Annotated in this window: 53 protein-coding genes (1 of these 53 cut by a window edge); 27 read left to right on the forward strand and 26 right to left on the reverse strand. The window is 67.4% G+C overall.

Annotation, left to right across the window (positions count from 1 at the left end; all coding sequences use genetic code 11):
* Positions 1-162: 162 nt before the first annotated feature.
* On the forward strand, positions 163-1671 hold the full coding sequence (locus AC4LGL_RS30770; RefSeq protein ID WP_491842061.1) for an FAD-dependent oxidoreductase: 1509 nt from the start codon (positions 163-165) through the stop codon (positions 1669-1671).
* Positions 1672-1710: 39 nt separating this feature from the next.
* Positions 1711-2169: a nuclear transport factor 2 family protein gene (locus AC4LGL_RS30775; protein WP_491842062.1), complete on the forward strand. Its 459-nt coding sequence runs from the start codon at positions 1711-1713 to the stop codon at positions 2167-2169.
* Position 2170: 1 nt separating this feature from the next.
* On the opposite strand, the gene AC4LGL_RS30780 is transcribed toward AC4LGL_RS30775, so the two are convergent.
* Entirely contained in the window at positions 2171-2824 is a 654-nt protein-coding gene (locus tag AC4LGL_RS30780) for a L,D-transpeptidase family protein (RefSeq protein ID WP_169619052.1), read from the reverse strand.
* 78 nt (positions 2825-2902) lie between these two features.
* On the opposite strand from AC4LGL_RS30780, the gene AC4LGL_RS30785 reads away from it, so the two are divergent.
* The gene (locus AC4LGL_RS30785; protein WP_491842063.1) at positions 2903-4366 is read left to right on the forward strand and encodes a bifunctional phosphatase PAP2/diacylglycerol kinase family protein; all 1464 of its coding nucleotides are present in this window, start codon (positions 2903-2905) and stop codon (positions 4364-4366) included.
* On the opposite strand, the gene AC4LGL_RS30790 is transcribed toward AC4LGL_RS30785, so the two are convergent.
* On the reverse strand, positions 4320-4994 hold the full coding sequence (locus AC4LGL_RS30790; protein ID WP_491842064.1) for a phosphatase PAP2 family protein: 675 nt from the start codon (positions 4992-4994) through the stop codon (positions 4320-4322). The genes AC4LGL_RS30785 and AC4LGL_RS30790 overlap by 47 nt on opposite strands.
* Positions 4995-5051: 57 nt before the next feature.
* Here AC4LGL_RS30790 and AC4LGL_RS30795 point away from each other — a divergent pair, with 57 nt between their 5' ends.
* Genes AC4LGL_RS30795 through AC4LGL_RS30805 form a run of 3 tightly spaced genes read left to right on the forward strand, consistent with a single transcriptional unit; the run spans position 5052 to position 8006 of the window.
* Entirely contained in the window at positions 5052-5534 is a 483-nt protein-coding gene (locus AC4LGL_RS30795; protein WP_491842065.1) for a hypothetical protein, read from the forward strand.
* Between the two features lie 58 nt (positions 5535-5592).
* Positions 5593-6588 carry an AurF N-oxygenase family protein gene (locus AC4LGL_RS30800; RefSeq protein WP_491842066.1) on the forward strand — a complete coding sequence of 332 codons (996 nt, stop codon included), beginning with the start codon at positions 5593-5595 and terminating at the stop codon, positions 6586-6588.
* A complete protein-coding gene (locus AC4LGL_RS30805; protein ID WP_491842067.1) occupies positions 6588-8006 on the forward strand; it encodes an FAD-dependent oxidoreductase in 1419 nt (472 codons plus the stop codon). The genes AC4LGL_RS30800 and AC4LGL_RS30805 overlap by 1 nt, the downstream gene beginning before the upstream one ends.
* Here AC4LGL_RS30805 and AC4LGL_RS30810 read toward each other — a convergent pair.
* On the reverse strand, positions 8003-8716 hold the full coding sequence (locus AC4LGL_RS30810; protein WP_491842068.1) for a TetR/AcrR family transcriptional regulator: 714 nt from the start codon (positions 8714-8716) through the stop codon (positions 8003-8005). The two genes, AC4LGL_RS30805 and AC4LGL_RS30810, sit on opposite strands and share 4 nt — an antisense overlap.
* A 121-nt stretch (positions 8717-8837) precedes the next feature.
* On the opposite strand from AC4LGL_RS30810, the gene AC4LGL_RS30815 reads away from it, so the two are divergent.
* The 4 genes from AC4LGL_RS30815 (at position 8838) to cysC (ending at position 13902) form a co-directional block, all read left to right on the forward strand.
* Positions 8838-10208, forward strand: coding sequence for a sulfatase family protein (locus AC4LGL_RS30815; protein WP_491842069.1), 1371 nt, complete (start codon positions 8838-8840; stop codon positions 10206-10208).
* 78 nt (positions 10209-10286) lie between these two features.
* On the forward strand, positions 10287-11090 hold the full coding sequence (gene stf0 / locus AC4LGL_RS30820; protein ID WP_491842070.1) for a trehalose 2-sulfotransferase: 804 nt from the start codon (positions 10287-10289) through the stop codon (positions 11088-11090).
* On the forward strand, positions 11087-12001 hold the full coding sequence (gene cysD / locus AC4LGL_RS30825) for a sulfate adenylyltransferase subunit CysD (protein ID WP_491842071.1): 915 nt from the start codon (positions 11087-11089) through the stop codon (positions 11999-12001). Before stf0 ends, cysD begins: the two co-directional genes overlap by 4 nt.
* Positions 12001-13902 (forward strand): sulfate adenylyltransferase subunit CysN, encoded by a 1902-nt coding sequence (gene cysC, locus AC4LGL_RS30830; RefSeq protein WP_491842072.1) that lies wholly within the window; start codon positions 12001-12003, stop codon positions 13900-13902. The genes cysD and cysC overlap by 1 nt, the downstream gene beginning before the upstream one ends.
* On the opposite strand, the gene AC4LGL_RS30835 is transcribed toward cysC, so the two are convergent.
* Positions 13899-14741: an alpha/beta fold hydrolase gene (locus AC4LGL_RS30835; protein WP_491842073.1), complete on the reverse strand. Its 843-nt coding sequence runs from the start codon at positions 14739-14741 to the stop codon at positions 13899-13901. The genes cysC and AC4LGL_RS30835 overlap by 4 nt on opposite strands.
* A 132-nt stretch (positions 14742-14873) precedes the next feature.
* A complete protein-coding gene (locus AC4LGL_RS30840; protein WP_491842074.1) occupies positions 14874-15638 on the reverse strand; it encodes a trans-aconitate 2-methyltransferase in 765 nt (254 codons plus the stop codon).
* A 43-nt stretch (positions 15639-15681) separates the two neighbouring features.
* Here AC4LGL_RS30840 and AC4LGL_RS30845 point away from each other — a divergent pair, with 43 nt between their 5' ends.
* Positions 15682-16560, forward strand: coding sequence for an amidohydrolase family protein (locus AC4LGL_RS30845; RefSeq protein WP_491842075.1), 879 nt, complete (start codon positions 15682-15684; stop codon positions 16558-16560).
* A gap of 23 nt (positions 16561-16583) precedes the next feature.
* Positions 16584-17783 carry an alpha/beta hydrolase family protein gene (locus AC4LGL_RS30850; RefSeq protein ID WP_491842076.1) on the forward strand — a complete coding sequence of 400 codons (1200 nt, stop codon included), beginning with the start codon at positions 16584-16586 and terminating at the stop codon, positions 17781-17783.
* Here AC4LGL_RS30850 and eccE read toward each other — a convergent pair.
* The 13 genes from eccE to AC4LGL_RS30915 all read right to left on the reverse strand — a co-directional run bounded on the left by eccE (position 17739) and on the right by AC4LGL_RS30915 (position 34251).
* A complete protein-coding gene (gene eccE / locus AC4LGL_RS30855; RefSeq protein WP_491842077.1) occupies positions 17739-18668 on the reverse strand; it encodes a type VII secretion protein EccE in 930 nt (309 codons plus the stop codon). The two genes, AC4LGL_RS30850 and eccE, sit on opposite strands and share 45 nt — an antisense overlap.
* The gene (mycP, locus tag AC4LGL_RS30860) at positions 18665-20038 is read right to left on the reverse strand and encodes a type VII secretion-associated serine protease mycosin (protein ID WP_491842078.1); all 1374 of its coding nucleotides are present in this window, start codon (positions 20036-20038) and stop codon (positions 18665-18667) included. Before mycP ends, eccE begins: the two co-directional genes overlap by 4 nt.
* A gap of 7 nt (positions 20039-20045) precedes the next feature.
* Positions 20046-21467: a type VII secretion integral membrane protein EccD gene (gene eccD, locus AC4LGL_RS30865; RefSeq protein ID WP_491842079.1), complete on the reverse strand. Its 1422-nt coding sequence runs from the start codon at positions 21465-21467 to the stop codon at positions 20046-20048.
* 2 nt (positions 21468-21469) lie between these two features.
* A complete protein-coding gene (locus tag AC4LGL_RS30870) occupies positions 21470-22378 on the reverse strand; it encodes an ESX secretion-associated protein EspG (protein ID WP_491842080.1) in 909 nt (302 codons plus the stop codon).
* A gap of 12 nt (positions 22379-22390) precedes the next feature.
* Positions 22391-22678, reverse strand: coding sequence for a WXG100 family type VII secretion target (locus tag AC4LGL_RS30875; protein WP_044515203.1), 288 nt, complete (start codon positions 22676-22678; stop codon positions 22391-22393).
* 33 nt (positions 22679-22711) lie between these two features.
* Positions 22712-23005, reverse strand: a complete 294-nt coding sequence (gene esxG / locus AC4LGL_RS30880) for a type VII secretion system protein EsxG (RefSeq protein ID WP_064886591.1) — start codon at positions 23003-23005, stop codon at positions 22712-22714.
* 61 nt (positions 23006-23066) lie between these two features.
* Positions 23067-24644: a PPE domain-containing protein gene (locus AC4LGL_RS30885; RefSeq protein ID WP_491842081.1), complete on the reverse strand. Its 1578-nt coding sequence runs from the start codon at positions 24642-24644 to the stop codon at positions 23067-23069.
* 1 nt (position 24645) lies between these two features.
* Complete coding sequence (locus tag AC4LGL_RS30890; RefSeq protein ID WP_491842082.1) at positions 24646-24957, reverse strand: PE family protein; 312 nt, start codon at positions 24955-24957, stop codon at positions 24646-24648.
* A complete protein-coding gene (eccCa, locus tag AC4LGL_RS30895) occupies positions 24957-28922 on the reverse strand; it encodes a type VII secretion protein EccCa (RefSeq protein ID WP_491842083.1) in 3966 nt (1321 codons plus the stop codon). The genes AC4LGL_RS30890 and eccCa overlap by 1 nt, the downstream gene beginning before the upstream one ends.
* The gene (gene eccB / locus AC4LGL_RS30900; protein WP_491842084.1) at positions 28919-30475 is read right to left on the reverse strand and encodes a type VII secretion protein EccB; all 1557 of its coding nucleotides are present in this window, start codon (positions 30473-30475) and stop codon (positions 28919-28921) included. Before eccB ends, eccCa begins: the two co-directional genes overlap by 4 nt.
* The gene (eccA, locus tag AC4LGL_RS30905; protein ID WP_491842198.1) at positions 30472-32241 is read right to left on the reverse strand and encodes a type VII secretion AAA-ATPase EccA; all 1770 of its coding nucleotides are present in this window, start codon (positions 32239-32241) and stop codon (positions 30472-30474) included. Before eccA ends, eccB begins: the two co-directional genes overlap by 4 nt.
* A gap of 186 nt (positions 32242-32427) precedes the next feature.
* The gene (locus AC4LGL_RS30910; protein ID WP_491842085.1) at positions 32428-33321 is read right to left on the reverse strand and encodes a class I SAM-dependent methyltransferase; all 894 of its coding nucleotides are present in this window, start codon (positions 33319-33321) and stop codon (positions 32428-32430) included.
* A gap of 30 nt (positions 33322-33351) precedes the next feature.
* Positions 33352-34251: an oxygenase MpaB family protein gene (locus AC4LGL_RS30915; RefSeq protein WP_491842086.1), complete on the reverse strand. Its 900-nt coding sequence runs from the start codon at positions 34249-34251 to the stop codon at positions 33352-33354.
* A gap of 77 nt (positions 34252-34328) precedes the next feature.
* Between AC4LGL_RS30915 and AC4LGL_RS30920 the strand changes: the two genes are divergently transcribed.
* Both AC4LGL_RS30920 and AC4LGL_RS30925 read left to right on the forward strand, forming a co-directional pair.
* Positions 34329-34943: a TetR/AcrR family transcriptional regulator gene (locus tag AC4LGL_RS30920; RefSeq protein WP_491842087.1), complete on the forward strand. Its 615-nt coding sequence runs from the start codon at positions 34329-34331 to the stop codon at positions 34941-34943.
* A 1-nt stretch (position 34944) separates the two neighbouring features.
* Positions 34945-35760 carry a helix-turn-helix domain-containing protein gene (locus AC4LGL_RS30925; RefSeq protein ID WP_491842088.1) on the forward strand — a complete coding sequence of 272 codons (816 nt, stop codon included), beginning with the start codon at positions 34945-34947 and terminating at the stop codon, positions 35758-35760.
* On the opposite strand, the gene AC4LGL_RS30930 is transcribed toward AC4LGL_RS30925, so the two are convergent.
* The gene (locus AC4LGL_RS30930; protein WP_491842089.1) at positions 35744-37138 is read right to left on the reverse strand and encodes a carboxylesterase/lipase family protein; all 1395 of its coding nucleotides are present in this window, start codon (positions 37136-37138) and stop codon (positions 35744-35746) included. The two genes, AC4LGL_RS30925 and AC4LGL_RS30930, sit on opposite strands and share 17 nt — an antisense overlap.
* A complete protein-coding gene (locus AC4LGL_RS30935) occupies positions 37135-38037 on the reverse strand; it encodes an MBL fold metallo-hydrolase (protein WP_491842090.1) in 903 nt (300 codons plus the stop codon). The genes AC4LGL_RS30930 and AC4LGL_RS30935 overlap by 4 nt, the downstream gene beginning before the upstream one ends.
* Positions 38038-38137: 100 nt before the next feature.
* Between AC4LGL_RS30935 and AC4LGL_RS30940 the strand changes: the two genes are divergently transcribed.
* Together AC4LGL_RS30940 and AC4LGL_RS30945 are read left to right on the forward strand one after the other, a co-directional pair.
* Positions 38138-39019, forward strand: a complete 882-nt coding sequence (locus tag AC4LGL_RS30940; RefSeq protein ID WP_491842091.1) for a helix-turn-helix transcriptional regulator — start codon at positions 38138-38140, stop codon at positions 39017-39019.
* Between the two features lie 7 nt (positions 39020-39026).
* Positions 39027-39863 (forward strand): SAM-dependent methyltransferase, encoded by an 837-nt coding sequence (locus tag AC4LGL_RS30945; protein ID WP_491842092.1) that lies wholly within the window; start codon positions 39027-39029, stop codon positions 39861-39863.
* A 264-nt stretch (positions 39864-40127) separates the two neighbouring features.
* On the opposite strand, the gene AC4LGL_RS30950 is transcribed toward AC4LGL_RS30945, so the two are convergent.
* Positions 40128-40709: a VOC family protein gene (locus AC4LGL_RS30950; RefSeq protein ID WP_064881562.1), complete on the reverse strand. Its 582-nt coding sequence runs from the start codon at positions 40707-40709 to the stop codon at positions 40128-40130.
* 124 nt (positions 40710-40833) lie between these two features.
* Between AC4LGL_RS30950 and AC4LGL_RS30955 the strand changes: the two genes are divergently transcribed.
* From AC4LGL_RS30955 to AC4LGL_RS30965, 3 genes are read left to right on the forward strand one after another with little or no spacing between them, the layout of a single operon-like run.
* Positions 40834-41463, forward strand: a complete 630-nt coding sequence (locus AC4LGL_RS30955) for a TetR/AcrR family transcriptional regulator (protein ID WP_491842093.1) — start codon at positions 40834-40836, stop codon at positions 41461-41463.
* Entirely contained in the window at positions 41460-42587 is a 1128-nt protein-coding gene (locus AC4LGL_RS30960) for an alpha/beta hydrolase family protein (protein ID WP_491842094.1), read from the forward strand. The genes AC4LGL_RS30955 and AC4LGL_RS30960 overlap by 4 nt, the downstream gene beginning before the upstream one ends.
* Positions 42563-43552, forward strand: coding sequence for a 2-hydroxyacid dehydrogenase (locus tag AC4LGL_RS30965; protein WP_491842095.1), 990 nt, complete (start codon positions 42563-42565; stop codon positions 43550-43552). The genes AC4LGL_RS30960 and AC4LGL_RS30965 overlap by 25 nt, the downstream gene beginning before the upstream one ends.
* 46 nt (positions 43553-43598) lie before the next feature.
* Here the strand turns inward: AC4LGL_RS30965 and AC4LGL_RS30970 are convergent, their stop codons facing one another.
* Positions 43599-44933: an RNA-guided endonuclease InsQ/TnpB family protein gene (locus tag AC4LGL_RS30970; RefSeq protein WP_491842199.1), complete on the reverse strand. Its 1335-nt coding sequence runs from the start codon at positions 44931-44933 to the stop codon at positions 43599-43601.
* Between the two features lie 302 nt (positions 44934-45235).
* On the opposite strand from AC4LGL_RS30970, the gene AC4LGL_RS30975 reads away from it, so the two are divergent.
* The 3 genes from AC4LGL_RS30975 (at position 45236) to AC4LGL_RS30985 (ending at position 48170) form a co-directional block, all read left to right on the forward strand.
* Positions 45236-47431, forward strand: coding sequence for an acyl-CoA dehydrogenase family protein (locus AC4LGL_RS30975; RefSeq protein ID WP_491842096.1), 2196 nt, complete (start codon positions 45236-45238; stop codon positions 47429-47431).
* Between the two features lie 121 nt (positions 47432-47552).
* Positions 47553-47840: a hypothetical protein gene (locus AC4LGL_RS30980; protein WP_491842097.1), complete on the forward strand. Its 288-nt coding sequence runs from the start codon at positions 47553-47555 to the stop codon at positions 47838-47840.
* 18 nt (positions 47841-47858) lie between these two features.
* Positions 47859-48170, forward strand: a complete 312-nt coding sequence (locus tag AC4LGL_RS30985; protein WP_491842098.1) for a hypothetical protein — start codon at positions 47859-47861, stop codon at positions 48168-48170.
* Here the strand turns inward: AC4LGL_RS30985 and AC4LGL_RS30990 are convergent.
* From AC4LGL_RS30990 to fadD2, 3 genes are read right to left on the reverse strand one after another with little or no spacing between them, the layout of a single operon-like run.
* Positions 48167-49027, reverse strand: a complete 861-nt coding sequence (locus AC4LGL_RS30990; RefSeq protein WP_491842099.1) for an SDR family NAD(P)-dependent oxidoreductase — start codon at positions 49025-49027, stop codon at positions 48167-48169. The two genes, AC4LGL_RS30985 and AC4LGL_RS30990, sit on opposite strands and share 4 nt — an antisense overlap.
* Before the next feature lie 47 nt (positions 49028-49074).
* Positions 49075-49857: an SDR family NAD(P)-dependent oxidoreductase gene (locus AC4LGL_RS30995; protein WP_491842100.1), complete on the reverse strand. Its 783-nt coding sequence runs from the start codon at positions 49855-49857 to the stop codon at positions 49075-49077.
* A 29-nt stretch (positions 49858-49886) separates the two neighbouring features.
* Positions 49887-51560, reverse strand: coding sequence for a long-chain-fatty-acid--CoA ligase FadD2 (gene fadD2 / locus AC4LGL_RS31000; RefSeq protein ID WP_491842101.1), 1674 nt, complete (start codon positions 51558-51560; stop codon positions 49887-49889).
* Positions 51561-51614: 54 nt separating this feature from the next.
* On the opposite strand from fadD2, the gene ligD reads away from it, so the two are divergent.
* Positions 51615-52859 carry a non-homologous end-joining DNA ligase gene (ligD, locus tag AC4LGL_RS31005; RefSeq protein ID WP_491842102.1) on the forward strand — a complete coding sequence of 415 codons (1245 nt, stop codon included), beginning with the start codon at positions 51615-51617 and terminating at the stop codon, positions 52857-52859.
* Here the strand turns inward: ligD and AC4LGL_RS31010 are convergent.
* Positions 52829-53659, reverse strand: coding sequence for an alpha/beta fold hydrolase (locus AC4LGL_RS31010; protein WP_491842103.1), 831 nt, complete (start codon positions 53657-53659; stop codon positions 52829-52831). The two genes, ligD and AC4LGL_RS31010, sit on opposite strands and share 31 nt — an antisense overlap.
* A 107-nt stretch (positions 53660-53766) precedes the next feature.
* Here AC4LGL_RS31010 and AC4LGL_RS31015 point away from each other — a divergent pair, with 107 nt between their 5' ends.
* The 4 genes from AC4LGL_RS31015 to AC4LGL_RS31030 all read left to right on the forward strand — a co-directional run.
* Positions 53767-54501 carry a (Fe-S)-binding protein gene (locus tag AC4LGL_RS31015; RefSeq protein ID WP_491842104.1) on the forward strand — a complete coding sequence of 245 codons (735 nt, stop codon included), beginning with the start codon at positions 53767-53769 and terminating at the stop codon, positions 54499-54501.
* The gene (locus AC4LGL_RS31020; protein ID WP_491842105.1) at positions 54498-55970 is read left to right on the forward strand and encodes a LutB/LldF family L-lactate oxidation iron-sulfur protein; all 1473 of its coding nucleotides are present in this window, start codon (positions 54498-54500) and stop codon (positions 55968-55970) included. The genes AC4LGL_RS31015 and AC4LGL_RS31020 overlap by 4 nt, the downstream gene beginning before the upstream one ends.
* Positions 55970-56611, forward strand: coding sequence for a LutC/YkgG family protein (locus AC4LGL_RS31025; RefSeq protein ID WP_491842106.1), 642 nt, complete (start codon positions 55970-55972; stop codon positions 56609-56611). Before AC4LGL_RS31020 ends, AC4LGL_RS31025 begins: the two co-directional genes overlap by 1 nt.
* Before the next feature lie 129 nt (positions 56612-56740).
* A protein-coding gene (locus AC4LGL_RS31030; protein WP_491842107.1) for an STAS domain-containing protein crosses the window boundary here: on the forward strand, positions 56741-56775 show its 5' portion. Its footprint extends 415 nt past the window's final position; the window shows 35 of its 450 coding nt (coding positions 1-35); the start codon lies at positions 56741-56743; its stop codon lies beyond the right edge, outside the window.

The raw sequence follows: 56775 nt of genomic DNA on the forward strand, positions 1-56775 counted from the left end.
CTCGCCACAGCGGCCCGGGCGGGTATTGCACCCGACTGAGGAATCGACCGGGCTTTCCAACCCCCACACCCAAAGCTGTTACCCATCAATGCTTCTGACGCCGCCCAGAAGCACCCTCCGCACCTACGTTTGAGTTCCCCACCTGCGGGTACAGCCACAACCGTGACGTCTCTCTGGCTTGCCGAGCGCCCCGAGCACCGCATCGTGCCCACTCTCGACGAGGAATCCGCGCGCAGCGCAGACGTCGTCGTGGTCGGCGCCGGGATCACCGGCCTGGTCACCGCCGCCCTACTGGCACGGGCCGGGCGGGATGTGCTGGTCCTGGAGGGGCGCACCGCGGGTGCGGGCGCGACCGGCAACACCACCGCGAAGATCAGCCTGCTGCAGGGCACCCGGATGACCGACATCGTAGGCAAGCATTCGCCCGAGGTGGCCCGGCAGTACGCCCAGGGCAACCTCGAAGGTCAGCAGTGGCTGATCGACTACTGCGAGCAACGGCAGATCGGCCTGCAGCACGAGGACGCCTACACCTACGCGCAGTCACCTCGCGGGGTCGCAAAGGCCAAGGCCGAGCTGAAGGCCTGCCAGACCGCGGGCCTGGATGTCGAGTGGGTCGACGACGCCGACGTGCCCTTTCCGTTCCACGGCGGAGTCCGGTTGGCCGATCAGGCTCAGTTCGATCCCATGCCGTTCCTGGACAGCCTGACCGCCGAACTGCACGAACGCGAAGGGCGATTGGTCGAGGGCGCCAGGGTGCAACGCGTCAGCCATGACGGTGGGGCCCGCCTCAAACTGCGGGTGCGGACGAACACCGGTACCGACGTCGACGTACTCGCCAATCGCTGCGTACTGGCCACCGGCGTCCCGATTCTGGACCGCGGTGGATTCTTCGCGCGACTGACTCCCCACCGCTCCTACTGCATGGCGTTCCAGGTGCCGGGCAATATCACCCGCGGCATGTTCATCTCGACCGATTCCCCCACCCGCTCAATACGTTCGGCGCCGACTGCCGAGGGAGAGCGACTCATCGTCGGCGGCGCCGGCCACCCAGTCGGGCGCGGCAGCGACCCCGCGGCAGCCACCGACGAGCTGGCGTCGTGGGCCAAGCAGCACTGGCCCGGGTCCCTCCAGACGCACTTCTGGTCCGCGCAGGACTATTCACCCATCGACGCCCTTCCCTACGTCGGCCCGATCCTGCCGGGGCACGAAGAGATCTTGGTGGCAACGGGTTTCGACAAATGGGGCATGACCAACGGGGTGGCGGCCTCACTGGCGCTGACGGCCCGCATCCTGGGCGGTCGGATGGACTGGGCCGAGGCCTTCGCAAGCTGGAGCCCACACGAACTGTCCGGCATCGCCACCGCGGTGCAGGCCAATCTGACCGTCGGGCTGAATATGGCCAAGGGCTGGATCGCTCCGGTCACCCGCATCGGTAAGCCCGCCACCGAGGACTGCGGCGTGGTCAGCGGGCCGCCGTGGCATCTGGAGGCACGCAGCGTCGTCGACGGAGTCGAGCGCACCGTATCGCCCGTGTGCCCCCACCTGGGCGGCATCGTGAATTGGAACGACGCCGACAAGTCCTGGGACTGCCCACTGCACGGGTCCCGCTTCGCGCCGGACGGCACCCTGATCGAGGGACCGGCCACCCGCGACCTCACGCGTTCGGCATAGCGTCACACCCGCTGTGGCCGGTGTGCTCCAATGTCGGGCATGGGTGACATCGACGACATCAAGCAAGTCAAATACCGGTACCTGCGTGCGCTCGACACCAAGCACTGGGACGAGTTCGCCGACACCCTCACCGAGGACGTCGCGGGCGACTACGGACAGTCCATGGGCAAGACGCTGCACTTCACCGAGCGCGGCCCTCTGGTGGAGTACATGAAGGCCTCGTTGGGTCCCGAGGTCATCACCGAACATCGCGTCGCGCACCCCGAGATCGAGGTCAACGGCGACGACGCCACCGCCACCTGGTATCTGCAGGACCGCGTGATCGTCCCGAGCATGAACTTCATGCTGTTCGGCTCGGCGTTCTATCACGACACCTACCGCCGCACGGCGGACGGCTGGAAGATCAGCAGCACCGGCTACGACCGCACCTATGACGCCACCCTCTCGCTGGAGGGTCTCAACTTCAATCTCGAACCCGGTGCTGCGCTGAATCTTTGAGCTATTGCGCGACGGCGATCACGGCGCCCGGCCGTAGCCACTGCATGATCTTGACGAGCATGGCGTCGTCGATCGCCACGCAACCGGCGGTCGGCCCGCCATCAGTGGTGTGCACGAAGAACGCACCGCCGTTGCCGGGCACCCGCGCCTTGTTGACGCCCATCACGATGGCGTGTTTGTAGGCGGTGATGTCGAGGTTCTCGGTGCCGCTGGCCGGGTCTGTGTTGAACGGGCACTGCGCCTTCTTGCACACCTGCATGGTGTTGTAGGTCGGGCTCTTCATGTCCCCGTCCCACCAGTGGTCGGGTGTCACCTGGACGTACTGCAGCCCGCCACCGGGATTGGGGGCGGTGCCGAACGCGAAGTCGAGGGTGAAAACGCCCATGGGGGTCTTCATCTCCCCGTCATGGGTCTGCGGGGCCATGCCATTGGAGCCGATGTTGGCCGGAATCCCGGCGGCTACCGGCTGCCAGCCTGCCGGCCCGCGTTGCCAGACATCCATCTTCGCCTTCGAACCACCCACTCCGACAACGGAAATCACCTGGGTGGCGTTGCCCACCGAGGGGGCGAACCAGGGCGGGTCGACGGCGCCGGCCGTGGGCGCGCATGCCAGAGCCAACACCCCGGCACACAGCATGGCGAGCAGACGGCGCATCCGTCCATCGTCGCCGCTGCCCCTCTCGGCCCGGTAAAGCTTGGAGCACGATCCGGTCGCGACAGATACGTTGGCGGGATGGATGTGCGCGCGATCGGCAAGGGCCTCGGCACCTTGGACCGTGAGGTCTTCGAGGCGGTGGCCGAGTCACCGAGCCCCTTACTGGATTCCGTGATGCCCGGGCTGACCAGGGCCGCAGACCACTCCAAGCTGTGGTTTGCCATCGCGGCCGCCATGGGCGCGCTGGGCGGCACATCGCTGCGGCGCGGCGCCGCGCGCGGCGTGGTCAGCCTGGCGGTGACCAGCCTGGTGACCAATCAGGTGGCCAAGCGAATCTGGCGGCGACCACGACCGGACCGAAGCGTGATCCCACTGGCCCGACGGACCCGACGTGTGCCCACCTCACATTCCCTGCCGTCAGGGCACTCCGCGAGCGCGGCGGCCTTCGCGGTGGCCGTCGGCCTGGAATCCCCGGCCGCCGGCCTGCCGCTGGCTCTGCTGGCCGGCCTGGTCGGCCTGTCCCGGGTGGCCACGGGTGCGCACTATCCCGGCGACGTGTTCGCCGGGTTCGGCATCGGCGCCGCCATCGCGGTCATCGGCGCCCGCATCGTCCCGACCATCCCGGCCGCCACCCTTCCCCGATCCGAACCGCTGCGATACCGCACCGAGCCCCGACCGGACGGCGCCGGCGTCGCACTGGTGATCAACCCGGCCTCCGGCGACGGGACGGGCGCGCGGATCGTCGACGACGTGCGCAAAGCCCTGCCGCGCACCGAGATCGTCGAACTCGGCGACGACGATGACATCGAGACGGTGTTACGCGAGACGGCGGCCCGCGTCGACGTGCTCGCAGTAGGCGGCGGCGACGGCACGGTGGCGTGCGCGGCGGGCATCGCCGTCGAGGCGGGGGTCCCGCTCGCCGTGTTCCCCGGCGGGACGTTCAACCACTTCGCCAAGGACATCGGCTGCGACACGGTGGCCCGCACCGTGACGGCGATCAAGGACGGCGCCGCGGCCTACGTCGACCTGGTGTGCCTCAACGAGGAACGCATGGTGATCAACACCGCCAGCATCGGCGCCTACCCGAACTACGTACGGATGCGCGAGAAGCTCGAACACCGGATGGGCAAGCGACTGGCCGGGATGTACGCGCTGTACCTGACGCTGCGCCGGGAAGCTCCGGTGCGGATCAGCTACGACGACAAGACCCTTGAGACGGAACTGTTCTTCCTGGGCAATTCGACGTACTTCCCGTCCGGGTTCGCTCCATCACAGCGGCCACGTCTCGACGACGGTCTGATCGACGTGCGGATCCTGGAGACCGGGCGGCGGTTCAGCCGGCTGCGCATCGCGACGGCGGTCGCGTTGGGCCGGCTCGAACGCAGCCCGCTCTATCACGAGCTTCAGGTGCCGGAGTTCCGGTTCGTCGCGGTCGACGGGCCCACCACACTGGCCCATGACGGCGAGGTGGGTGAGGCGCTCAGCGAGGCGAGCTTCACCGTGCGGTACCGGGCGCTACCGGTGTTTCGTCCACTGCCATGACCGTCGACGGATACGGCGGGTACAGCAGGAACACCACCACGAACCATATGTAGCCCAAGGCCCAGCCGGCCACCACATCCGAGGGATGGTGGACGTTGAGCACGACCCGGCCCACGCCGATCGCGACGATGACGAGCGCCCCGGCCGCCACCCACCAGCCCCGCAGGTTGGGGCGCAACGTCGGCCACGCCAGGGCCGACAGCGCGAGCACCGAGACCATCACACCCATCGCGTGCCCGGACGGGAACGAGGTGGACAGGGCGTGGACCAGCGCGGTGGACGGGCGCGGCCGGTCGGCCAGGAACTTGGCCACCTCGGTCGTCACCGCGCTGAGCTCGATGGTCAACACCAGGTACCACGCGATGCGCCACCGGCGACGCACCAGCGCAATGACGATCAGCACCAACGCCAGCAACCGGAAGGCGAACGGCCCGAGCACGGTGCAGAACACGTCCCACGCGGTCACCCAGCCCGGGTGCGCCGAGCCGTACCGGTACGGACCTGCCAGCCCCGCGGCATCGACATCGGCCAGCCAGGCCCACTGCATCGCGTAGCCGATCCACAGCGCCGCGTACACCACGGCGGCCGCCACCGCGGTCACGATCAGCCATCTGGCACGGGATCCCACCAGATAATCTCTACCAGCTCCCATCGATTTGCCATGTTTGCGCGCTACCGTCGAAGCATGGCTCTGATCCTGCGAAAGCTGATGCACATCGGCGGACTGCCGGAAGGTCTGCGATCAGAGGCCGAAGCCGAGGGCATCCTCTTCCTGGCCGAGTACATCCCGGTGACCAGGCGTTTCACCGGATCGATCCCGGGAACGCGCTCGGCCGGGAGCGTCGCCAGCTACGCCGGTTCACTGGTTCTCACCAACTACCGGGTACTGGCCACCATGTCCACCCTGCCCAAACTCGCCGGCCGCAGCATCGACCAGCCGTGGTCAGCCCCGCAGGTCGGTGCGGTGCATGCCGAGCTCACCGAGACCGGGCTCACCCTGCAGGCCGACGTGGCCCAGATCGACCGGCGCGGTCACGGGAAGCTCTCACTGCACTACAAAACCGAGATCCCCGACGAGGTGCTGACACGACTGCCGCGTCGGTCGCTGGCCTTCGACGTCGGCCCGGAATACGTGTTCCGCGCGGTCGGCGTGCCGTACCACCCGTAGCAAACTCCGTCACAAATCAGGTATTTACCGAGACCCGATGTCTCGGTAAATTGTCGCCATGGCTTCCACCTCGCCCGACACCGCACGCCTGGATGCGGACTACCGGGATCTGCTGCAGACACTGTCCGAGGGCTCCGTGCGCCGCCGCTTCGATCCCTATCTGGACATCGCGTGGGACTCCCCCGATCTGGCGATCGACCTCGACGATCCGCGGTGGGTGCTGTCACCGAACGTCGACCCGCTCGGCGCCACCGCCTGGTACCAGCGCCAGCCTTTGGCCCGCCAGATCGAGATCGGCCGGTGGCGGACACTCAACTCCGTCAAGGTCGGCGCGGCGTTCGAGAGCATCCTCATCCGCGGGTTGATGGCGTTCATCATGAAGCTGCCCAACAACTCGCCCGAGTTCCGTTACGCGTTGCACGAGATGACCGAGGAGTGCAACCACATCCAGATGTTCCAGGAGCTGGTCAACCGGTCCGGCGTCGACGTGCCCGGCATGCGGCCGCTGTTCCGCCGGCTGTCGCCGTACATCGGCCTGGTCGGCCAGTACTCGCCGACGGCGTTCATGGCAGGCATCCTCGCCGGCGAAGAGCCGATCGACCATTTCCAGAAGGGCCTGATCCGCGAGGGCGCCAACATTCCGCCCGCGGTGCTGCGCACCATGCAGATCCACATCGCCGAGGAGGCCCGCCACATCTCCTGGGCGCACGAGTTCCTCAAAACCCATATGCCGCAACGATCGTGGCGGATGAAGACCTTCGCGTGTGTGGCGTTCCCGTTGACGCTGCGCTGGCTGGCCCATGAGATCGTGGCGCCCCCGAAGTCGTTCGGCGAGGAGTTCGGGATTCCGCGGGCGGTGATCAAGGACGCGTTCTGGCGCAGCCCGCACTCACGCAAGATCCTGTCCGGCTACTTCGGTGAGATGCGTTCTCTCAGTGAGGAGCTCGGGTTGATGAGCCGGGTCGGCCGGAGGGTGTGGAAGCGCTGCGGTATCGACGGCGAGGCCGCCCGCTACCGCGGCGTGCCGGACCGTGAAGCGGTTGCGCTCGCCTGATGCCGCACGTCATCACGCAGTCCTGCTGCAGCGACGCCTCGTGCGTCTACGCCTGCCCGGTGAACTGCATCCACCCCACGCCCGACGAACCCGACTTCCACACCGCCCAGATGCTCTACGTCGACCCGGTCGAGTGTGTCGATTGCGGCGCGTGCGTGTCGGCATGCCCGGTGGATGCGATCAAACCGCATACCAAGCTGATCGCCGCGGAGGACGTGTTCACCACGCTGAACGCCGATTTCTATGCCACACCCCGACCCCGCCCGGTCCTGGCGCCGGTGGTGCCGCCGTTACAGGTGCGCGCGGGCGACCTGCGCGTGGCGATCGTCGGGTCGGGCCCGGCCGCGATGTATGCCGCCGAAGAGGTGCTGACCATTCCCAGCGCCCAGGTACGGGTCTATGAAAAACTCACGCAACCCTACGGTTTGGCCCGGTACGGGGTGGCCCCCGATCACCAGCGCACCCGCGGGGTGACCCGGCAGTTCGACCACATCACCGCCGACCCCCGACTGTCGATGCGTCTGGGAGTCGAGGTCGGCAGCGACGTCACCCATGACGATCTGCTGAATGAGCACCACGCAGTCATTTACGCCGTAGGTGCCTCAACCGACCGTCCGCTCGACATCCCCGGTATCGACCTGCCCGGCGTCACCTCAGCCACCGACTTCGTCGCCTGGTACAACGGTCACCCTGAACACGCGGGCCGCTCCTTCGATCTGTTCCATCGACGCGCCGTGGTGATCGGGAACGGCAATGTCGCACTTGACGTCGCACGCATCCTCACGATCGACCCGGACCTGCTCGCGGGTACCGCCATCGCGCCTGAGGCCCTGGAAGCGCTGCGCCACAGTGCAATCGAAGAGGTGGTCGTGGTCGGGCGACGCGGGATCGAGCAGTCCGCGTTCACCGTCCCCGAACTGGTCGGACTGTGCTCCACACCGGGTGTCGACGTCGTCGCGCGTGACGAGGACCTACGGATGTTGTCCGGGTCGGATCCGCGGTCCGCGATTCTGCGCGCCGCGCCACGCGGAGCGGGCCATCGCCGGATCGCGCTCGAATATCTGCTGTCACCGACCACGATCCGCGGCCGGTTCGCGGCCACCGGTGTGGAGTTCGTCCACAACGAGCTGGTCGCCGCGGCTGACGGATCAGTGCGGGTGAAATCGAGTGGGCGCGAACGGGTTATCGACGCCGGTCTGGTGCTGACGTCCATCGGTTATCGAGGCCGGCGTGTTGCGGGCCTGCCGTTCGACGAGCACACCGCCACGGTCCCGCACGAGGGCGGCCGGGTCACGCCGGGCGTGTACGTCACCGGCTGGATCAAACGTGGGCCGACCGGCTTCATCGGGACCAACAAGTCCTGCGCCCAGGAAACCGTGCGGAGCCTGGTCGGCGATTACAACGCCGGACTGCTCTAGCGCGTGGTCAGCGCGGCGATCACGGCCGTGAACTCGTCGTCGCGGTTGATCTCCAGGCCGCTCGCGCGGGCCGCGCCGTCCAGGACGTACCAGGCGAAGTCGGCCAGGTGCGTCACGACCTCTTCCCGTGACCGCTCCGGCGCCGCGCCGCGGATCCAGGCCGACAAGCTGGCTTCCACCATCGTCACCACCGCGAACGGAACCGTCTTGAACGCGCTGTCGTCCACCCCGATGGTCTGGGCGATCGCGGCGATGACCTCCTCGGACTGCCTGGTCATCCGGAGCTTCAGCTCGCTGACCGCGTCGAGTGAGCCGTCGCTCTCGAACGTCGGACCGCGCCGGACGAAGTCATCGAGCCGCGGGTGATCGAGCATCCAATCGGCGACCGCCGCCACGGTGCGGGTCAGGATGTCGCGCAAGGAGCCGTTGGAGACATCGAGGTTGGTGTCGAGAACCGCGGCAAAATCGTCGAACACCCAGGACCGGACGCGTCGCTCAAGCTCGTCCTTGCCGGTGAACTGCCGGTACACCACTGACTTCGCCACCCCGGCGCGCTCGGCGATGCGCACCATCGAGATCTCCGTGCCGGGCGGATTCTCCTCGACCAATGCCACCGCAGCCTGCAGGATCTGGGCGCGCCGCTCGGTGTTGTGCTGCTCCCAGCGGGCCTCATAACCGCTGACCGCAGCGGGATCGGTGGCGGTCGGCATGGGTCCACCCTACCGACGGCGCCGCGCCCGATACGCCGGATAAGTAGCTCTCGATGAGCCAAACGGTTGCGGGCGGCGCATTCAGGCTGTTCGGTCGTAGTGTGGACGGAAAGGATGTGACGTGACCGAGCCGCAACGGCAGAACCTGCTGATCGTGCACTGGCATGATCTGGGGCGCTACCTCGGCGTATATGGCCACCCGGACGTGACCAGCCCGCACCTCGACCGCCTCGCCGCCGAGGGAGTGCTGTTCACCCGCGCCCACGCCACCGCCCCGCTGTGCTCACCGTCGCGGGGCTCGCTGTTCACCGGCCGCTACCCGCAGAGCAACGGCCTGGTGGGCCTGGCCCACCACGGCTGGGAGTACCGCGCCGGGGTACGCACGCTCCCGCACCTTCTTGCCGAATCAGGCTGGCACACAGCCCTGTTCGGTATGCAACACGAAACTTCGCAGCCGGCCAATCTGGGGTACGCCGAGTACGACGTGTCGAACTCGTTCTGCGAGTATGTCGTCGAGCAGGCCAACGCCTGGCTGACCGCACCGCCGCGGCAACCGTTCCTGCTGACCGCCGGGTTCTTCGAGACGCACCGGCCGTACCCGCGCGACCGATACGAGCCAGCCGATTCCGCGTCCGTCGAGCCTCCCGACTATCTGCCCGACACCACCGAGGTGCGCGACGACCTCGCGGAGTTCTACGGCTCGATCGCGGTCGCGGACGCCAAGGTGGGCGAACTGCTCGCCACGTTGACCGCGACCGGTCTCGACGAGAGCACGTGGGTGGTGTTCATGACCGACCACGGGCCGGCATTGCCCCGGGCCAAGTCGACGCTGTACGACGCGGGCACCGGCATCGCCTTGATCGTGCGCCCGCCGCGGGGGTCTGCTGTGGCGCCGCGCCGCTACGACGAACTGTTCAGCGGGGTCGATCTGCTCCCCACCCTGCTGGACCTCCTCGGCGTCGAGATCCCCGACGAGGTCGAGGGGCTGTCCCATGCCAGCAACCTCACGGCGACGCCTACGGAAACCGCAGAGGTCCGGTCCGAGGTGTACACGACAAAGACCTATCACGATTCTTTCGACCCGATTCGCGCCATTCGCACAAAGGAATACAGCTATATCGAGAATTACGCGGCGCGGCCATTGTTGGACCTGCCGTGGGATATCGCCGACAGCCCCTCGGGACGTGCACTCGGCGATACCGTCCTGAGCCCGCGTCCCGGTCGCGAACTGTACGACCTCGTCGCGGACCCGACCGAGAACAACAACCTGCTGGGAGCGGACGCCACCGACAAGGCCGAGGCGATCGCGAACGACTTGGCACTGTTACTGAACGACTGGCGCGAGAAGACGCTGGATGTCATTCCCTCTGAATTCGCCGGCACCCGGATATCGGAGCGTTACACCGAGACGTATCTGCATATCCATGGCCGTCCCGCCACCAGCAGATCGGCCATCGCCGCCGACCGCGGCATCACCGATACCCGCCAATAGTTTTCCTCACGGTGAACGAAAACTCTTGACGCCCACTTAAATAGGCGCCGCAAACAAATCATGGTTAGAGTCTCGCCCATGCCAGATCATCCGACGGCCTACCTGGTGCTCGCATCCCAGCGCAGCGGCAGCACCTTGCTGGTGGAATCCCTGCGTGCCACCGGCATGGCCGGCGAACCCCAGGAGTTCTTCCAGTACCTGCCGACCACCAGCATGTCGCCGCAGCCGCGGGAGTGGTTCGCCGGTGTCGAGGACGAGTCGATCCTGCGCCTGCTCGACCCCCTGGTCGAGGGCAAGCCGGACCTGGCCCCGGCCGAGATCTGGCGTGACTACATCCGCACCGTCGGCCGGACCCCCAACGGGGTGTGGGGCGGGAAACTCATGTGGAACCAGACGCCGCTGCTGCTGGACCGCGTCGAGGGTCTGCCCGAACGATCCGGGCCCGGCCTGCTCGCCGCGATCCGCGATGTCACCGGCGGCGACCCGGTGCTCGTCCACGTCTACCGCCCTGACGTTGTGTCGCAGGCGGTTTCGTTCTGGCGGGCGGTGCAGACCAGGGTGTGGCGCGGCCGGGCCGATCCGGTGCGCGATGCCCGTGCCGAGTACCACGCGGGCGCCATCGCCCATGTGATCCGGCTGATGCAGGCCCAGGAGGAAGGCTGGCGCTCCTGGTTCGCCGAGGAGAACATCTCCCCCATCGACGTGTCCTACCCGTACCTGTGGCGCAACCTGACGACCGTGGTGGCCACGGTGCTGGAGGCGCTGGGCCTGGACCCGCGACTGGCGCCGCAGCCGGTTCTGGAACGTCAGGCAGATCAGCGATCCGACGAATGGGTGGACCGCTACCGCCGCGATGCCGAGAAAGAGGGGTTGCCGGTATGACAGCTTCTGACACTGTGCATGTCGACGAGTTACGACTGCTGGAAGCCGAGGCGGTGCACATCATCCGCGAGGTCGTCGCCGAACTGCAGCGGCCGGTGCTGCTGTTCTCGGCGGGCAAGGATTCCATCGTCCTTTTGCGGTTGGCCGAGAAGGCTTTTCGCCCCTCACCGTTGCCGTTCCCGGTGCTGCATGTGGATACCGGGCACAACTTCGACGAGGTCATCAAGTTCCGCGACCGCCGCACCACCGGGCTCGGCCACAAGCTGGTGGTGGCCTCGGTACAGGAGACCATCGACAGCGGTCGGGTAGCCGATCCCGGTCCGGGAGCCTCCCGCAACCGCCAGCAGACGCGCACGCTGCTGGATGCGCTGGAGGCCGGTGGATTCGACGCGGCGTTCGGCGGCGCCCGCCGCGACGAAGAGCGGGCGCGGGCCAAGGAACGCATCCTGAGTTTCCGCGACGAGTTCGGTCAGTGGGATCCGCGAGCCCAGCGCCCTGAGCCGTGGTCGCTGTACAACGGCCGGATCCGCAAGGGTGAGCAGGTGCGGGTGTTCCCGCTCTCGAACTGGACCGAACTCGACATCTGGCGCTACATCGAGCTGGAAAACCTTGAGCTGCCGTCGATCTACTTCGCCCACGAGCGCGAGGTGTTCGAGCGCGACGGCATCCTGCTCGCGGTGTCGGAGTACGCCGCACCCGCCGGCGCCGAGAAGGCGGCGGTGGAGTGGGTGCGCTACCGCACCGTCGGCGACCTGACCATCACCGGAGCCGTGCGGTCACGGGCCACCACCATCGACGGGGTGATCGCCGAGATCTCAGCGGCCACCGTCTCCGAACGCGGCGAGACCCGCGCCGATGACCGAACGTCCGTTGCGGCGATGGAAGACCGGAAACGGGAGGGGTACTTCTGATGACGAGGCGAGCCGAGCGCAGCGGAGCGACGGGGAATCAGGCACGGCCGCGTCAACTGCTGCGCATCACCACCGCCGGTTCGGTGGACGACGGCAAGAGCACCCTGATCGGCCGCCTGCTGCACGACACCGACAGCCTGCCGTTGGACCACCTTGAGGCTGTCACCGATTCGGAAGGGGTGGCCGACCTGGCTGCGCTGTCCGATGGACTGCGGGCCGAACGGGAGCAGGGCATCACCATCGATGTCGCTTACCGTTTCTTCTCCACCGCCACCCGCAGTTACATCCTGGCCGACACCCCCGGGCACGAGCGCTACACCCGCAACATGTTCACCGGCGCCTCCAATGCGCACGTGGCGATCCTGCTGGTCGATGCCCGGGCCGGAGTGCTGCGTCAGACCCGTCGCCACGCCCGCATCGCAAAGCTGTTGGGCATCACGCACTTTGTCGCCACGGTCAACAAGATCGACCTGGTCGACTTCGACAAAGGCCGGTTCGCCGAGGTCGAACGGGAACTGCAGCAGGTGGCAGACCGCCTTGGCGGGCTCGATCTGACGGTCATCCCGATCGCGGCCAAGCTCGGCGACAATGTGGTGCACCGCTCCGAGAACACTCCCTGGTACGACGGCCCGACCCTGCTCGAATACCTCGAGGGCGTCGAACTGTCTGCGCCGCATGCCGATCCGGCCAGCCTGCGACTCGCCGTCCAATGGGTATCGCGGCCGACAGCGGAACAGCGCCGTCGCTACACCGGCCGTCTGTCCGCGGGCACGCTTCAGGTAGGTGACCCCGTCGTGAGCCTGCCGGCTGGTACCCGCTCGGTGGTGACGGCCCTGGACACGCTCGACGATGACCGATCGGTGGGCGTTGCGCCGCTGTCGGTTTCGATCGAGCTGGCCGACGACATCGATGTGGGCCGCGGCGACGTCCTCGTCAGTGGGCTCTCGGAGCCAGTGCTGCCGGTGCTGGCCCGTGAGGTCGACGCGACGGTGTGCTGGTTCTTCGACGATCCGCTGCGCGCCGGAGACCGGCTGGCACTCAAGCAAGGTGCCCGCACGGTGCGGGCCACGGTCCAGGAGTTGCACACCAAGCTGGACCCGGAAACCCTGGACGAGGTCGAGACCCCGGTTGAGCTGGCACTCAACGACATCGGCTCGGTCACGCTGCGTACCAGCTCGGTGCTCGTCGCCGACAACTACGCCGACAACCGCGACAACGGGGCGTTCATCCTCATCGACGAGGTGTCCAATGACACCGTCGGCGCCGGGATCATCCTGCAGGCCCGGGAGCTCAAGCCGAGCGGGCACAACCGCTCAGACATCAAATGGCACCCCTCGTCACTGGACCGCGACTACCGCTGGAACAGCACGGGGCAACGCGGCGCCACGATCTGGTTCACCGGCCTACCCGCGTCCGGCAAGTCCACGCTGGCGGTGGCCGTCGAGCGGGCCCTGGTCGAATCGGGTCAGGTGGCGTATCTGCTCGACGGCGACAATCTGCGCCACGGCCTGTCCGATGATCTCGGCTTCTCCGCCGGTGACCGAACCGAGAACATCCGCCGCGTCGGACATCTGACCCGGCTACTGGCCGATGCCGGCGTCGTGGCCCTGGCGTCTTTGGTGTCGCCGCTCAAGTCCGATCGGGAGACTGCTCGGGCACTCAACGACGCCGCCAAGCTGCCGTTCATCGAGGTGCATGTCGCGACCCCCGTCGAAGAATGCGCACGCCGCGATCCCAAAGGGCTCTACGCGCGGGCCCGCGCCGGCGAGCTCACCGGGCTCACCGGCGTCGACGCCCCCTACGAGGCCCCGGAGAACCCGGACCTGGTGCTCGACACGACCGGCGCCGTCATCGACGACCTGGTCCAACAAGTCGTCGACCTGCTCAACACCCGCCGCTAACCAGTGATTTCGGTGCATCCAGTAACGCCTGGCGTTACCAAATGCACCGAAATCGCGTCGACGATGCGGTCGGCGTGGGTGAGGTACAGCCCGTGGGCGGCGCCCGGGATCTCGACGAGCTCCGCGTGCGGCAGCAGTGCGGCCGTGCGTCGTCCGGTGAGCTCGATGGGCGTCGACGCGTCGGCGTCACCGTGGAGCAGCAGCACCGGAAGATCGAGTTCGGCGAGCTCGGCACGGTAGTCGGCGTGGGCGCCCATCCGCTGCGTGGCGAGCAGGGTCTCGACGGGCAACGCCACGATCTGATCGATGGTCCAGTTCACCACCTCGGGTGACACCGGGTGGTCGCCGAAGAAGGGCGGCGCATTGTCGATACACCATTGCCGCACATCGCGTTCCAGCTCCACCAGCATGGCGTCGAGCATCGCCTCGGGGACGCCGTCGGGGTTTTCCGCGGTCTGGACCACCAACGGAAGTTGCCCCGCCACCAGCACCGCGCGATTCACCCGACCGGTCGCGTGCCGGCTGAGGTAACGCACGATCTCTCCGCAGCCCAGCGAATGTCCCACCAGCGTCACATCGTCGAGATCCAGGTGTTCGAGCACTCGGGCCAGGTCGTCGGCCAGCAGATCCACCGTCCACTCACCGTCGTAGGCGCCCGAGCCTCCATGCCCGCGCCGGTCGTAGGCGACACAGCGAAAACCCTTGCACACCAAGCTTTCGATGATCGGATTCCACTGGCCCGAGTTGAGCCCCCACGAGTGGGTGAACACCAGCACCGGCCCGGATCCGGTGTCGGTGTAGTGGATGTCGGTTCGGTCGGCGGTCTCCATCGTAGGCATGCGTCGATCGTCGACCGCGCACGTACGCATGTCGATTACGTCGTAGGTAATGCCCAGGCCCCGCCGTTGTCACGCCAGAGTGGCATTCGACCTCGAGAGCCACTCTGGCGTGACAAACGTGGCACAGCGCGATCAGCCGACTTGCGCCACCACGAACACGCGACGGAACGGAAAGAACGTCGTACCGTCAGCGCGCTTCGGATAGGCCTCGGCCAGCATCGGGATGATGGCCTGGCGATATTGCTCCCACATCTCCTCGCTCAGCCGACCCTTGACCTGTGTCAGAGCCGTCCCGGTGATCCAGTCCAGAACCGGTGTCTCACCAGTCAATTGGTGTACGTACGTGGTCTCCCAGGCATCCACCACACAGCCCGCATCGGTCAACAGCCCGGCGTATTCGACGGGCGTGTCCACCTGGCCGACATCGCGCCACGGCATGTCGCGCAGCGGCTCCATGAACGGTTCACGACGGGCCAGTTCCCGCACCGCGTGGTGCGACGGAGCATCGAAATTGCCCGGCACCTGGAAGGCGATCCAGGATCCCGGCGCCAGCTGCCCGGCCCAGCGCACCACGAGTTCGCGATGAGTGGGCACCCACTGCAGTGCCGCGTTGGTGACCACCACATCGGTGTCGGGTTGCGGCGTCCACTCCTCGATCGCCCCGACGTGTGCTTCGAGCCCACGGGACTGCGCTGCCGCGACCATCTCCGGGGAGCTGTCCCAGGCCTCCAGCGTGGCACCCGGCCAACGCTGCGCAAGCGTCTCGGTCAGGTTGCCCGGCCCGCAACCCAGGTCGACCACCCGGCGTGGCGCCTGCGCCGCGACCCGCGTGAGCAGGTCGTAGAACGGCCGGCCCCGATGGTCGGCGAAGGCGAGGTACGTGTCCGGATTCCACATGCCCCGATCATGCCCCGAACCCGGGTCGATATCGTCGGACGCGATGGACGAATCGGAGAAAGTGCGGAAGATCTGGACGGAGCTGGAGCTTCCCGGCATCGTCGACGTGCACACGCACTTCATGCCCAAGAACGTGATGGACAAGGTGTGGCAGTACTTCGACAGCCAGGGCCCGATGATCGGCCGGGAATGGCCCATCACCTACCGCGCCGACGAGGCCGAGCGGGTCGCCACGCTGCGGGAGTTCGGCGTCCGCAGATTCTCCTCACTGATCTACGCACACAAGCCCGAGATGGCCGCCTGGCTCAACCAGTGGGCGGTCGGCTTCGCCGAGGGCACCCCGGACTGCCTGCACACCGCCACGTTCTTCCCGGAACCCGAGGCCCCCGAGTACGTCGCGGAGGCGATCACCGCAGGTACCCAGGTGTTCAAGGTGCACATCCAGGTAGGCAACTACGACCCGAACGATCCCCTGCTCGACGAGGTCTGGGGGCTGATCGAGGACGCCGGTGTCCCGGTGGTCATCCACTGCGGTTCCGGTCCGGTGCCGGGTCAGTTCACCGGCCCAGACCCCATCGCCGAGCTGCTGGCCCGCTATCCGCGGCTGGTGCTGATCGTCGCGCACATGGGGATGCCCGAGTACTCCGCCTTCCTGGATCTCGCCGAGCAGTTCGAGCAGGTGAGGCTGGACACCACGATGGCGTTCACCCCGTTCGTCGAAGAGACGATGCCGTTCCCCACCACCGAGGTCAGCCGGCTGAAAGCGCTGGGTGAGCACATCCTGTGGGGCAGCGACTTCCCGAACATCCCCTACGGCTACGCCGAGGCCATCCACCACCTGATCGACCTGCCGGGCGTCGACGACGCCTGGCGCCGCAATGTCCTGCACGACAACGCCGCGAAGTTGTTCGGGCTGAGCTGAGCAGTTGGCTAGCATCGGGAAGCGTGGAGCCGTCCAGCGCAGATCCGGTCGAACCCCCGATCCCTGTTCCCGACGTTCCCGGCGGTGAAGCCGGTGCGCGCGGCCTTCCGCGGCGCGCCGAGCTGACGCTGAAGCAGCGGGCCATCGTGGACACCTCGGCGATCGCCGACATCGCGTTGCGCACCGGGGTCGCCTCGATCGTGGCCACGTCGATGGTGCCGACGACGCTGGCGTCGATGCTGCACCCCGCCGCGTCGCGGGCCGAGCAGGACCACATGCGGTTCTACGCGGATCTGGCGGCGGCGCAGGATCCCGCGGTGTCGTTCCCGGCGCCCACCGGGCCACCCCGGGTATCCACCCGCCAGGCCAACCCGGTTGCCGAGCTGATCGCCCACGGCCGGGTCGAGAACATCCGGTTCCAGAGCGGCTTCACCGCGGTCAACCCGGCACTGCGCGAGATGTGCGGCGGATTCACCCGCAACAACGTTGTGCGGGCCCAACATTGGCGCCATGACGACGGCCCGCACCCGACGTTGTGTGTGATCCACGGTTTCATGGGATCGCCGTATCTGGCCAACGGGCTGTTCCTGTCGTTGCCGTGGTTCTACCGCTCCGGATACGACGTGCTGTTGTACACCTTGCCGTTTCACGGTCAACGCGCCGAACGGTTCTCACCGTTCAGCGGCTACGGATACTTTTCCCACGGGTACGCCGGCTTCTCCGAGGCCATGGCCCAGGCTGTGCACGACTTCCGTTCGGTGATCGACTATCTGGAGTCCACCGGTGTCGACCGGATCGCCCTGACCGGCATTTCACTGGGTGGGTTCACCTCGGCGCTCCTGGCCAGTGTCGACGACCGGATTCAGGCTGTGGTGCCGAATGTTCCTGTGGTGACGCCGGATCGCACGGTCGACGAGTGGTTCCCGGCCAACAAGCTGGTGGCCCTGCAACGGCGTGTGGCCCGAACCGATCCCGCTTTGATCGAAGCGGCGGCGCGTTACACCTCGCCGCTGAATTACCGTCCGCTGGTGCCCAAGGACCGACGGATGATCATCGCCGGCCTGGGTGACCGGCTGGCTCCACCGCAGCAGGCCGAGATGCTGTGGGAACACTGGGATCGCTGCGCGTTCCACTGGTTCCCGGGCAACCACCTGCTACATGTGAGCCAGCCGGACTACCTACGCCGGATGACCCGCTTCCTGCGGGATTTCATGTTCGACTGACCGCTCGACGGACGCCGGCAGCGCCTTCGGCGGCGCGGCCGGGGCCCCCTCCAGACGGTCCGAGGACAACGGGTTCAACGCAGCCAACGCCGGACGGTGCCGGCCACCCGCCGGTTTCAGGCCGGCCAGCGGCGCCTTGCGTGCGGGCCGGTCCGCCGTGCGGATCGCCGCGCCCACCGTCAGCTGAGGCTGGGTCGGAGATCCGGTGAATTCCAGTGCCGTCCAGGTTTCCTGGGCCGGCAGGGCGCCGATCCCGGCGAGTACGGCGTCCAGCTTGTCGCTGACGCTGACGCGATAGGCCGCCACGAATCCTGAGTCGTCCTTCACCCCGCGCCAGGTTTCCTTACCCGGGTCAGGCAGCGGGGAGTCCACTCCGTCGACGAGCGTGACGGTCCAACCCTGCTCACGCAGGTGGTCGGCGAGCCGACGCCCGACGATTTCGGTGGTGTCCCGCAACGGGATCTGCGACGAACGGGCGCGCAGCGCAGCGAGATTGTCCGCTGCTGCCACGGTCAGGCTGATCCAGCTGCGGCGGGTGCCACCGGCGTCACGGTGGGTGACCCGGACCTTGTCGCAGCGAATGCCGTAGCGGTCCAGGTAGCTGACCACCACCGGCAACTGGGCCGGGTCCGCGGGATCGACCCGCAGCGTGACGGTCTCCACGCCCGGCTTGTCAGCCGGCCGGCTCTTGGCGAGGTTGCGCCGCCACACGGCGATGTGCCGGGCGACCCGCGTGGTCAGGAACAGCCCACCCCACCAGGCGAGCAACAGCACCACAGCCGCGACGGAAACTCCGAGCACCCACCGTTCGGTGTTGGTCTGCCATGGCCGGGCCAGGACGGCTGCGACGATGAACAGCGACGCCAACGCAAGTCGGGCGGTCATGAATGGTCCTTCCGTCTGTACGCGCTGAACGCAACGGCAATGGCCGCCAGCGCAAGTGCTCCGGTGCCGGCGAAAGCGACGATTCGGCCGGTGTTGTCACGCGGGGCTGGTTCTTGTGGTGCGGCAATGGGTTTGCCTGCAGGAGCCGCCGGTCCGTCCAGCGGCATGTCTGCGACATCCCAGGTGAGTGCGGCCACCGGATCGACACCCCCGGCGCCGATGATGTTCGACGGCGAGCGGGCGGCGCCCTGCGCGGTCGTGGTCAACCGGTGCACCACCTGGCGGGCGTTCAGATCGGGAAACTTGCTGCGCACCAGGGCTGCAACGCCGGACACGTAAGCCGTGGCGTAACTGGTACCGCTGAGCGGGATCAGCTTGCCCTGATCGGTGGGCAGCGCGTTGGCCAACCCTCCGCCGGGTCCGTTGCTCACCGAGGAGATGTTCTCGCCCGGCGCCGAGATCCCGACCCAGGGGCCGGCCATGGTGAATCCGGACGGCTGCCCGGTGGCGTTCAGCGCGCCGACCGACAACACGTAGGGCTGCCACCACGACGGGATCGACACCGAGGAGACGCCGCCCCAGTTGCGCGGATCACCCGGAGTTCCGGACAGCGGATTGGACGCGCACGCGGTCCCGGTGGTGACCCCACCCTGGGTGTTGCCCGCGGCCGCGATGATGACCGCGTCCTTCTCGACCGCCGCATAACGCAGTGCCGCACCGAGTTCGGTCTGGTCGACCTGTTTGTCGGCGGGAAGGCACGTCACCACCGAGATGTTGATGACGCGCGCACCCATGTCGGCGGCACGCACCACGGCCCGGGCCAGGCTGGCCACATCGGCGACGGCGCGGGCCTCGGCGGCGTCGGCGCTGGGCGTACGCGGCGCGAAGCGCGGTGAGTTCTGCCGGATCGAGATCAACCGGGCCTCCGGCGCCACGCCGGAGAACCCGTCGGATCCGGGTTGGCCGGCGATCAGACCGGCGACCGCGGTGCCATGGCCGTCACAGTCGGTCAGGCCATCGGTGGATTCGATGAAGTCTCCACCGCCCTCGACATGGGGCAACCGGGGTCCCGGCTGCACTCCGGTGTCGATGACCGCAACGGTCTGCCCCTGCCCCCGGCTCTGTTTCCAGGCACCGGACAGGTTGAGCGCCAACTGGTTCGGGTTGACCGCACCGGGATCGGTACCCGGCCTCGCCTCGGTGGCGACGCACGCCGAACGCTGCGCCATCGCCTCCACCGGACCGGCACTGCCGGCTGGTGGGGCGACCTGCGGGTCGACCTCGGGCGGGCTCACCGCACCCGCTGACGGGGAGCCGACCAACAGCACCAGACCGGCTGTGGCCAGGACACCCAGACTTTTGTGGATCACCGATTCATCACCTGTCGATAACGAGGCTGAACAGCCCGATGAGGAAGGCCATCACCGGAATCAGCGAAGCATCGAGCCCGGTCGCCAGGAAGCCCACCAGGCGCCGCATCGGCAGCGAGTAGGTATCCGGCGACGCCGCCCGCGGATTCAGCGCGGCGAAAACCCACACCACGACGAGCGCCGCGAGCACCGCCAGCGCCAACCAGGCAGCCTGGTACCGGCCGTCGATCGCGAAGGCCACCAACAGGGCAACGGACAGCACGTACGGATGGGCCAGCAGCCAGGACTTGCAGGAGGCGGAATCCCAGACACGAGCCCGCAGCACAGCACCGAGCGCCAAAGCGACGACCACGTACCAGGCCCACGGCGACGCGGTCGACGAAGCCACCAGGGCCACCGATCCCGCGACACCGAGCAGCACACCCGCGGCGATCACGCCGGTCTGGTGCGACTGGCTCACCTGGACCCGGCGCGGCAGGTCGGCCAGCACCGAAAGCGGTTGTGCCGACGGGGAAGGATCACCCGGCGCCGGGATGACCGGCAGCGGGAAGCGGGCCCACATCGCGGACAGTTGGGCGGCCTGGACCGTGACCACCAGGGCGATCAGGATCAGGGCACACCCGATCACGGTCGCGTTGATCTCCCACAGTGAGGCCGCACCGGCGACCAGCAACACCCCGGCTCCGGCCACCGTGGCCGCGGTGAACACCGCGATACCCCGGTCGTCGGGTGAGCTGGCCATGCTGATCAGCGACCATGCCGCCACTCCGGCCGCGGCCAGCAGGATGCTGGGCGCACCGAAACCGCCTGGCACACCGAGAGCGAACGCCGCGCCGACGGGGACGAGCCCGGTGACGGCCAACGCGGTCGCCAGGGCCCCCGATCGGCTCCTGGTCGACAGGGAGGCGAGCACGGCGGCGATGGCGATACCACTCACCACGAACAGCCCGAGCAGTTCACCGGTCAGCACGCGATGGGCGACGGCCAGGCCGGTGCCCACCAGGATCAGCCCGATCACGGCCAGCGCCGCACCCCGGGCAATGTGCGCGGTGCCCCACGGGCGTCGGCGGGCAGCCGAGAAGATCACCGCGGCGTCGGCGATGTCCTCGACGATGCGCGGGGCGGCCGGGCCGGCGGGGACGGCCTGCAGCGCAAGCAGATCCCCGTCCACCACACCGACCGTGTCGAGGGTGGCGTCCAAGCTGTAGGGAGCACCCCCCACCGGGGCCAGGCTGAGCCGCACCGGGTCCGGGGCGCTCGCGCCATCATCGCCGCCGGCGTTGGGGGGCAGCACGATGCGCTGGACCGCGGGCAGAATCTCGCGCAGCGGCAGCTCGGACGGCAGGGCCATCTCGGTCAGCCGGCCACCGTCGTCTCCAGCGGCCAGCACGGCCACCCGGACGATCGGCATCACAGTGTTGTCGGACATTCCTATGCTTTCTGGGTTCTTCTCATGGAGCGTGGATCTTGGTGGGGTACATCGTTATTAGAAAAAATGTCATTGACGGCTTCGCTGTCGAAGTCGCGGATGAGCGGTTGGTCCGGGAACCAGGAACCGCTCGGTAGTGAGGCGGTGAGCCGTTCGATCGCCATCGCGATCGCGTCGGCACTTCCCGCCGTGAAGGTCGAGATCCACTCCCCGTCGAAGGCTTTCGACGGGGAGACCAGAATCCGGCCTCCGGGGGTGTCGATGATGCTGACCCCCACCTGGGTGGTGACCCGGTGTCCGTCGCGATGCTCACCGGCCACGATCTCCACGTACGTCCGGCGCCCGTCGAACACCGCCTCCACGATCGGGCGGGCCGAGGACGGGACCCCGAGAAATCCCAGCACCTCGGTCAACGGGGTGCCGTTTCGGATCTGCTCGTCGGCGCGGGCGCCGGCCGCGGCAGGCAGCGCGAACTCCTCGAACCGGGCCGGTTTGCGCTGTGACAGCCCGGCCGTGAGCACCGGACCCAGGGCGTGCGGGTGGGCGATGTCCATCTCGGTGAACGTCACCAACTGTGCGTTGCGCAGCACGACAACAGTCCGGCCTTCCGACCGAGCCACGATGCCTCGCAGCAGATCTCCCGGCCCGGAGACAAACCGCAGGTCCAGCCACTGGGTCGCCCGGCAGGCCAGCCGAACCCATTGCGCCACCCGCGGATTGACTCCGCCACCGGCGTCGAGCACGCCCATCCTGGTCAGTTCAGCGGCCTGTCCGGCAACGAAGCCGGCCCGCTGTGCCGGTTCGCTGTAGGGCGGCGTGATGGCCAGCACCCACGGGTACGCCCCGGCGCCCAGTACCTCGGCGAGGTACCAGGCCTGGTCGGTGGTCAGCTCGACGGCGTTAGCCCCCACAGGTCACCGGCATCAGCCCCACTTGGCGCCTTCGGCGGCGTCGCGCGCACTCATCGACATGGTGTTCATCTCGTGAGTGGACGCCATGGCCCGGTACGCCCGGGTCAGCTCTTCCATCGCCTGGTTCCACTGGGCCTGCCAGGCCTGGTAGGTCATACCGGTGTCACCCTGCCAGGCGCTGCTCAGTGCGGCCTGCTCGGCGGCGATGTCGGCACCGACGGCGTGCAGCGCAGCCGAGTAGGTGTTCATCTCGCCGGCGTGAGCCAGCATGGCCGGGTAGTTGTACATGATCTGAGACATGAAAACTCCTGTATCCCTGTAGATCTAGCTCGGTCAGATGGAGGTGTAGGTGCTGGCCGCGGCGGCATCCTGGGCCACGTAGGTGCCCGCGGCGTCGCCGAGGTTGAGCTGCGCGTAATCGAGCAGGGCGTTGACCTTGGCCGAGACCTCGACGAATCGGGCGTGCGCGGCCTGGAAGGCAGCCGAGGCCTCACCCATGTGGAAGGCCTGCGACGACATGGCAGCCTGCTCGGCCTGCGCGATGGTGCTGCGCATCAGGGCGGCCTTGGCACTGAACGCCGCCTCGGAGGCGATCAGCTGGGGGATGTGAGCGTCCAACATGCTCATGGATTTTCCTTTCGGGTCGTAGACATTTGGCGGTGCATCGAACGTGATGAAGATGATCTGGTCAGCTGCGGGTACCCCCTTGCGAATCACCGGGTTCCCAGGAACCGGGCAGCATCGGCGAGGACGGACTCTCGTCGTAGCTCTCGCCGGCCAGCGTGGTCAGACCGGCCGCCGTGGTATCGGATTTCGTCTCGGTACCGGTGAATCCGATCGTGCCGGTGCCGCTTTCGGACGCCCGCACCCGCGGCTCCGGCTTCGGTGCCGGGTCCGGGTCGGGTTGCTCGTAGTCCATGTAGGCATCCGCGTAGGCGTGGTCTTCCAATGCCGCACCGCGCTTGCGACGCCGCTTGCGCCGTGCCGCCAGCGATGCGGCCACACCGGATGCCGCCGCGGGGATGCCGGAAGCCGGTGCCGAGGCACTGGACTTGCCGCCCACGGTCGGGCTGAATCCCTCGTCGGGGTCACTGCCGAGTACCGCATACGGTGCGAAGGCTGCCGCCGCGACGGGTGCCGGTGCGGCGACACCTCCGGCGGCAGGCGCAGCGGCGGGCGCAGCGCCCGCGCCGGCTCCACCGCCGAAACCCGCCGGGGACAGGCCGGCCATCGGCAGCCCCTGATCGGCGCGCACCGGTCCCGCCGGAACATCGGCGTCGGCGGGAGCCTCGTCCGGTGCCACATCGTCGGTGGGAAGCAGATCGAGGAAACCCAGTGCGGCAAGGCCCATGCCGAGCAGTGGGGCCAGGAACGGCGACAGCGCGACACCGATCCACGTTCCCCAACCCACCGGCTGGAAGATCAACTGATAGATGACGCCGAACAGGAACGGACCCCAGGTGGTCAGGAAGCCGGACGGGTTGGTCATCAGGTCCGTGAGCATGCTCTGGATGGTTCCGAGCGGATCGTTGAGGAACCTCAGCAGCTCCTTGCCGCCGATCATCGAGTCGTTACCGAGGTAATCGACCAGCCACTGCGGCAGGTTGGGGTACTCGTTGTCGGCCGTCGCGTCGGCGTTGGTCAGCGCTGAACCCGAATCCGTCGCCGTCGCCTGCGCCATCATCTGCTGTGCGTTGGCCGAGGCGGCGCCGGCTTCCCCGGCGCCCGGCTTGAGCAGCATCGGCGACGGCGTGCTGGTCGGCGCCGCCATCACGGCGGCCCCCGAGACAGCCTGGTAGGTGGCCATGGTGGTGGCGGCCTGGATCCACATCCGCACGTAGTCGGCCTCGTTGACCGCGATCGGAATCATGTTGATGCCGAAGAAGTTCGTCGCGAGCAGCACACCGTGCACCACGTGGTTGAGCGCCAGCTCGGGCATGGTCGGCATGGCCGCCACGGCCGTGGTGTACGCCGCGGCCGCCGTCTCGTGCTGCACGGCCACCGCAGCGCTGTTCGCGCTCTGCTGCGCCAGCCAGGTCAGGTAGGGCCCGTGCGCGGTGATGTACTGCTCCGAGCTCGGCCCTTCCCAGGACCCGGCCTGCACCGAGCCCAGCACGCTGGTGAGTTCTGCTGCCGCCGACGCGTATTCGGTGCTCAGCGACTGCCAGGCCCCCGCGGCAGCCAGCAACGACCCGGCGCCTGGACCGCTGGAGAGCAGCGTCGAGTGCACTTCGGGTGGTAGGGCCATCCAAATGGGGGCAGTCATCTCAGATGCCGCGCGCAGTCAGGTAGGACGAAGCCGCCATCGCGTCACCGGTCATGTAGCTGGCACCGGACTCGCCGACGCCGACGCCGGAGCGTCCGAGCTCCTCGACACCCTGTGCGGCCATCGTCGAGTGCTGGGCACCGTGGGCGCTGAAGCCGGTCGCGGTCTGCAGCGAAACCGCGTCGGCCGCAGGCGGAATCACCGCCGAGACCAGTGGGGCGGCTGCCGCGTGAGCGGCGGCCAGGCGCGCGGTGAGCGCCTCCACGGCCGCGCTGGCGGCGGTCAATCCTTCTGGAACTACCCGCAATGTCATCAGAATTCCTTTCGCCCGTTGTTCACGGAAAGTGCCGTGTCATCGATGAGTGGGTTGACGAGCTGGACGAACTCGGGTGCGTCACCGTCGCCGAGCAACATGCCGCGCCCCGCCGGGAACCGGGCGAACCGGTGTCCACGGAGCTTGCCGCTGTCGGCCGGATTGCCCGACAGCATCAACGTGGTCGCCTGCAGATCATTGAGGCGACGCAGCAGCGGTGCCGTCATCACGGCGTGGGCCGATCCGGTGGCACGGGCCGTCACGATGACGCGCAGACCCAGATCGGTGGCCTCGGCCAACAATCCGACGATGTTGGTCCACGGACGCTGTCCGGCGAATGGACCGCTGACCGCGGGGCCGTCTGGAATCTGGTCCACGTCGTCGATGATCAGGTAGTGCGTGTGGCCGTCCTGCCCGGACCGCTGGTTCCACGCGCTGAGCTCCTGCGGGCTCAAACCGGCCGGCGGACGGCGCTTCTCGATGAGCGCCGACAGTCCCAGCATCGCGGGCAGCACGCGGTCGATGTTGGCCGTGTACTCGTTGTCCGGGAACAACGGCTCCTCGACCAGATGCAGTCGTCGGTCGATGACGGTGAAGGCCACCTCGTCCGGCCGGGAGTTCTCCCGGATGGTCCGGATGATGTGACGCAGCAGCGTGGTCTTACCCGACTTCGTATCGCCGAACACCGCCAGCAGCGGGTTGTGCTTGAAGTCCAGCACCACCGGTGCCAGATCCTCTTCACGCTGCCCGATGACCACCTGTTCGGCGGCCGGGTACAGCGGGGCCAGCGCGGCGGGGGCCAGCGCGGTCGGCAGCAGCCGCACCGGGGGTGCACTCTGGCCCGGGTAGCGGGCGTTGATGACGGCGATGTCGCTCAGCTGCGGCTCGGCGAACAGGAAGTGTTCGGCGGCCATGGTCAGGCCGCGGCCCGGCTGATCGGCGGGCACCGACTCGGCCGGCCGGCGCAGCGCACCCACCACCCGCACGATGCTGTCGTGGCTGTCGTGCAGTTTGAGCTCGAGTCGCAGACCCAGGCCGTCACGCATCGCCAACGGCACCTCCAGCCAGTTCGGCGTGGTGATCACGACGTGGATGCCGTAGGCAAGGCCAGTGTTGGCCAGCTCGGTCACCTTGGCCAGCAACGGGTTACGCGTATTGAACGTGTCGGTGTTGTCGCGGCTGAACGCGTACAGGTTGTCGATGATCAAGAAGACCTCGCCATACCCGTCTGCGTAACTACCCACCCGGCTCACGGCGCCCTGCCGCTGGCGGGCCTGCAGCAGCTGCTCGAGCTCGCCGAAGGTACGCCGGATGCGCTCGGGCTCCAGCGGGGTGGCCACACTGCCGACGTGGGCCAGACCCTCCAGGCCGGCGAGCTGTCCGCCGCCGTAGTCCAGGCAGTAGAAGCTGACCTCGCTCGGCGAGTGCAGCGCTGCGGCCGACAGGACGAAGGTCTGCAACGCGGTCGACTTGCCCGAGCGCGGACCGCCGTGGATCAGCACGTTGGCTGCCGACGAGTTGGCGTCGAACACCAGGGCGTCGCGACGCATCTCGAACGGCTTGTCGATCTCGCCGAGCGGCCAACGCAGTTGACCGGGCTCCACCTCGGTGCGGGCCAGCACGTCGTCCAGGGCGATCGCGCCATCCAGCGGCGGCAGCCACAGCTTCGGTGCCTGCGGGCCGTAGGTGGCCAACTGGTCGCCGATGGTGGCGATCAGCTTGCGCGGCGGCAGCACGTCGATCTCGGGCTCGTTCGTGACGATCACGGTATCGGGTTCAGGCTCCACCCGCGAGGCCGTGAACAGCTGCGGCTGCGGCAGTGCCCGGACCACGATCGACTTCTCGGCCCGCGGCGGGTCGTAGATGCCGTCGACATAGGTGCTCCGGAACTTGACCGGCACCGCACCAGGGGCGGGCACCAGGAAGCCCTCGCCCTTGTGCTCGCGGCCCGATTCGATGTGATAGGCGTCCTCGACCCCGATGATCTGGCGAGAGATGCTGGGGCTGGCCACCTTCAGGCCGATCCGGTACGACGTGTTCTTGTCGATGTCCTTGATGCGGCCCACGTCGAGGGTCTGCGACGCGAACAGGATGTGGATCCGGAACGAGCGGCCCTTGCGCGCAACGTAATCGAACAGGTCCGCGTACTCGGGATGCTCGGCGAGCATCAACGTGAACTCGTCGGCGACCACGAACAGTGTCGGCATCGGCGGCAGGTCATGCCCGGCGGCGATCGCGGCCTCGTACTCGGTCACCGAGTTGAAGGCGCTGCCCTGCACCCGGCGGCCGGCCTCCTTGAGCAGCTGCTCACGGCGGGCCACCTCACCGCGCAGGGTGTCGGCGAACCGGTCGGCCAGCGACCGCTTCTCGGCCATGTTCGAGATGACCGCGACGACCTGCGGGAAGTTGCGGAAGATGTCGGCTCCGGCCTCACCCTTGAAGTCGGCGTAGATCACGATGAGCCGGTCGGCGGAGTGAGTGGTCAACAGCGACAACAGGATCGACATCAGGGTCTGGGACTTGCCCGAGCCCGTCATACCGATCATCAGGCCGTGCGGGCCCATGCCGCCCTCGGCTTCGTCCTTGAGGTCGAAGTACAGCGGTTCGCCGGTGGCGGTGACGCCGATCGGAACCCGCAGCTCGTCGTCACGGTTACGCGGGGCCCACAGGCTGGCCACGTCCAGGGCCGAGGCATCCGGGATGTCGAGCAGCGTGCCGAAGGTGGCACCGCCGGTGGCGGTGGAGCGCACGTAACCGGGGTTGGAGTCCCAACGCGACAACCGCCGCGCGATGTGGGCGGCCTCGGCGGCCGACATCGTGTCAGCCTGACCGACGTAGGGCTGCCAGCCGCTGCTCTGCCACCGCTCGATCCGGCCCTCGGTGACCCGCAGGATGGGCCGCTCGGGATCCGGGTACTGCTCACGGTTCGGCAGCTTGTCGCTGCGGTGGATCACGGTCACGCCGGTCAGCCCGGGCTTCCGCGCGATGTCATCGGGATCGGCCTCGGGATCGTCGAGGACGACCAGCAGGTGCTTGAGCACCTGGTCCGCCTCGGCCGGGAACGCGGGCCGGCCGACCAGGGCCGAGTCGAGGTGCTCGCGCAGCTCGGCGACACCGGTGGTCAGGTACCGGGCCGGGCCGACACCGTCGGCCTGCGACGGGATATCCACGTGCGGAAGCCACTTCAGCCACGACCAGGCGTCGGAATCGATGTCGGGAGAGGCCAGCGCCACCCCGAGCATGGTCGGATCGTGCCAGGTGACGGCCTGGGCGATCCAGGCCCGCAACGCATCCCGGACTTCCTCGGCCTCACCGATCACGGTGATCCGGGCGAGCTTGGTGACGTCGATGCCGGTCGGGGCATCACGCACGGTGCGCTGCACGTCGAGCAGACCGCGAAGGGTGCTGTGCGACACCGGTTCCAGGTCGATCTCGTCGGCGGTGTCCTTGACCTTGAGCGCGGCATCCAGCGGCACATCGTGCAATCCGGCGCGCAGCACCAGGAAGTCGCTGTCGCGCGGATCGCGTTCCCACTGCCTGCGCGTGCCCGGGACGGAGGCCAGATCTGCAGGCTCCGGGTGTGACCACTCCAGCGCCTTGCGCTGCTCGGCGGCATGGGCACGGACGTTGTCGCGCACCACCGACAGGTAGCGCAGGTAGTCGGCGCGTTCGGCGTCGACCTCCTCGGTGCGCATCTTGTTGCCGCCGCGGTAGAGCGCGGTGGCGGCCAGCAGCAGCACGAACGGGAAGAACAGCATCGTCGGCGAGATCATCTTCATGCCGGTGGCGAACAGGGCCACGATCATGCCCACGATCAGGATGACGATCAGGTAAGGCAGCACCCGGCGCAGCAGTGACGGCGGGACCATCCGCTCCAACTGGGGCGGCGGCTCGATCGTGATGGTGCCCTTGCGGGTGGTCGGCGGGGCCAGCCTGCGCTGGTGCTCGAAGATCAGCCGGCTCATCGGGTCGTCGCCTCCAGGCGTGCAGCATTTGCGTTGGGCGACAGCGCATCGTGTGCGGTCAGGGCGTCGCCACGGGACAGGGTCGGACCGGCCGCGAACTGCGTCAGGATCGACCACGGAATGGGCAGGGCCGGGGAGGTGAGGCCAAGCGCCTCGACAACTTTGGCGTCGCCGGCGGTGTCGATGCCGTAGCGGACACCGGTGTCGCTGACCCAGAACAAAGAGCCTGCGGTCGGCGAGCCCGGCTCGGCCCCGACAGTCTGGACGAAGTAGCCGCTGCCCGGAGTGAGCGCGACCCGGTTGGCGGCGCCGTTACTGCCCGCTCCGACCAGGTCGACAGTGTGCAGGCCGTCCGGCACCGGCAACGCCGCACCGGAGAGGACCGACAGCTTGCTCTCGGTGGCACCCGTCGGCTTGATCCACTGGGCACAGGTCACCGGAGCAGTCGACGGCGCGACCAGCTTGACCGGAGCCTCCGGGTAGCCGGCGGTGTCGATGGCGTGCGACACGGGCATCCGCGACACCTCGTCGGGCCCGATCCGCGGCGCCTGGTCCAGGCCATAGGAGTTGGTGTTGCGCAGGATTGCGGCCAGTACCGGCGAGACCGGCTGCAGGCCGTCATTGAGCACCGCGTAGTAGCGGGCGGTGTTGTCGGCGTCGTAGGCCGCCACCACGCCACCGACGGGCACCTGGGTCGACAGCTCGTAGCTCGTCGGCGCACCGGCGTCGGCGATGTGCGGAGCCGCCAGCGCCGGGGCTTCGGGGATCGCATTGAACAGGCCGGCCGCGATGGGTCGCGGCGTGGGGATCTGTCCGCCGAGACCGAGGGCATCGGTGACGGCGCGGTTGGCCAGATCGACCGGGCTGCGTTTGCCGGCCCACAGCAGCCAGTCGCCCGGCGTCGGGCCCTCGCTGTTGTGCACCAGGACGGCCGCATCCGACGTCAGCGTCAGAGCACGCTCACCGCCCGACGCGAGGGTGCCGGCAATGACCGTCACACCGGCATTGGCGCCCGAAACCGCGTCGCACACAGTCCAATCCGCGTCGGTGCTGGTGCTCTGCACCATCCGCTCGGGCGCACCGGCGATGCCCAGCAGGTTGCCGCGCGGGAACTTGTCGATCTCACTGGTCTTGACCGTGCTCGGGTTGTCCGACTTGCCGGTGATCAACCGCGCCGAGGTCAGGTTGAGCACGGGATGCAGCTGCTCCCCCACCCGCACATACAGCGCGGCCGTGGACCGGTCGGCGAGAACGGCATCGTTTCCGGCAGCCCCGCCCGGACGGAACAACGAGAACAGGAAACAGCCGATCAGGCCGGTGATCATGATCAAGGCACCGGTCAGCACCGCCCGGCTCTGCGTACGCAGCGGGTCGACCAGCATGCGGGTGTCGTGCAGCGCCACGCCAGAAGCGATGCGGCGCATGACGAATCGCCAGCCGGTGACCTGGTTCTTGGTGACGAAGCCACGCCGGTACTGCACCCCGTCAGGGTTCTCGTTGTTGGGCGTGCGGGAGCTGAACGAACGACGCTCGTCCGGTCCGGGCGCGGTCATGCGGGCACCGTCAGCCCCAGGCCGCGCAGCAGCGGGCCGGCCGAACTGTTCACGTCACCGGCGGTGATCGTCATCATTTCCTCGTCGGTGAAGTCGTCGTGGTCGGAATGGTCGAGGCGGTACTCGCGCTCCTCCTCGGAACGCTCGACCAGGTTGCGGACGAAGCGGCCGTTGCCCGCGATGTCCAGGCTGCGCCGCGGCACACCTTGGGCGTCGGGCGTGGTGGCCTCGGCCAGGTAGCCGAACAGCCGCTCCATCTCGTCGTGCGCGGTCTTCTCGAACGTGCTGTCCCGCTTCTCGGCCATCCGCTCGGCGATCTCGACGAGTTCGGACGAGGAGTAGGACGGGAAGTCGATGCTGCGGGTGAAGCGCGAGCGCAGACCTTCGTTGGTGTCGAGGAACATGTCGAGGTCCTTGCGGTACCCCGCGACGATCACGACCAAGCGGTCACGGTCGTTCTCCATGCGCGCCAGCAGCGTGTCGATGGCGACCAGGCCGAAGTCGTTCTTGGCGCCGGTGGACACCAGGGCATAGGCCTCGTCGAGGAACAGCACGCCGTCGAGCGCACTGTCGATGATGGCGTTGGTCTTGGCCTCGGTCTCACCGATGTGCTGGCCGATCAGGTCGGCACGGTGCACCTCACGGACCGTCTCCTTCTTGAGAAGTCCGAGGCCGCAATAGATCTTGGCGACGACGCGGGCGATGGTGGTCTTACCCGTTCCGGGCGGCCCGGCGAACACGAGGTGGTTGGTGCGCTGAGCGACGGCCAGCCCGCGCTCCTGGCGGCGGATCGACATGGCGACCGAGCTCTTCAGCCGCGCTACCTGGAACTTCACTTCTTCCAGGCCGATGAACTCGGCGAGCTCGGCTTCGGCCTCGACGAGCAGGTGCGCCTTGCGTTCCTTGGCACCCGGGTCGACGAAGTCGGACTCCGACGGTTCGGTCTCCGGGTCCCACGGATCGGTACGCGCGTCGATGCGGGCGGCATTGGTGAGGAGCAGCCCGAAAGTCGGATCCGACAGGGCCTCTTCAACCTGCTTGTTCTCCGGGTGGGCGGCGAAGAGGTCCTGCAGCACCTCGCTCGCGTCTTCGTCCTCGCCCTGCCCGCGCAGCGTCAGCGCCTTGGCGAGCGCGCCGTCGAGCGCGGCCACCGTGATCGGGCCGGACGGGTCCTCCAGGTACGACAGCGCGGGCGCCAGCATGCCGAGCCGGGCCAGCGCGATGCCCAGGGTGACGCGGGCGGCGTGCGCAGTGACCTCGTCGAGCGACGGGTTGGTGACCACCGGGGTGAGCAGCCGCACCACGTCGTTCCAGCGCTGGGCCCGGTGGTTGATCGCCACGCGCAGCCAGGTGGCGTTCAGCCAACCCGGCCGGCGAGCGAGGAGATCGCCAACGAGCGCGTCCGCCTCGGCGAGTTCACCCTGGGCGGCGCGGCGTGCCGCGTAGGCCAGCTGGAAGTCGTCGACCTCACTGGCGCGGAACTGTAGATACAGCCCACTGTCATAGGTGAAACCGAGGTCACCGGCAGCCAGGTCGATCTCGCGCTGGAGCAGACCGGCGCTGGCCCGGGTGCGCCACACCGCGTCGATGACCGCACCGGACACGTCGCCCGCGGCGGCCAGGCCCGTCCAGGCGTCACAGTGGTCGTGCGCGATGTGTGCCAATCCAGCAAAGCCGGACCGGGCTGCGGTGAGGTCGGCCGGCCGCTGCCGGTCGTTCACCGTCAGGCCCAGCGCACGACAACATGTGGCGAAACGGCTGATCACATCGCGATCGAGCCGGGGCGCTCCCTGAGGCGGAGCCGCAAGCGTGTCACTACCCATATGCGTGCACGGGAGCGACTAAGCCCCCGAATCTCTCCCTTATGTATGGCTAAGCTAACTTTTGCTGAAGTTAGCATTGCATAACTTAACTGTCGAGAGGCACGTACTCGGGCTAGCTCGTGAACTGCCTCACCTTTTGGTCGCGGCGACCAAGGTGATAGTTCCCGTCATCAGGCCTGCTTCGGAGTCCGGAGCAGGCACAGGCCGGCCGGCGCCGGTCAGATAGTCGTGCAGCGGAGTCTCAGCGGCTTCCCAGCCACGCTCGCCGAACCACCGCTGCGCGGGCGCGTGCTGCTGGTTGTACACGAGAGTGAAGAAGGCGTTCTCCTCTCCGGAGGAGACGGCTTCGGCGCGCTTGGCCTGGAATGCCTCGTCCGGCATCGGGATCGCTTCCTCGATGCCGACGAAGCTGCCCGGCGCGGCCAGCGCGTCAATTCCAGCAAACAGCCGTTCCTGTGCTGTGGCAGGCAGATAGATCAACAGTCCCTCGGCGATCCAGGCCGACGGCCGCGCCGGGTCGAAGCCGCTCTCCTGCAGCGCGCGCGGCCAGTCGTCGCGCAGATCGATCGCCACCTCGCGCCGCTCGGCCGTCGGCGCCTCACCCAGCCGCTCGATGGTGTCGCGCTTGAACTCGAGCACCCGGGGCTGATCCAACTCGTAGACCACGGTGCCGTCGGCCCACGGCAGGCGGTAGGCCCGTGAGTCCAGGCCGGCCGCCAGCAGCACGACCTGCTTGACCCCGGCGTCGATGGCCCGGGTGAAGTACTCGTCGAAGAACTTGGTGCGGGCGCCCTGGAAGTTGACGAAGCTCTCGCCGAATTCGGTCTGCAGCGGATGCTCGGGGTCGGTGCCCTCGACCGCCGTCGTCCATTCGCCACCGACCGCGCGACAGAACACCTCGGCATACTTGTCGACGGCAAGCGGATCGGACTTCTGCGCCTCCAATGCTCTTGAGGCAGCGACGAATAACGCTGTCGAACCTACGCTCGTGGTGATGTCCCAGTTGTCATTGTCTGTACGCACCCGCGCGAGGGTACGCCGCGAGCCTGACAGCTACACCAACGGACGGCCGGTGCGGATCCGCCAGTCGAGGTCTTTGAGCAGCACATTGAACGGGAACTGCCGCAGGACCGAGGGCAGCAGGTCGTTGATCGTGCGGAGCACTTTGATCAGCTGGTCGAACCGCTTCTGACTCTTGGCATCCCACGGCAACCGCATCTCCTCACGGAACCGCTGCGGCAGGAATCCCGTGGTGATCAGCAGGGCCACTGCATCGAGCCGACGCTGCACGAAGCGGGGCAGCACCGGGTTCTTGGGCCGTCCCGCCGCGATCGGATACAGATAGCCGCGCACGGTGTCGTCGATGTGCAGCTTTTCCAGGGATTCCTCCCAGTACCGGTCGAACGCAGCCCGGTCGGCCGGCCACATCGACTCGGGCACCTGCAGTGTGGTGCCCATCGTGACACTGTCGCGGTAGTGCTGGTCGGCGGTCTCGTCGTCCAGCTCGCCGATGAACATCCGGAACACGTCGACGCCGCCCTTGTAGAGGCAGGCAGCCACCCAGAGCTGGAGGTTCTTGTCGAACGCGTTGTACTTCACCGGGCTGTCCTCGGTGGAGTACACCTGCGCGTGCGCCTTGTTGACCGCACGCCGGTAGGCCGACTTCTGTGCGTCGCTGCCGCGGGTGGCCACGGCCAGGTAGGTGAAGGTGGTCCTGGCCCGCTTGATCGGGTGCAGATCGGTGCGGCCGCTCTCGACGCGGCTCTCGACCACGCCGTAGCCGACGCCGGGGTTGGCCAGCTGCATGATCACGTTGGCCGGGCCGGCCAGCAGTGCCACGCCCATCAGCCCGTCGTCGAAGCTCGCGCCGCGCCGGCGCTTGGGCGCGGCGCCGGGCCGCGGCGACTCGTTCATCGGCCGCTCGACGTGCGGGATCGGTTCGCTGACCGTCATGGCCACCCCTTCTAGAAACTGAGAACCTGTGTTTCCTGATACTGGCCCGCCGGAGTGACAGGTGTCAAGATGTGGGGGTGAAGCAGGTCCGCCCGTACCGCGGCGTCGAAGCCGCCGACCGCCTGGCGCAGCGCCGCAGCCAGCTGCTGGAGGCCGGGCTGGATCTGCTGGGAGCCGAAGACGCCGAGGTCACCGTGCGGGCGGTGTGCCGCACCGCCGGTTTGGCCGCGCGGTATTTCTACGAGAGCTTCACCGACAAGAACGACTTCATCGCCGCGGTCTATGACTGGGTGATCGCCGATATCGCGACCTCGACACAGGCGGCCGTCGCGGCCGTTCCGCTGGCCGATCAGACCACCGCCGGGATGACCAACATCGTGCATCTGATCGCCAAAGACCCGCGGATCGGCCGGCTGCTGTTCAGCGTCAAGCTGTCCAACGAGGTACTGGCACGCAAGCGCGCCGAGTCCACCGCGCTCTTCGCCACCCTGCTCGGTCAGCACGCCGGCGATGCCCTGCAGCTGCGCGCGAACGACTACCTGCGGGCCACTTCCCATTTCGCGGTCGGCGGCGTCACCCAGACCATCAGCGCGTGGTTGTCCGGCGAGATCACCTACTCCCCCGAACAACTCATCGACCAGTTGCGTTCGATGCTCGACGCACTGGCCGGAATGCAGCAGCCAGGGGATTGAGGTGGCCGGCCCGGTATTGCTACGTCCGAGCCCACCGCTGGCCGCCCATGTTCAGTTCTTCGGATACTGGCACAACGCGCAGTCGACGACCCATCACAGCCGTGCCCTCCCCCGCGGCGCCGCCACCGTGATCATCGATCTCGGTTCCCGCGAGCGGGTCGATTTCTTCGCCGCCGATGGCACCACCCGTCTCGACGTCGGGACCGCCTTCATCGCCGGGGCCGGTGTGACCTCGTACGTCACCCAGATCGATCCGTCGCAGACCGTGCTGACCATCCATTTCCGTCCCGGTGGCGCGTCGGCGTTCCTGCCGGCGCCGCAGGACGACCTGGAGGACCACTGTGTGGACCTGGACACGATCTGGGGTCGCGACGCATCGACCCTGCGCGCCCGACTGATCGACGTGTCCTCGGCTGGGTCGAGGGTGGCGCTGGTGGAGTCATTTCTGCTGGCGCGCATGAGATCCCGCGATCTCGCCGTCGGTGCGGTCTTGCTCGCGGCCGAACGTCAACCCTCGCTGCGGGTGGCCGAGGCGTCGGCCCTGACCGGGTTGTCGGCCCGACGGCTGATCGCGTCTTTCCGCGCCGAGGTGGGCCTGACGCCCAAGACCTATCTGCGGGTGCGTCGGTTCCAGGCGGCCATGAGGCTGTTGGACGCCGGCGACGCCAACGGTGCCCGGATCGCGGCCGATCTGGGCTACTTCGACCAGGCGCATCTCGTCCGCGAGTTCCGATCGTTCACCGCGATGACGCCCACCCAGTACGCCCAGCGCCGCACCCCGCTGCCGAGTCATATCGGGATCAACCCACACCGGTGAATCGGCGCGTCTCCCCCGGCGCCCAGCCCGGATCTCCCGTGGTGGCGTAACGGACCCAGGCACCGTGCATCTCGGCGGCCAATGCCGCCGGAGGCTCGCCGGGCCCCAGCAGGGCACCGGGGCCACGTACCGACTCCAGGCCGGTGCGTTCGAAGACGAACGGCAGTTCCACGGCGTGAGCCGCGCCCAGCCTGCCGTCCACTGCTTCTGAGCGCCAACTGAATTCGTAACGATGCGCCGCACCATGGGCTTGAGCCGTGCGGTCACTGCCCGTGCGGAACAACGCGTCGCCCAGGATTGCCGAGCGCAGCTGACCCCAGCCCGCCCGGGGGAAGCGGGAGCGGTACCGCTGGACCACGGCGGCCGGGTCGGCGTCGACCTGCGCGGCGAGCCGCTCGACGTCGTCGCGGGTCGAGGAGTCGAAGGTTCCCTGCGGAACCAGGTACAGGTTGCCCTCTTCGGTGTTGGTCCCGATCAGCAGGCCCACGGCCGGATTGAGCTGCCGTGCAGGCTGTTCGGTCAGCACCAGACCGAACGGGCTCAACCCCAGCAGTGGGTCGAAACGTCCTTCGGTGCGCAGATCAAGCCGCGCCAGCTCGGGGATCGCCTCGACCAGCTGTTCATCGGAGAGGGCGTCAAATCCGGTGACCGTGGCCTCGACGTCGAGAACCTTGGCGGCCGCCCGGCTGACCCGTTCGGCCTGCTCCGGATGGAACGCACCGAAGCCGTTGCCGCTCTCCATGATTGCGCGCCGGATCAGCTTGTCCGCGCCGGGTGCGGCCAGGGCTCCGGCGGTGATCGTCGCACCGGCGGACTGGCCGAACAGGGTGACGTTGCCGGGATCACCACCGAAGGCCTCGATGTTGGCCTGCACCCACTCCAGCGCGGCCAGCACGTCGAGCAGGCCGCGGTTGGGTGCCGCGCCGGGCAGGTCGAGAAATCCGGTGATGCCCAGCCGGTGGGTGACCGTCACCAACACCACGCCGTCGCGGGCGAAGGCGGTGCCGTCGTAGAGCGGTGAATGGGTGGAGCCCGCCACGAAACCGCCGCCGTGGACGAACACCATGACCGGGCATCGCCGTGCGTCCGGCGGAACCCAGAGGTTGACCGTGAGGTAGTCCGAACCACGCGTCCACCCCGGCCCGAAGAACGGTGACATATCCAAGCGCCCGAAGCCGTTTCGACGTGGCTGTGGCGCCGTCGGCCCGAGTCGGGTCGCATCGCGCACGCCGCGCCACGGCTCGTGTGCCGCCGGGGCCGCGAAGCGACCGGTGATGCTGGGCGGTGTGGCGTACGGGATCCCGAGGAAGGCCGAGCCGTTGACGGTGCGGATTCCCCGCACCGTCCCGGTGGCGGTGTCGACGGTCGGGTCGATCATGCTGTCACCCGCTCGAACGCTGCCCATTCCTTGACCGCGAATCGGTCCCCGTCCCGCATCACCTCGGCCGCGCCGTGACCGCCGAAATGAGCCGGTATCACCAGCGTGTTGGTATCGGCGGCGTGGCCGAGTACCCGTCGCCGCGATGCCCGCGCCTGTTCGGGATCCTCGCAGTAGCAGCTGTTGACATCGGGTTCAGCGATCTGCAGCGCGGTGTGCATCATGTCGCCGACGAACACCGCCCGGTCACCGCCCGACTGCAACCGGACCACCGCCGAGCCTGGGGTATGTCCGGGAGCCGGCTCCAGGGTGAGGTTGCCGTCGATCAGAAAGCTGTTCTCCCACAATGTGGTCTGACCGGACTCGTGGACCGGCGCGACACTGTCGAGGAAGACGTTGTCCCGTCCCGAGACGGGTGCGCCGCGGTTGGCCGGGTTAAAGAAATCGAAGTCGGCTCGCGGCATCAGGTAGGTGGCGTTGGGGAACGTCGGGACCCAGCTGCCCTCGTCGAGGTAGGTGTTCCAGCCGACGTGATCGATGTGCAGGTGGGTATTGATCACCACGTCGACGTCTTCGGGTGCGACCCCGGCCCGGGCCAGGTTGCCCAGAAAATCAGTGTCCAGGTGATGCCACACCGGGGCGTGCGGCCGCTCCTTGTGGTTGCCCACCCCGGTGTCGACCAGGATGGTGCGGCCCTCGCTGCGCAGCAGCCAGGTCTGGAGGGCCGATACGCAGTCGTCGTGGCCGGGATCGTAGAAATCCGGGGCCAGCCAATCCTCGTTGCGCCGCCACATGTCGTCGCCGCTCTCCGGGAAGAACTCCTGCGGCGACAGCCGCACCGAGCCGTAGTACTCCATGACCCGGGTCACCGTGACGTCGCCCAACACAATCTCGCTCATGCCCCCAGCTTGGGGACGCCCTGACCGGCCAACCAGACCCGCTCGTGCCTACCACTGGCAGTGATAGGCACGCCCCTCGAGCCGGAGGCATAGTGGGCTGATGAGCACCGGACAACTCGGCGAGTTCCTGCGGGCCAGGCGCGGGCGGCTGCATCCGGAGGATGTGGGCCTGGCCCGGTACGGCGAACGACGACGTGTGGCCGGTCTGCGGCGCGAAGAGGTCGCCCAGTTGGCCGGGGTCAGCGTTTCCTACTACACGCGGTTGGAGCAGGGGCAGTCGGGGAATGCCTCGGAGGCGATCCTCGACGCGCTGGCCCGGGCTCTGCAACTCGATGTTCACGAGCAGGCGCATCTGCGGGAGTTGGCGTCCCAGCGCGTACAGCCGCCCCGCCGGCCTCCCGTCGAACGCGTCAGCACCTTTACCCGCGATCTGTTGCGCTCCCTGGACCATCTGCCGGTGCTGGTGATCGGCCGGCGCACTGACGTGCTGGCCTGGAACGAGCTGGGCCACGCCCTGTTGGCCGGCCATCTGGATTTCACCTCGGTGGACCACCCGGCGACCCGGCCCAACCTGGCCCGGCTGCTGTTCCTCGATCCGCACACCCGCGATCTCTACGCGGACTGGGGCCGCAAGGTGCGCACGGTGGTCGGCAGTCTGCGCCGGGCCGCGGGGCGATATCCCGACGATGCACTGCTGTCCGCCCTGATCGGTGAATTGTCGGTCAAGAGCCCGGAATTCGTCGCGCTCTGGGCCGATCACCGGGTCAAGCCGTGCGAGGCCGACTCCTATGAGATGCGTCATCCGCTGGCCGGATCACTCACCGTCACCATGCAGAACCTGGCGATTGCCCGGGACGTCGACCAATCGCTGTGTGTCGTGACGACCGCGGAAGGTTCGAGTTCGGCGGACGCGCTGCAACTCCTCGCGCAGTCGATCCGGGACAAAAATATCCAAGCCCACACCACAGCCGCACGCGCATGATGGCGGCATGACGAACTCTGGACCGACCCCAGGTCAAGCCGTCGCCGATACCGGCGTCCTGGTGGCGGCCATCCGTGCCGAGGAAACCCGCCGCCCCGACCGGCTTTTCGACGATCCCTTCGCGGAGCGGTTGGCAGGGGAAGCGGGTCGGCGGCTGCTCGCCGAGGCGGTCGCCGCCACCGGTGACAAGTCGACATTGCAGATCGTGGTGCGCACCCGGTTCTGGGACGAGGCGCTGTTGAATGTCGTTCCGCCGGTGAAGCAGGTGGTGATCCTCGCCGCCGGTCTGGACGCGCGGGCCTACCGGCTGCCCTGGCCCGACGGCACCACGGTCTTCGAACTCGACCAGCCCGCCGTGATCGCGACCAAGGCCGATCTACTTGCCGGCGACGAGCCACACTGCCGGCGGGTGGCCATCGGCGTCGACCTCACCACGGACTGGACCGATGCCCTGCGGTCCAACGGTTTTGACCCGACGACGCCGTCCGTGTGGTTGATCGAGGGCCTGTTGCAGTACCTCGACGAGGACGCCGTGCACACGGTGTTCGAGCGCGTCGACGCGCTGTCGGCAGCCGGATCGGTCCTGCTGTACGACATCGTCGGCAAGACATTGCTGGACAACGTGATGCTCGCAGCCGTTCGCGAGCAGATGGCCCGTAACGGCGCGCCGTGGCTGTTCGGGACCGACTCCCCGGAGCAATTGTGCGAGCCGCTGGGCTGGTCGGCGGTGGTCACCGACATCGCGGAGCCTGGAAACACGTGGAACCGGTGGTTCGCCGCGGCGGTGCCACTCGACGTCCCAGGGGTACCGCGGGGCTATTTCGTCACCGCCACCAAGTCTTGACGCCTTGACGCCCGGGGGCGGTTGTGGCCCACTTTGTGGCCCGTTGCCGCGGGCCGTTGCCGTTGCCGTTGCCGTTGCCGTTGCCGGCCGTTTGTCACGCTGGAGTGGCTGTCGGGCTCGACGGCCACTCTGGCGTGACAATGTCTGCGGCCAACCCGGCCGACGCACGCCCATTGTCACGTTGGAGTGGCGCTCGACGGCGACAGCCACTCTGGCGTGACAGTGGTGGGCCGGGCGAGGCGGTCGGGCCGGAGCTAGCCGGAGCTAACTACCCGCCGTCACGGGCGGACGACGATCGGCGGCCGTCTTGGGCGGCGTCTGTGCATCGTTGTCGGTGAATTCCTTCGTCCAGCAGGCGAATTCCAGCGTGATCCCGTCGGGGTCGAGAAAGTAGAATGACCGGACGTAGACCCCGGGGTGCACGGTCGCCGACGCCTGCATCGGGCTGTCGTCATGGTTGAGCACCGGGCCGACGCGAACCCCCTTGGCCTTGAGCTTCTGCCGGTATTCGTCAAACTTCTCGGCGGGCACGTGTAGGGCGATGTGGTTCAGCGAGCCGGTGGCGCTGACGAATTCGCCGATGCCGGGAATGGCGGCCGGCGCCGAGATCCCCGGCACGCCGTCGGGGGCGTCGCGGAACCAGAAGAACGCGATGCAGTCCCCGTTGCCGGCGTCGAAGAAGAAGTGCTGTCCCATGTCGCCCGGTAGGTCGAGCGATTTGATCAGGGGCATGCCGAGCACGTTGGTGTAGAAGTCAACGGTGCGTGCCATGTCCGCGCACACCAGGGCCACATGGTTGATTCCGCCGAACTCGAACTCCGAGTTGGGATTGTTGGGCTTGATCACGTGACACACCTCCGGGGCGAACGCGCCAAGGACTGGCGCTGCGGCGAATCTGAATCTAACATCAGATTCAGATGTGATCAATGACCGGGCAAGTTTCCCCAGCCCGCCGGGAGTGAGGAAATCCGTGACCGTCAGTCCCCGCACCCCGTTGCCGACCGCGCGTGGCCGCCAGACCCAGGCGGCGATCGACAATGCGGCCCGTGTGGTGATCGCCCGCAAGGGCATCCTGGCCACGACGATCACCGACATCGCCTCGGAGGCGGGCCGCTCGGCCGCCTCGTTCTACAACTATTACGCCTCGAAAGAGGCCATGGTTCGCGAATGGGCGCTGCGGTTCCGCAACGAGGCCCGCGAGCGGGCACTGCCTGCGACCGCGCCGAATCTGACCAACTGGGAACGCTGCCACCAGGCGGCCTCGGCACACTGGATGACCTACCGGCACCGCCTGGCCGAGATCATCAGCGTCTCCCAGATGGCCATGATCGACGACGACTTCGCCGAATACTGGGACGAGATCTGCCAGCTGCCGATCGCCATGATCACCGAGATGGTCAAACATGCACAGCAGCAAGGCTTCTGCCCCGACGACGACGCCCACCTGACCGCCGTCGCGCTGGTATCGATGCTCAACCAGTTCTGCTACGCGCAACTGTCCGGCGGCCGTGACGCCGTCGGCGACGACGCGGCCTGCATCACCACCCTGGCCAACGTGTTCTACCGGACCATCTACCACGAGGAGACCCCGCGTTTATGAGTACAGCGTCACCGGAAGTGGTCCGCGAGTTCATCGGGCTGGAATCCCCGACTGCCCAGCGCGCCGGGGCCGGCGGGTACCCGTGCCAGGGCCTCTACTACCGCGGCGCGGGACACAAACCCAAGGTGGCCGTGATCGCCACGCACTATCAAATTGACTTTTCCGAGCACTACATCGCGGACTTCCTGGCCCGCAGGGGCATCGGCTTCCTCGGCTGGAACACTCGTTTCCGCGGCTTCGAGAGCAGCTTCCTCTTGGACCACGCGCTGGTCGACATCGGAGTGGGCGTGCGCTGGCTGCGGGAACAGCAGGACATCGAAACCGTTGTCCTGCTCGGCAACTCCGGCGGCGGATCGCTGATGGCCGCCTACCAGTCCCAGGCCGTCGACCCGAACGTGGGGCCGCTGGAGGGCATGCGACCGGCAACCGGCCTGACCGACCTCCCACCTGCCGACGGCTATGTGGCCAGTGCGGCCCATCCGGGACGCCCAGATGTGCTGACCGCCTGGATGGACGCCTCCGTCGTCGACGAGAACGACGCCGTCGCCAGCGACCCCGAACTGGACCTGTTCGATGAGCGCAACCCGGCGCCCTTCTCGGCCGAGTTCGTGGCCCGGTACCGCGCGGCCCAGGTGGCCCGCAACGAGAAGATCACCGACTGGGCCGAGGCCGAGCTCAAACAGATTCAGGCAGAAGGTTATTCGGACCGTCCGTTCACCGTCATGCGTACCTGGGCCGATCCCAGGATGGTCGATCCGGCCATCGAGCCGACCAACCGGCAAGCCAATCTCTGCTACGCGGGAACACCGATCAAGGCCAACCGGTCGGCTCGCGGCATCGCCGCAGCCACCACAGTGCGGAACTGGATCGGGATGTGGAGCCTGCGGCACGCCCAGACCCGGGCCGAGCCGCACCTGGCCCGGATCACCTGCCCGGCCCTGGTGATCAACGCCGACCAGGACACCGGGGTGTACCCGTCGGACGCCAAACGCATCTACGACGCGCTGGCGAGCACGGACAAATCCCAGTCCTCCATCGACACCGATCATTACTTCACCACTGCCGGCGCCCGCGACGAACAGGCCGATACCATCGCCGGATGGATCGCGAAGCGGTGGCGGTGAGCCCCGGCCGGATCAAGGTCCTGGCCCACTTCACTCCCGGTGACAAGGTGCTGGATTTCCTTGCACCTCATCAGGACTGGATCGACGTGACGTTCTGCGCCGAAGACGACGACACCACGTTCTACCGGGAGCTGCCGTCCGCCGAGGTGCTCTGGCACGTGTTACGGCCGGTGTACGGCGACGACCTCCAGCGTGGCCTGCGGTTGCGGCTGGTGCACAAGCTCGGCGCCGGGGTGAACACCATCGACGTCGACACCGCCAGTCGGCTGGGCATCCTGGTGGCCAACATGCCGGGGGCCAATGCCCCTTCGGTGGCCGAGGGCACTGTACTGCTGATGCTGGCCGCATTGCGCCGGTTGCCCGAGCTCGACCGCGCCACCCGGGACGGCAAGGGCTGGCCGTCGGACCACAGCCTGGGCGAGACCGTCCGCGACATCAGCGGGTGCACAGTGGGCTTGCTCGGCTACGGCAACGTCGCGAAGCGGGTCGAGAAAATCGTCATCGCCATGGGCGCCGAGCCGGCACAGGTGCTGCACACCAGCACGCGCGATACCGGTCACCCACGGTGGCGCAGTCTGCCAGACCTGTTGGCCGCCAGCGATATCGTCTCGCTGCATCTCCCGTTGACCGAGGCCACCCAGGGCCTGCTCGACAAGGCGGCCCTGGCGTCGATGAAACCCGGTGCCGTGGTCATCAACACCGCGCGTGGACCGATCATCGACGAGCCCGCCCTGGTCGAAGCGCTGCGCACCGGGCAGCTGGCCGCGGCCGGCCTCGATGTGTTCGCCGAGGAGCCGGTACCGCCCGGCAACCCCCTGCTAGAGCTGCCCAATGTGGTGCTGACACCGCATGTCTCCTGGTACACGGCCGACACCATGCGGCGGTATCTGACCATGGCGGTGGACAACTGCCGACGCATTCACGACGGCGAACCGTTGGTCCACGTAGTTAACGGGGTGAGATGAAGTCTCCGCCTCCTGAAGGAGGCGGTTTCCCTACTAGCTACCGCTGTTAAGCGGCGGTTTTCGGGTTTTGACGTTTCACAGCCTGCCTGATGGCGTTGGGCTCCACGTCCTGCAAGGCCACTTCCTGGCCCCGGTGATTGATTGCGATCGCGGCGTTGGTGTCAGCGTTGCCGGTCCACCCGCATGCTGGGTCTGCGCATCGGAACAACGCTTGGCTTTCGCGTTGCCCCTCTGCGGTGGACCCGCATCGGTGGCACGTCTGTGACGTGCCGTGTGGCCGGACCCGGATGACCCGTGCCCCTGCTTGATCGGCCTTGTATGTGAGCAGTGTCAGAATCTGGGTCCATCCTTGATCGAGGATGGACCGGTTCAACCCAGACTTTTGTTTGACGTTCGTCCCCGGTGCTTCGACGGTGCCTCTAGCACTGCGGGTCATGTTCTTCACCCGCAGGTCCTCCACCACCAGGGTGGCCATCCCGGTGGCGACCAGTGCGGTCGTGGCTTGGTGGGCGAAGTCGTAGCGGCGTCGGGCCTGGCGGGCTTTCAAGCTCGCGATCTGAGCGTAGGTCCGCAGCAGTCTACGGCTTGCTTTGTGGCCGCGGAGTGTCCCTGCCCGCTGCCGCGCGGCTCGGCGTTCAAGACGGTAAAGACGTTTCTTCTCACCTGCAGTGAGGGTGGCTGCTTGGTCGATGAACGACCCGTCCGACAGTGCCAGAGTATGGATCACGCCACGGTCGATACCGACGCTGCCCCGTTGCGCTCGCCGCTGGCAGGGTTTCACGACCTGGTTTTCACCACGCACCACCAACATCCAGCCAGTCGACTCCCGCACCACCCGCGCACCGGTGACCCGTTCAGGTATATCGCGGTGCAACCGGAGCTTGACCTTCCCGACTTTCGGAATGGCCACGGTCGCCCACTTGCGATTGAGCCGGGTGAAGTTGAGGTCGCGAGCTTGGGGCACATCGACCGCGTGGCGTGCCCGACGCGTTTTCCAGGTAGGCCGGCCATGGGTGCCGTTCCAATAATTCAACCAGGCCTGCTGGTAGGCTTTGAGCACTTGCTGTGCAGCCTGGGCCGGCAGGATCGCGAGCCAGTCGATGTCCTTGCGGGCCTGCCGGATCGCCGCGTCCGAGTCCGACCACGACGGCCACCGTCTCGACGCCTCATAAAACGTGTGGTGCGCGTGGATGAGATTCCACAACGCCCGAGCAGCGCCAGCCTGACGAGCCAACACCTCCGACTGCGCCGCCGACGGTGCCAGCGGATACTTCACGCACCGCTTGACCACCATCAACTCGCTCACAGCAGCAGTATCGTCCACACCACTGACATGACCGTTGGCGTATGTCACCACGATGGCAACGAAACGAGGATGCACCCCCAGCAAGACATGTCGTCTACAAGCCCTCGCCTCCGAAAATACCTGTGGGGCCGACACTTCTGGTCCATCTCCTACTTCGCGCGCCCATTCGGCGGAGCGACCGAAAACCAGCAACGTCCCGTCTGACAGACACGACCTCGCTCTGCGAGGCACAAACCCCGGGATGCGCTACACCCAGCCCTAAAGGACGGAGCACCGCGCAAGGTACAGATAGACCCCCGAAGTGGCGCCGGTCACGCCGGGGTACCCTCGGCCCAACCGACCGGTTAATAGATGTACGCCCCGGATGGAGGAACCGCATGCCTATTGCGATCACGTCTGAGCACAGCGACCTGGCCGATTCGGTCCGGTCCCTGGTGGCGAGAGTGGCGCCCTCGGAGGTGCTTCACGAAGCGCTCGAGACCCCGATCCCCAATCCCCCGCCGTACTGGAAAGCCACGGCCGAACAGGGGCTGCTGGGCCTTCACCTCTCGGAATCCGTTGGCGGACAAGGGTTCGGCATCCTTGAACTAGCCATCACACTGGCCGAGTTCGGCTACGGCGCGGTCCCCGGACCCTTCGTCCCGTCGGCGATCGCCAGCGCACTGATCTCGGCCGACAACCCCGAGGCGAAGGTGCTGAGCGGCCTGGCCTCGGGCGAGACCATCGCGGCCTACGCCATCGACTCCGGTCTGACCGCGACCCGCCACGGTGACGGCCTGGTGATCCGCGGCGAGGCCCAGGCGGTGCCCTCCGCAGCGCAGGCATCGATCCTGGTGCTGCCGGTCGCGATCGAGTCCGGTGTCCAATGGGTGGTGCTGGACGCCGCCCAGCTCGAGATCGAGCCGGTGCGCAGCGTCGATCCGCTACGTCCGTTGGCCCACGTCCGGGCCAACGCAGTCGAGGTCGACGCCGACCGGGTGTTGACCAGCCTGAGCACCGCCCACGCCCGCGCACTGATCACCACCCTGCTGTCGGCCGAGGCGATCGGTGTCGCTCGCTGGGCCACCGACACCGCCACCGCATACGCAAAGATCCGCGAGCAGTTCGGCAGGCCGATCGGGCAGTTCCAGGCGATCAAGCACAAGTGCGCCGGAATGATCGCCGACACCGAGCGCGCCACCGCCGCCGTCTGGGACGCGGCCCGCGCGTTGGACGACGCGCAGGAAGACCCCTCGGCAACAACTCATTACGAGTTCGCCGCCGCGGTGGCCGCCACCCTGGCACCCGCTGCCGCACAGCACACCGCCCAGGACTGCATCCAGGTGCACGGCGGGATCGGCTTCACCTGGGAACACGACACCAACGTCTACTACCGGCGCGCACTCGTGCTGGCTGCCTGCTTCGGCCGAGCCTCGGACTACGCGCAACTTGTGGTCGACACCGCGACGGCAAGCGGGATGCGGCCGGTCGACATCGACCTCGACCCGGACACCGAGAAGCTCCGTGACGAGATCCGCACGGAAGTCGCTGGGCTGAAGGCTATTCCGAGCGGTGCCGAACGCAACACCGCGATCGCCGAGGGTGGTTGGGTGCAGCCGCACCTGCCCAAGCCGTGGGGCCGCGCGTCGGCGCCGATCGAGCAGATCATCATCGCCCAGGAATTCAGCACCGGCCGCGTGCGGCGCCCGCAGATGGGTATCGCCGCCTGGATCATCCCGTCGATCGTGGCCTTCGGCACCGAGGAGCAGCAGCAGCGGTTCCTGCCACCGACGTTCCGCGGCGAGATGATCTGGTGCCAGCTGTTTTCCGAGCCGGGTGCCGGTTCTGACCTGGCCAGCCTGACCACCAAGGCCACTAAGGTCGACGGCGGCTGGCGGATCACCGGACAGAAGATCTGGACGACGGGTGCACAGTACTCGGAGTGGGGCGCCCTGCTGGCGAGAACGGAGCCAAGCGCTCCAAAACACAATGGCATCACGTACTTCCTGCTGGATATGAAGTCACCGGGCGTCGAGGTGAAGCCGCTGCGGGAGCTGACCGGCAACGCGATGTTCAACACCGTGTTCATCGACGACGTGTTCGTACCCGACGACATGGTGCTCGGCGAGGTCAACCGTGGCTGGGAGGTCAGCCGCAACACGCTGACCAACGAGCGGGTGTCGATCGGCAGCAGCGAGCCGCCGTTCTTGGCCAACCTCGACCAGTTCGTGGCCTTCTTACGTGACGGGCAGTTCGACCAGATCGAGCAGAACCACGCGGGCCGGCTGATCGCCGAAGGCCACGCCGCCAAGGTGCTGAACCTGCGGTCCACGCTGCTGACGCTGGCCGGCGGGGACCCCATGCCTGCGGCCGCGATCTCCAAACTGTTGTCGATGAAGACCGGCCAGGGCTACGCCGAGTTCGCGGTGGCCTCCTTCGGCACCGACGGCGCAGTCGGGGACCCCGAGCAGGAATCCGGCCGCTGGGCCGAGTACCTGTTGGCCAGCCGCGCCACCACGATCTACGGCGGCACCACCGAGGTTCAGCTCAACATCATCGCCGAACGCCTGCTGGGCCTGCCCCGCGATCCGTAACCCGATCGCGCGAGCAGACGCAAAACTGCCCTGGAAACGGGGCAGTTTTGCGTCTGCTCGGTAGGTGACTCGAGTGCTACCGTCGAAATAGACGGCTACCAGAAACGGTTGGCACTCAACGATGAGAACGTCAGTACAGCGCATCCTGCGCCCGGTGGCAGTGGGCGTAGCGGCAGTCGCGGTCGTCATCGCGCCGACTGCCGTGTCGGGCCAGGTCTCCGCGGGACCTGCCGAGATTCAGGCCGAGCCATGTGTAAACGGGGTCATCCCGTGGAACCCGTACGTGGTGAACTGCAATCTGCAACCCCGACCGCCGCGGGTGCGCGGGTCGGCTCCCGATGCCGGCGCCATCATCGCGTGCCGCGGCCGGCCGGGTTGTCTGGCCTGGTACATCAACGGGCCGCCGTGACGGATGTGAGCCGAAGATATGGGCAGCGATGAAGACGATGTCGAAAAGCGTTGGCACAACCCGGAGATGTTCCGGTCCGCGGTGGGCTACGTGGTCGCCGTCGTTGTCGTGGCGGGCTTGGCGCTGACGTTCTACGCCTTTGACCACTCCGTGCTCTCGGCGGCGCTGGTTCCCACGATCACGTTCGTCGGCGGGCTCGGGGCCTTCATCCGGACCTACCAGGTGTGGAAAGCCGAGAGCACCTGGCCGATCTGGCAGGGCGCAGGATGGTTCCTGCTGGCATTGTCGTTGGTATGCCTGGCCGTGCCCGGCACCGCGATGCTCTCCTAATGCCCCGCGTTGAGCTCCGCCTGCACAGCACGGTTGCGCTCGAGCGCCGTTTTCGCCAAGCGCAACGACAGCCGCGGTGAAAGCCGCTCCAGATACCAGAACAACTTCCACCACGCGGGCACGATGATAATCGCGTCGCCCCGCATCACGGCCCGCACCACACGCTCGGCGAAAACGTCAGGATCCATGGGCCGCAACGGTTCCCACACCTTCTTGACGAAGTCTTCGTCGGTGACGCCTGCGCCTTTTAGCCTCCCGTACTTGCCACCGCTGAGAATCGGTGTCCGGATCACCCCTGGGCACAGCGCCGAAACCAGCACGTTGTGACGCTCGGCCTCGACGCGCAAGGTCCGCGAGATGGCCACGACGGCATGCTTCGTGGCGGAGTAGCTCGCCTGACCTGCGCCGGTCATGAGCCCAGCCATGGAGGCGGTGTTCACGATGTGGCCACTGTGCTGCCGGATCATGATCGGATAGACCGCCTGAATGCCGTGCACGACACCACGCAGGTTCACGTCGAAGACTTCGTTCCAGTCGTCCAGCGTGTACGAGTCGATCTCGCCGCCGACCCCGATTCCCGCATTGTTGAACAGGTAGTCGATCCGGCCCGACCGCTCCGCGATCGTGGCGATCGCGCGCTCGAACGAGGCGAAGTCGCGCACGTCGACTGCGATGGCGTGTGCTGTTCCACCACTGGCACCGAGCTTGTCGGCGAGATCCTGTGCGACGTCCTTCTGTCGATCGGCAATCCACACTTCAGCGCCTTGGCCGGCCAGCCTTGCCGCGAGCGCCGCACCGATACCGGATGCACCACCGGTGATCACGGCGACTTTTCCCGATACGCTCTGCGCCCCCATGGCGGCAGAATACGTTCGATCTCGCGGCAGCGCCGGAGGTTGAGTTTCTACGGCAGGATCGAGTCGACGTAACCGCCGTCGACGCGTAGCGCCCCACCTGTGGTCGCCGAGGCCAGGGGCGACGCCAGATAAGTCACCATGTTGGCGATCTCCTCCGGCTCGATCAGGCGCTGGATCAGCGACTGCGGCCGATGCTTGATCATGAACTCCCGCTGCGCCTCCTCCCACGGCAGCGACTTGTCGACGAGTTGATAGACGAAGTCCTCCACCCCCGCGGTATGGGTCGGCCCGGCAATCACCGAGTTCACGGTCACGCCGGTACCCGCAGCTTCCTTGGCGAAACCACGCGACACCGCGAGCAGCGCCGTCTTGGACACGCCGTAATGGATCATCTCCGCCGGCGTGACAATCGCGGAGTCACTGGCGATCTGGATCGCCCTGCCCCAGCCGCGCTCGGTCATACCCGGCAGGTAGCTACGGATAAGCCGCACGGCCGCAAGCACATTCACGTCGAAGTAGGTGCGCCACTGCTCGTCGGTGATCTCCATCGGCGGAACCGCCCCGAAGATGCCGAGGTTGTTCACCAGGATGTCGACGTCGGGCAACTGACGCAGTAGATCGGCAGTTCCCTCCTCCGTCGAGACGTCGGCGGCAACACCCAGGGCGTCGAACTCGCCCAGCTTGGCGACGGCTTCATCGACCCGGGCCGGCGTACGACCGTTGACGGCGACACGGGCACCGCTACGTGCCAGTTGCTCGGCGATGGCCAGCCCGATGCCTTGCGTCGAGCCCGTGACGAGTGCGGTCTTTCCGGCCAGTTCGATGTTCACAAGCCTGTACTACCACCGATGTGGGCAAACTATTCCAGATCGCGGAGTTCCCGCTTGAGGATCTTGCCGGTCGGGTTGCGCGGCAACTCGTCGAGGAACACCACCTCACGCGGCACCTTGTATCGCGCCAGATGCTCTTTGACGTAGGACTTGATGGAGTCCTCGTCGAGGCTGGCTCCTTCGGCCTTCACCACGAAGGCCTTGAGCCGCGCACCCCATTCCTTGTCCTCGACACCGAGCGCGGTGGCCTCGATGACGTCGGGGTGTCCACTGATCAGATCCTCGACCTCGGCCGGGAACACGTTCTCGCCGCCGGAGACGATCATCTCGTCGTCGCGACCGCTGACGTAGAGCAGGCCGTGCTCGTCGAAGTATCCGACGTCGCCCGACGACAGCATGCCGTCGATGATCTCCTTGCCCCCGCCACCGGTATATCCCTTGAACGGGAAGGTGTTTCGCACGAAGATGCGCCCCACCTGCCCCGTCGGCAACTCGTTGCCGTTGTCATCGATGATCTTGACGGTGATGCCCTTGACCACCGGTCCGACCGTCGACGGATTGATCGACAGATCCTTGGGGCGCGCGATGCTGGCGAAGGCGATCTCGGTCGATCCATAGAGGTTGTAGATGACCGGCCCGAGCTCTTTGAGGGCACGGGCTGCCAGTTCCGCGCCGAGTTGGGAGCCGGAGACGAACACGATCCGCAGCGACGACAGGTTGGGTTTGGGCTGCATCTGATCGAGATGGTCGAGCATGCGCGACAGCATCACCGGCACCACCACCATGCCGGTGACTCCGTGCTTCTCGACGTCTTCGAACACGGTGGCCGGCTTGAACCGGCGACGGAGCACCAGCGTGGAGCCCAGCATCATCGCGATGGTGGCGTGCAGGAACCCGAGCGCGTGGAACATCGGCGCCGGCAGTGCGGTCACCTCACCGGCCTTGAACGGGACGTGGGACAGTACTCCCCCGATCGGCGCCAGCGACGGCGGAGCGGCCCGGTTGGCACCCTTGGGGGTGCCGGTGGTGCCGCTGGTCAGGATGATGATCGCGGGATGTTTGGTGGCCTTGGGCGCAGGTTTGCCGTTGCTGCGCGCGATGACGTCGGCCAGGGTCTCGTCGGTACTACCCGACGGAGTGTCGGAATCGGGGTTGACGCCCAGCGCCCGTAGTTTGCCCAGTGTCGGCTCGGCGTGTGCCACGGCAGCGGTGTACTCGTCGTCGTAGATGATCACCTTTGCGCCCTCGCGCTCGGAGACCTCTTTGATCTGCGGCCCCGAGAACTCGGAGTTCAGCATGATGATCCGGGCCCCGACCCGGGCCGCGCCGTATTGGGAGATCAGGAACCAACGGTGGTTGCGAGCCAGGATGGCCACGCCGTCACCGCCGCGCACACCCATGGTCAGCAGTTCGTTGGCCACCGCGTGCGCCGCGGCGTCGAGCTCACCGAACGTCAACTCGCCTTCGTCGTCGATCACCGCGACACGGTTGGGATGCCGACGCGCGTTGAGCGCCGGGATCATCCCGATCTCGCCCCAGGTCCGGATGTCGTTCAGCATGGCCGCGAGGTGCTGAGGCGGTTCCAGCCGTAGCGCACCCGCCTCGAACATCTTGCGCGCGTAGTGCAATTCGGCCGCGCCACGCTCCGCGTACTGCTTGGCTTTCGCGGTCAGGTTCGCCGGCAGATCAGACAGACTTGGCATGTCGCCACAATAAGTGACATCTATCGCACCGCGGGCAGTAACTACCATGTGGTCATGGCCGGTGCAGAGTCGCTGGAGATCGACGGCCTCGAGGTGGCCGTCAGCAACCCCGACAAGGTGGTTTTCCCTGACGCGCATGTCACCAAGCTGGACCTGATCAACTATTACCGATCAGTCGCCGACGGTGCACTGCGTGGTGTTTATGAGCGTCCGATGATCCTCAAACGGTTCGTCAAGGGCATCTCCACCGAAGCCATCTTCCAGAAACGTGCCCCGGAGAAACGGCCGGACTATGTGGACGTCGCCGAGCTCAAGTACCGGTCCGGCACGTCGGCCAAGGAAGCGGTGCTGCGCAACACCGCGGGACTGGCCTGGGCGGTGAACCTCGGGTGCGTCGATTTCAACCCCCACCCGGTGCGCGCCGACGACCTCGACCACCCCGACGAACTTCGCGTCGACCTCGACCCGATGCCCGGGGTCGACTGGTCGCAGATCGTCGATGTCGCGCAGGTCGCCCGCGAGGTGCTGGAGGAACACGGCCTGACCGCGTGGCCCAAGACGTCGGGTTCGCGCGGCTTCCACATCTATGCGCGCATCCACCCGCGGTGGCCGTTCACCAAGGTGCGGCTGGCTGCCGAGACGGTGGCTCGTGAGGTCGAGCGACGTGTCCCGGACCTGGCGACCGCCCGCTGGTGGAAGGAAGAGCGGGGCTCCCGGGTCTTCGTCGACTTCAACCAGAACGCGAAGGACCGCACGGTGGCCTCGGCCTATTCCGTTCGGGCCACCCCCGATGCCCGGGTCTCCACCCCGTTGCGCTGGGACGAGGTCGACGGCTGCCGCCCCGAAGCGTTCACGGTCGCCACCGTGCCCTCCCGGTTCGCCGAGATCGGCGACCCGTGGGAAGGCATGGATCTAGCGGTCGGCGAGCTGGACGCGTTGCTCGCGCTCGCCAAGGAGCTCGGCCCGGCAGAGAAAGCCCCCAAGGGCGCGTCTCACGATGGACGACGACAGTCGAGCATGCCGCTGATCGAGATCGCCAAGACCAAAACCAAAGACGAAGCCATGGCGGCACTGGACGTATGGCGCGAGCGCTATCCCGCGGTGGCGGCGCGGCTCGAACCCGTCGACGTCTTACTCGACGGCATGCGCGGACCGAGCTCGATCTGGTACCGGGTGCGGATCAACCTGCAACACGTGCCCGAGGCTGAGCGCCCACCGCAGGAAGAGCTGCTCGCGGACTACAACCCGTGGGAGCACTATCGCGGTGCTCAGTGGCCGCCGGATCGACACCGCGACTGATCGGAAACCACCCGAATCAGCAATTCAGCAGTGCCTTCTGGTGATTCGACGTGGAAGTGGTGGCTGCCCAGATCCACGGGCACGATGTCGATCCGGTCGCGGTAGCGTTCGATGGCTTCCTGCCTGATGAGTGAGCGCACCGCCAACAGCGTCACCGGCTTTCGAACGTCACCGAGCGCGGCGTCCATGTCCCAGTCCACCAGGCCCTCGACAGCGCGCAGACCGGCCGGCTGGCGCACAGCCGCCATTTTCGTGAAGTACGCGTTCGTGCGCGCCGGGTCAGTGCCTTCGGGCGATCCTCCCTCGACCATGTCCCGCGTCGCCGCATCGAAGTCGTCGTAGAAGGGTTGCAGCACGGCCCGGGCCTGCCGTGCGTCCTGGGCCGGATACAGCGACAGGTAGTGCAGGCCGTCCAGCGCAACGACGTGCGAAACCGCGTCGGGCAGCAACCGTGCGGTTTCCACCGCTACCGCACCGCCGAGAGAATGCCCGACCACGACGACGCTCTGCGCAACCTCGGCGGTCAGGACTGCCGCCACGTCACGGGCGAATTCCTCGATCGTCCAGACCTCGCGCGCCGACCGAGATTCGCCGTGTTCGGCCAGATCGATCGCGATGACGCGGTACCGGTCCGACAGGAGGCCGGTAACGGCGTCGTAATCGGTTCTGTCACAACCCCACCCGTGAATGAAGGCGAGCGTCGGCCCGTCGGGCTGGCCGGTGACCGCGTATCGGATCGTGGTGTCGTATGGACGCTGAACCTCGCGGACCGCAGGTGCAGCCTCGCCCGTTGCCGACATACTGGCCTTTCACTCTCCGACCGCGTTCCGCGGCCACGCCGAACAACAGCCGCCCGCGGTTACGGATTCCCGGCATATTGTGGATACGTCACGGTTTAGGAGTGTGCATGCGAATCGCCCTGTTCGCGACCTGCCTGGCGGATGCGATGTTCCCACCTGCGGCGATCGCCACGGTGCAGTTGCTCGAGCGTCTGGGTCACCAGGTGGTCTTTCCTGCTGGCCAAACCTGTTGCGGCCAAATGCATGTCAACACCGGCTATCTGCAGGAAGCCACCGCGTTGGTGCGCAATCACGTCGAGGCCTTCGAATCCGCGAACTGCGATGCCATCGTCGCGCCCTCCGGATCGTGTGTGGGATCGGTCCGTCACCAACATGCGATGGTGGCCCGCCGGGCCGGCGACGAGAACCTGGCCACCCGTGCCGAGCGCCTGGCCGAAAAGACCTATGAGCTGTCCGAACTGCTGATCGATGTGCTCGGGGTCGACGACGTCGGCGCGTACTACCCGCACCGCGTCACCTATCACCCCACTTGCCACTCGCTGCGCATGCTCGGGGTGGGCGACAAGCCACTGCGGCTGCTGCACAACGTGCAGGGACTCACTCTCGTGGAGCTGCCGGAGGCCGAATCCTGTTGCGGATTCGGCGGAACCTTCGCGATCAAGAATGCCGACACCTCCACGGCGATGCTGGCAGACAAGATGGCGCACATCCTCGAAACCGAGGCCGAAGTATGCAGCGCCGGAGACTCCTCATGCCTGATGCACATCGGTGGCGGGCTCAGTCGGCTGCGCTCCGGGGTGCGCACCGTGCACCTGGCCGAGATCCTGGCGGCCGAAGCATGACCACATTCCTGGGCACCCCCGGAGTCGGCAACCTCCGTGGCGACGAGTCCTTTCCGAAAGCCGCCCGCACCGCACTGGCCGACTCCCAGCTGCGCCGCAACATCGGCCACGCCACCCACACCATCCGGACCAAACGACTGGCCGCCGTCGCCGAATGCGACGACTGGGAACAGTTGCGCGCCGCGGGCAGCGCGCTCAAGCAGGACGTGATGGCGCGGTTGCCCGAGTTGCTCGAGCAACTCGAGTCCAATGTCACCCGCCGCGGCGGCGTGGTGCACTGGGCCCGCGACGGCGAGGAGGCCAACCGCATCGTCGCCGATCTCATCCGCGCCACCGGCGCCGACGAGGTGGTCAAGGTCAAGTCGATGGCCACCCAGGAGATCGGCCTCAACGAGTACCTGGAAGCCAACGGCATCGCCGCGTTCGAAACCGATCTGGCCGAGCTGATCGTTCAGCTCGGCCACGACAAGCCCAGCCACATCCTGGTGCCGGCCATCCACCGCAACCGGGCCGAGATCCGCGAGATCTTCGACCGGGAGATGCCCGACGCGGGTGAGCTGACCGACGAGCCGCGCGTGCTGGCCATGGCGGCCCGGGCCCATCTGCGGCGCAAGTTCCTCACTGCGAAGGTCGCGGTCAGCGGGGCGAACTTCGGCATCGCCGAGACGGGCACGCTGGCCGTCGTGGAGTCCGAGGGCAACGGCCGGATGTGTCTGACGCTTCCGCAGACGCTGATCACGGTGATGGGTATCGAGAAGGTGGTGCCGTCGTTCACCGATCTCGAGGTCTTCATGCAGTTGCTGCCGCGCTCCTCGACCGCGGAACGGATGAACCCGTACACCTCGATGTGGACCGGCGTGCATCCCGGTGACGGGCCGCAGGAATTCCATCTGGTGCTGTTGGACAACGGCCGCACCCGGGTGCTGGCCGATGAGGTGGGGCGCCCGGCGCTGCACTGCATCCGGTGCAGCGCGTGCCTGAACGTGTGCCCGGTCTACGAACGCACGGGCGGGCACGCCTACGGCTCGGTGTATCCCGGACCGATCGGGGCGATCCTGAGCCCCCAACTCACCGGCACCACCGGCCACAATGACCCCAACGCCAGCCTGCCGTTCGCCTCGTCGCTGTGCGGAGCATGCTTCGAGGCCTGCCCGGTACGCATCGACATCCCGACGATCCTGGTACACCTGCGCGCGCAACAGGTGGACCAGGAAAGGACAGGGCGCGGGGTCCTTTTCTCCGGGCAGGATCTGGCGATGAAGGCGGCGGGCTGGGCAATGGGCGGCGCGGCCCGGTTCGCACTGGCTGAGAAGGCCCTGGGCGCCGGACGCCTGATCGCCGGGCGCGATCACCGGATCTCTGCACTGCCCTGGCCGGCGTCGAAGTGGACCGCCAGCCGTGACATTCCCGAGCCGCCCGCCGAGACGTTCCGGCAGTGGTGGAACCGGACCCACGAGGGAGACCGATAGTGACCGATCCGACGCCCGACGCGGCCCGCGCCGCCGTGCTCGACCGGATCCGCGGTGCCCTGGCCGCCGCACCGCCACCGTCGGTCGAGGTGCCGCGGGACTATCACCATGAGTCCCTGACCGGCGCCGGCGACGTCGAGAGGTTCTCCGAGGCCGTCGCCGAGTACCGTGCGCGGGTCCATCGGATCGGGGTCGATGCGATCGCGTCGACCGTCCTCGAGCTCGTCGGCCCGGACGCCACTGTGGTCATCCCAGCCGACCTGCCGCCCGAGTGGGTGACCGGGCTGACGGCGGTGCCCGACGAGCCGACGCTGAATGTCGAGCAACTCGATCGGGCCGATGCCGTGTTGACCGGATGCAGGCTGGGAATCGCTGCGACTGGCACGATCGTGCTAGATGCCGGCCCTGGGCAGGGGCGGCGGGCGTTGACCCTGGTGCCCGACCATCACCTCTGTGTGGTCCGGGCAGAGCAGATCGTCGACACCGTGCCCCAGGCGTTCGCCGAGCTGACGGCGACCAGGCCACTGACCTTCATCTCTGGTCCCAGCGCCACCAGTGACATCGAGCTGCAGCGGGTGGAAGGCGTACACGGACCGCGAACACTCGACGTACTGATCGTGGCCGACCTTACCGACGGGTAGGTCCGCGAATGTTCTTAGCAAAGCATTAACGCTGGCTCCCAGCCGCCTTATTTTGCCCACTTAGCGTTGTGAACAGGTTGACGCGACGGAGCTCAGCCAGAGCTCAGGAAAGACGGCGGGAGGCTGATCATGACGTTCACGAACAACACCCCGGCATTGGATCG

The organism is Mycolicibacterium arcueilense (genome assembly GCF_058536225.1).

Excerpts from the sequence above, each read along its gene's own strand:
- AC4LGL_RS30775 (WP_491842062.1), top strand. The coding sequence starts at position 1,711 with ATGGGTGACATCGACGACATCAAGCAAGTCAAATACCGGTACCTGCGT.
- AC4LGL_RS30780 (WP_169619052.1), bottom strand. The coding sequence starts at position 2,824 with ATGCGCCGTCTGCTCGCCATGCTGTGTGCCGGGGTGTTGGCTCTGGCA.
- AC4LGL_RS30785 (WP_491842063.1), top strand. The coding sequence starts at position 2,903 with ATGGATGTGCGCGCGATCGGCAAGGGCCTCGGCACCTTGGACCGTGAG.
- AC4LGL_RS30795 (WP_491842065.1), top strand. The coding sequence starts at position 5,052 with ATGGCTCTGATCCTGCGAAAGCTGATGCACATCGGCGGACTGCCGGAA.
- AC4LGL_RS30800 (WP_491842066.1), top strand. The coding sequence starts at position 5,593 with ATGGCTTCCACCTCGCCCGACACCGCACGCCTGGATGCGGACTACCGG.
- AC4LGL_RS30805 (WP_491842067.1), top strand. The coding sequence starts at position 6,588 with ATGCCGCACGTCATCACGCAGTCCTGCTGCAGCGACGCCTCGTGCGTC.
- AC4LGL_RS30810 (WP_491842068.1), bottom strand. The coding sequence starts at position 8,716 with ATGCCGACCGCCACCGATCCCGCTGCGGTCAGCGGTTATGAGGCCCGC.
- stf0 (WP_491842070.1), top strand. The coding sequence starts at position 10,287 with ATGCCAGATCATCCGACGGCCTACCTGGTGCTCGCATCCCAGCGCAGC.
- cysD (WP_491842071.1), top strand. The coding sequence starts at position 11,087 with ATGACAGCTTCTGACACTGTGCATGTCGACGAGTTACGACTGCTGGAA.
- cysC (WP_491842072.1), top strand. The coding sequence starts at position 12,001 with ATGACGAGGCGAGCCGAGCGCAGCGGAGCGACGGGGAATCAGGCACGG.
- AC4LGL_RS30835 (WP_491842073.1), bottom strand. The coding sequence starts at position 14,741 with ATGCCTACGATGGAGACCGCCGACCGAACCGACATCCACTACACCGAC.
- AC4LGL_RS30840 (WP_491842074.1), bottom strand. The coding sequence starts at position 15,638 with ATGTGGAATCCGGACACGTACCTCGCCTTCGCCGACCATCGGGGCCGG.
- AC4LGL_RS30845 (WP_491842075.1), top strand. The coding sequence starts at position 15,682 with ATGGACGAATCGGAGAAAGTGCGGAAGATCTGGACGGAGCTGGAGCTT.
- eccE (WP_491842077.1), bottom strand. The coding sequence starts at position 18,668 with ATGACCGCCCGACTTGCGTTGGCGTCGCTGTTCATCGTCGCAGCCGTC.
- eccD (WP_491842079.1), bottom strand. The coding sequence starts at position 21,467 with ATGTCCGACAACACTGTGATGCCGATCGTCCGGGTGGCCGTGCTGGCC.
- AC4LGL_RS30875 (WP_044515203.1), bottom strand. The coding sequence starts at position 22,678 with ATGTCTCAGATCATGTACAACTACCCGGCCATGCTGGCTCACGCCGGC.
- esxG (WP_064886591.1), bottom strand. The coding sequence starts at position 23,005 with ATGAGCATGTTGGACGCTCACATCCCCCAGCTGATCGCCTCCGAGGCG.
- AC4LGL_RS30885 (WP_491842081.1), bottom strand. The coding sequence starts at position 24,644 with ATGACTGCCCCCATTTGGATGGCCCTACCACCCGAAGTGCACTCGACG.
- AC4LGL_RS30890 (WP_491842082.1), bottom strand. The coding sequence starts at position 24,957 with ATGACATTGCGGGTAGTTCCAGAAGGATTGACCGCCGCCAGCGCGGCC.
- eccCa (WP_491842083.1), bottom strand. The coding sequence starts at position 28,922 with ATGAGCCGGCTGATCTTCGAGCACCAGCGCAGGCTGGCCCCGCCGACC.
- eccB (WP_491842084.1), bottom strand. The coding sequence starts at position 30,475 with ATGACCGCGCCCGGACCGGACGAGCGTCGTTCGTTCAGCTCCCGCACG.
- AC4LGL_RS30915 (WP_491842086.1), bottom strand. The coding sequence starts at position 34,251 with ATGACGGTCAGCGAACCGATCCCGCACGTCGAGCGGCCGATGAACGAG.
- AC4LGL_RS30930 (WP_491842089.1), bottom strand. The coding sequence starts at position 37,138 with ATGATCGACCCGACCGTCGACACCGCCACCGGGACGGTGCGGGGAATC.
- AC4LGL_RS30935 (WP_491842090.1), bottom strand. The coding sequence starts at position 38,037 with ATGAGCGAGATTGTGTTGGGCGACGTCACGGTGACCCGGGTCATGGAG.
- AC4LGL_RS30940 (WP_491842091.1), top strand. The coding sequence starts at position 38,138 with ATGAGCACCGGACAACTCGGCGAGTTCCTGCGGGCCAGGCGCGGGCGG.
- AC4LGL_RS30945 (WP_491842092.1), top strand. The coding sequence starts at position 39,027 with ATGACGAACTCTGGACCGACCCCAGGTCAAGCCGTCGCCGATACCGGC.
- AC4LGL_RS30960 (WP_491842094.1), top strand. The coding sequence starts at position 41,460 with ATGAGTACAGCGTCACCGGAAGTGGTCCGCGAGTTCATCGGGCTGGAA.
- AC4LGL_RS30965 (WP_491842095.1), top strand. The coding sequence starts at position 42,563 with ATGGATCGCGAAGCGGTGGCGGTGAGCCCCGGCCGGATCAAGGTCCTG.
- AC4LGL_RS30975 (WP_491842096.1), top strand. The coding sequence starts at position 45,236 with ATGCCTATTGCGATCACGTCTGAGCACAGCGACCTGGCCGATTCGGTC.
- AC4LGL_RS30980 (WP_491842097.1), top strand. The coding sequence starts at position 47,553 with ATGAGAACGTCAGTACAGCGCATCCTGCGCCCGGTGGCAGTGGGCGTA.
- AC4LGL_RS30985 (WP_491842098.1), top strand. The coding sequence starts at position 47,859 with ATGGGCAGCGATGAAGACGATGTCGAAAAGCGTTGGCACAACCCGGAG.
- AC4LGL_RS30990 (WP_491842099.1), bottom strand. The coding sequence starts at position 49,027 with ATGGGGGCGCAGAGCGTATCGGGAAAAGTCGCCGTGATCACCGGTGGT.
- fadD2 (WP_491842101.1), bottom strand. The coding sequence starts at position 51,560 with ATGCCAAGTCTGTCTGATCTGCCGGCGAACCTGACCGCGAAAGCCAAG.
- ligD (WP_491842102.1), top strand. The coding sequence starts at position 51,615 with ATGGCCGGTGCAGAGTCGCTGGAGATCGACGGCCTCGAGGTGGCCGTC.
- AC4LGL_RS31010 (WP_491842103.1), bottom strand. The coding sequence starts at position 53,659 with ATGTCGGCAACGGGCGAGGCTGCACCTGCGGTCCGCGAGGTTCAGCGT.
- AC4LGL_RS31015 (WP_491842104.1), top strand. The coding sequence starts at position 53,767 with ATGCGAATCGCCCTGTTCGCGACCTGCCTGGCGGATGCGATGTTCCCA.
- AC4LGL_RS31020 (WP_491842105.1), top strand. The coding sequence starts at position 54,498 with ATGACCACATTCCTGGGCACCCCCGGAGTCGGCAACCTCCGTGGCGAC.